The following is a 57,136-nucleotide window of genomic DNA, read 5'->3' as shown; positions in this document are numbered from 1 at the left end:
ATGCCCACCGACTGCGCATTGGCTGCGGTTGCAGCGTCCGCAGCCGCATCGGCCGCATGGCCCTGTGCCGGCAGCAGCGCGAGCGTGAGCAGCGAGGCGGTGGACAGGATGTGGCGGTTGGTCTTCGGCATGTGGCCCCCTGGATACGAATGCGCCGCTAGCGTGCGCCATCCGGCAGGCCGCAGGTGCAGCCCTCTATTCGGATGGCCTTTGCGAAAGCGGGTGGACGCCCCTCGACGCCCACTATGTGATATTGCGAATTATTCGCACCAGCTATCGCGAGCCATTTGCAGTTGCAACAATCCAGGATGAATAGAGCAAATCCATTTTTGCACGGGGCGTGCCCGGTCTGCGGCAAGAGGGCGCGCGAGGCATCGGGCCGCGCGCGCTAAAAGCGGCTCGTCCGGCAGGCGTGACAAGCCAGCCCAGGCAAGGGGCCAGGTTGGAATGGATCGCGGAGCCGGCAGCCTTGGCCGCGCCGGCCTATGCGGTCTTACCGATAGGTGCGATTGGCCTCGTAGGCTTCGACTTCAAGCGGCATCCTGGCGTGGCCGTAGGTCTGCAGCTCCTGCATGTAGCGCTGCACGTAGGCATCGAAACTCGCACTGCGTTCAATCTGGGCGACGTGGACCAGTTCGTGCGCCAGACTGGGCCGATCCAGCGTGAACCCGTCGCGCACCCAGATGGTATATCCGAAGGCCTGCGCGTTGTTGGTAATGCCGGGCCCGATGAAGCCGAGGCTTTCGCCCATCTTGCGCATGGCCTCATCGTGCGTCGGGAACGGAACGGTCTCGACATGGACCAGACGGACCTTCTCGGGGTGCGCAATGCCGACCTGCCGTGCAAGTTCGAACTGCTCGGCCGTCAGCGGTGTTCCGCGCGCCTGCCCTTCGGCTTCGATGCCTTTCGCCCAGGCGGCGTAGCTGGCGAGAAATTCGGCGTGGGCATCAGCCTGCTTGCCCGACACCTGCGCCTCGTGGTTCGTGGTTGCTGCAAAGCCGGGCGTAGGGGCCGCGCACAGGAGGCTGGCCGCGATCAAGCCCCAGGCGGACGCCATCCTGCGACGCGTGGTCGTACGCATCTGCCGAGTGGACAGGATCTTTGGGCTCTCACCAAACGTCGTCACGGGCCAATTCCTCCTGGTGTCCTTGCGCCGAGCCCCCATCGGCGGTGCCGAACGTGGTAGCGGACAGGCGCAATTCCTCAAGCGCCCTGTCCGCATTTTCCAGAGAGGTCGCACAAGCCCGAGGGCGATGGCCCTGGACGTATCCTTCTGACCTTGTGCGTGAGTGCGCGATCAGGCTTCGCTCAGGACGCCCTGATAGACCGTGTCCTCCAGCGCGCGGCCAGCGCCTTCGGCTACGCAGAAGAGCGCGTTTTCGGCCACCACAACGGGAAGCCCCGTCGCCTGCGAAAGGGTGTCGGCAAGGTCGGTCAGGAGCGCGCCGCCGCCCGTCATCACGATGCCCTGCTCGATGATGTCGGCGGCCAGTTCAGGCGCGGTGTTCTCCAGCGCGTTGAGCACGGCCTCGACGATCTGGTTGACCGGCTCGGAGATCGCCTCGGCGACTTCGGCCTGGCTGATCTCGATCTCGGCGGGGACGCCGCGCACCAGGTCGCGGCCCTTGCACTGCATGGTGCGTCCCCGTCCTTCGGCTGGCGCGCGGGCGGTGCCGATCTGGATCTTGATGCGCTCGGCGGTCACTTCGCCGACCATCAGGTTGTGCTTGCGGCGGATGGCCAGCGCGATCGAATCGTCGAGCGTGTCACCGCCCACGCGCACCGAGGTGCTGTAGGCAAGACCGCTGAGCGAGAGGATGGCGACTTCGGTCGTCCCCCCGCCGATGTCGACGACCATGCCGCCGATGGGCTCGGTCACGGGCATCCCCGCGCCGATGGCGGCGGCCATCGATTCCTCGATGATCCAGACCCGCGAGGCGCCCGCCGACTGGGCCGCATGGCGGATCGCGCGGCGCTCGACCGGGGTGGAGCCGGCGGGCACGCAGATCGCGACGGCCGGTCGGCGCAGCAGGCGCCCCGGTCGGCCGTGGGCCTTGCTCATGAAGTGCTTGATCATCTGCTCGGCCACTTCGATGTCGGCGATCACGCCGTCGCGCAAGGGGCGGATCGTCTCGACGTTTTCCGGCGTCTTGCCCATCATCAGCTTGGCCTCGTCGCCGATCGCGCGCACGCGGCGAATGCCGCCGCGCGTCTCCAGCGCCACCACCGAGGGTTCGTTGAGGACGATGCCCTTGCCGCGGACATAGACAAGCGTGTTCACGGTTCCCAGGTCGATGGCCATGTCGTGCGAGGGAAAGGCAAACAGATCTGATAGGCGCATTCGGGTGATCAATCTTCCACAAGGGGCGCGGCTGTGGTGCCGCGGCGGCTGCAGGCAGGTTCCGGTCGGCGGTCCGGAGCGAGGCGCCGCTGTTGGGTAGCGGCAGGGGCTGCGTCAACGTCCCTTGCGCCCGACCGTCCGCTGGACGCGACCACTGGCCTTGGCATCTGTCCAGCATGTCCGGGCGCGGGGCACGTCCGGCCTGTTCCGCTTTGGTGCAAGATAGCCTTTCCTCGCAGCATGGGGGGCGCTATCGCCCCGGCGATGTCCAGTTCTGCGCTCCTGTCGTCCCAGACCGAATTCGAGCGGGCCGCCCGCTTTCTCGAGACGAGCCCCGACTACCGCGTTCTGCGCAAGTTGCAGAGCGTGCGGGGCTTTCACGCGCCCCGGCCCGGGGTGGAGACGCGCGTGGGGGTGGCGGTCGATGTCGAGACGACCGGTCTTGATCATGAGAGCGAGGTCATCATCGAACTGGCCGTGCAGCGCTTCCGCTTCGATGCCGAGGGGCGCATCGTCCAGGTCGGCCAGCCGCGTGTCTGGCGCGAGGATCCGGGCCGCGAGCTCGACCCGCGCATCACCCAGCTTACCGGGCTGACCAACGCGGTTCTCAAGGACGAGGCGATCGACGATGAGACAGCCGTCGAGATCCTGGGCTCGGCGGACCTCATCGTCGCGCACAACGCCGCCTTCGACCGCCCCTTCGTCGACAAGCGCCTGCCCGCGCTTGCGGGCAAGGCCTGGGCCTGTTCGATGGCCGAGCCCGACTGGCTGGAACTGGGCTTTGATGGCCGGGCATTGGCGCATCTCGTGTTCCAGTGCGGCTGGTTCTACGAAGGCCACCGCGCGGAAAACGACATCCTCGCGCTGATCTACCTCCTGGCCCACGACTTGCCTGAGGGGCGCACCGTCCTTGCCGATCTCGTTGCGCGCTCCGAGGCGCCCAGCTACCGCGTCAACGCGGTGGACGCGCCGTTTGAGTCCAAGGACAGGCTGAAGGCGCGCGGCTACCGCTGGAACGCGGTGCTGCGCTTCTGGTCGCGGGAGATTCCCGAGGCCGAACGTGCCGAGGAAGAGGCCTGGCTGCGCGCGGAAGTCTACACCACCGGGCGCGGGAGCCCGGCCTTCTTCACGGTCACCGCGAACGAGCGTTATACGCCCTCCACCTGAGCCCGGCCTGGCGGATCAGCCTGTCGGTTTCGTGCCAATACCGGCTTTGCGCTTCGCCTTGCGCATAGTTCGCCCCGGGCCTTGCGGCCTAGCTTCCCTCCCTTGCGGCACGTGGCCGCGACAGGGCAGCGAGCGGGAGTGCGCGTGGGGCAGGACAGGGTGCGAAGCAGGGCGAAGGGATGGGCCAGCGGTCTGATGGCAGGAGCGGCAGCATCGCTCCTAGTCGCGTTGGCCGGATGCAGCTTGCAGGGGCGCACGCCCGACTACGTGAACTGGGCCAGCCATGGGCTCGACGGCGGGGAGACCCGTTTCAGTCCGCTCGATGCCATCACCCCGGACAACATTGCAGACCTGGGCGTTGCCTGGTTCGCTGATTTCGACACGCGCACCTTGCGCGGGGTCGAGGGCACGCCGCTTGTGGTCGATGGCGTGATGTACGCGACAGGTGCCTGGAGCAAGGTGCTCGCGCTCGATGCGGTGACCGGGCGCAAGCTCTGGGAGTACGATCCCGAGGTGCCCGGCAGCGCCGCGCGCGATGGGTGCTGCGGTGTCGTCAACCGGGGCGTCGCCTACCATGAGGGGCGCATATATCTTGGCGCCTTCGACGGACGGCTCATCGCGCTCGACGCTGCGACCGGCACCGTTGTCTGGCAGGTCGATACCACCGAGGGGGACAGGCCCTACACCATCACTGGCGCTCCGCGCGTGGTGAAGGGGCGCATCGTGATCGGCAACGGCGGCGCGGAATACGGCGTGCGCGGCTATGTCAGTGCTTACGATGCCGCGACAGGGGAGCGGGCCTGGCGCATCTACACCGTGCCCGGAGACCCTGCGAAGGGCTTTGAAAGTCCCGCCATGGAGATGGCCGCAAAGACCTGGAGCGGGGAATGGTGGAAATATGGCGGGGGCGGCACGGCCTGGGATTCGATGGTCTACGACCCCGAACTCGACCTTCTCTATATCGGTGTCGGTAACGGCGGGCCGTGGAGCCGCGAGGTGCGCTCGCAAGGGGAGGGGGACAACCTCTTCGTCTCCTCGATCCTCGCGGTGCGGCCCGAGACCGGCGAATATGTCTGGCACTTCCAGGAAGTGCCGGGTGATGAATGGGATTACACCGCCACCCAGCACATGATCCTCGCGGACATGGAATGGGAGGGACGCCCCCGCAAGGTCTTGATGCAGGCGCCCAAGAACGGCTTCTTTTACGTGCTCGACCGCGAGACCGGGGAGTTTCTCTCGGGCGCGCCTTACGTTCCCGTCACCTGGACCCGGGGGCTCGATCCCGAGACGGGCCGCCCGGACATCGTGCCCGCCGCGCGCTACAGCGAAGAGGGTGCGCCGTTCCTGGGCATGCCCTCGCCCGCAGGTGGGCATAGCTGGCAGCCGATGAGCTACGATGCCGCGACCGGCCTCGTCTACTTCCCGACCGCCGAGATCCCTTATGGTTATGTGGCCGGGGACGCGGGAGCTTTCACGCTCGATCCGCGCGGGTGGAACACCGGGCAGGACGAGGCGAAAAGCTCCATGCCCGAGGACCCCGAGGTACGAAAGCAGATCGCAGCCATGATGAAGGGCGCACTTGTCGCGTGGGATCCGGTCAAGGGCGAGCGAGCCTGGTCGGTGCCGATGGATACGCCCTGGAACGGGGGCGTCCTCTCGACCGCAGGCGGCCTTGTGCTCCAGGGCAATGCGAGCGGCGAATTCGTCGCCTACGCTGCGAAAGACGGTCGCAAGCTGTGGGCGCGCCAGATGGGCTCGGGCATCGTCGCGCCGCCGGTGACTTACGCGGTGGACGGCGTGCAATACGTGTCGGTCGCGGTGGGCTGGGGTGGTATCCTGCCGCTCAATCTGGGCGTGGCGCTGAAGGACGCGATGCGCCCGCGCGTCAACCGTGTGGTGACTTTCCGGCTTGGCGCGGACGGCGAACTGCCGGTCCCGGCGGCGGCGCCCGAAGCGCCCGTCGCGCGCATTGCCTCGGACGCCAGCGCGGCGACGGTCGCGCAGGGACGGCACCTTTACCACGTGCGCTGCTGGATGTGCCACGGCGACACCGTGGTCAATCGCGGGGGTATCCCGGACCTGCGCGCCTCGCCCGCAATCACGGACGCAGGCGTCTTTGCCGCCTTCGTGCGCGAGGGCGTGGCCGAGCCGCGCGGCATGCCCGACTTCGGGAAGGAACTGGATGCGCAGGAGACCGAGGCGATCCGCGCCTACGTCATCAAGCGCGCGAACGACCGTGCGGGCGCGCGCTGAGGCTGAACCATAACGCGCCCTGACAGGGGGCGAAGCACACGAGGGGACAGGGGCATGGCAAGCATCGGCGAAGACGGCGCGCATTCGGCGGCGAGGGGACAACCGTCTCAGAACGGCTGGTACGTCGTCGGGATCTGCATGGTGGCCTATGTCCTCTCGTTCGTGGACCGCCAGATCCTGGCGCTGATGATCGGGCCGATCCAGGCGGACCTGGGCATTTCCGACACCCAGTTCGGCCTCCTCCATGGCCTGGCCTTCGCGATCTTCTACGCGACCATGGGCATTCCTCTGGCCAGCCTTGCCGACCGCGTATCGCGCCCTCTCGTCATTTCGGTCGGGATTGCGGTGTGGAGCGCGGCAACGCTCATGTGCGGGCTGGCGCGCGGGTTCACCCAGCTGTTCATTGCGCGCATCTTCGTGGGCGCGGGCGAGGCGGGCCTTTCGCCTGCAACCTACTCGCTGATCAGCGACCTGTTTCCCAGGGAGCGGCTGGGGCGGGCCTATGCAGTCTACTCGATGGGCTCGTTCCTCGGCGCAGGGTTGGCCTTTCTGGCGGGCGGTGCGGTCATCGCGGCGGTCGGCGGGATCGGCGAGGTTTCTCTGCTGGGCCATCCCCTGCGCGCCTGGCAATTGGTCTTCCTGATTGTCGGCGCGCCCGGGTTCCTCCTCGCCGCGATCATGGCGCTGAGCGTGCGCGATCCGGGCCGTTCGGGCGGGGCGGCACAGGTGCCCGGCCTTCCCCGCGTCCTGGCCCACATGGGTGTGCACCGGGCGATCTATATCCCCCACGTCGTGGGCTACACCTTTGCGGCGATGGCCCTGTTCGCGCTGCTGGGTTGGGCCCCCGCTCTGCTCATGCGCACGCAGCACCTGGGCGCGGGCGAGGCGGGCGGCTGGCTTGGCATGATCGCGCTTGTCTTCGGGGTGGGCGGTGTGCTCGCCAGCGGCTGGATCATGGATGCGCTGACCCGCAAGGGGCATCTCGCCTCGCCCTTCACGACGGGGATTGTGGGCGCGGTGGGCACGCTTCTCTTCGCCGCACTCCTGCCGTTTGCCGATGGCTTTGCGGCTTTGATCGCGGCGCTGTGCGGGCTCATGTTCTTTGCCTCCTTTCCCATGCCGCCCTCCACCGCGGTCATGCAGATGGCCGCGCCCCCTGCGATGCGCTCGCGCGTCTCGGCGATCTTCCTGTGCAGCAATTCGCTGATCGGATCGACGCTGGGGGCGCTCTTCGTCGGCCTGCTCAACGACCGGGTGTTCGCAGGGCAGGGCGGGGGCGCGGCCGGCGCTGGCGTGGCGGCCTCCCTCGCCTGCGTGACCGGCGGGGCGGCGCTGGTCTGCGCGCTTGTGCTGAGCCGTGGCTGCGCGCCTTTCGCCCGTCTTGTGCGCAGCTGAGAGAGCCCTTGCGCGACGCCCTTTGCTGCGGATTTCGCACCCCGCCTGCCGATAGCGAATAGAGCCCGCAAGGACCTTCGCCCAAGATCGCTCCTGTAAGCGATCAGGAAGGAAATACGAATGCGCGTTGCCGTTCTGGGCGGGGGGCACGGGTGCTATGCCGCCGCCGTCGAAATGAGCGAAATGGGCCATGAGGTCTGGTTCTGGAGGCGCGATGCCGAGGCCTTCGGGCCGGTGCTGGAAACCGGTGCGATCAAGGTGAAGGACCACAAGGGCACGCGCGAGGTCGTCATCGCCCATCCCACGACTTCGCTCGAGGAGGCAATCAGCCAGGCCGAAGTGGTGATCATTCCGCTGCCCGCGACGACCCACGAGAACCTGGCCGAGGCTTGCGCGCCCTACTGGAAGGATGGCCAGGTCGTGTTCCTGCCGCCCGGCACGCTGGGCTCCCTCGTCTTTGCCCAGGCCGCCCGCGCGGCGGGCAATCGGGCCGATGTCAGCTTTGCCGAAACCGGTACGTTGCCCTATCTCGTGCGCAAGCACGGTCCCGCCGAAATCGTCATCAGCGTCTACGCGACGCGTCTGCCGACGGGCGTGTTCCCCGCCCGCAACGCCGCGCGCGCGATTGCCTTGTTGCAACAGGTCTACCCCGCGGTCGAACCCATCGAGGATGCGCTGTCGGGCGGGCTGATGAACGCGGGGCCGATCATCCACCCCCCGCTGATCCTGATGAACGCCGGGCCGCTGGAGCATTTCCCGGCCTGGGACATCCACAACGAGGGAACCCAGCCTTCGATCCGCGCGGTGACGAGCGCGCTCGATGCCGAGCGCATGGCCCTGCGCGAGGCGCTGGGCTACGGCGCGCCGCACTTCCCGCTCGCCGACCATTACCATGCCGGGCCGCAGGACGGCGAGGAGTGGATGTACGGCTATGCCGCGCACGAAAAACTCACCGACAGCGGCGACTGGCGCGAGAAGATCGACCTGCAGAGCCACCGCTACATGGTCGAGGACACGCGCCTTGGCCTCAGCATGATTACTTCGATCGCGCGCTGGGCCGGGCACGAGGCACCGCTTGCCTCGGGCCTGCTGGCGATGGCGAGCGCGATCACGGGTCGCGATCTCTACGCCGAAGGGCGCACCCTGGAGCGCCTGGGCCTCGCCGAGCTCGACCGGGCGGCGATGACCACCTACCTGCGCGAGGGGATCTGATATGGCAGGTAAGCACAGCGCACCGCTTTCACCGGCCAGCATCGGGCCCGTGGCTGCGGTGGGGGCCGGGCGCATGGGGCGGGGCATTGCTATCGCCTTTGCCGCCATCGGCGTGCCGGTGACGCTGGTCGATGCCAAGCCCCGCGACGCAGAAGCGCTGGACACCCTGCGTACAGCGGCGATGGCCGAGATCGAGGCGGACCTTGCTTTCCTGGTCGCGCTAGGGCTCATCGACCGGGCAGGCGCGGAAGGCGCGCTCGAGCGCGTCGCCTTTGCGGGGCGCGACGCGGCCGGTGAGGCCCTGTCGGGCGCGTCCATCGTCTTCGAGGGCGTGCCCGAGACCTTGGAGGCCAAGCGCGAGGGCTTCGCCTTCATCTGCGCGCACGTGGCACCCGACTGCATCATCGCCTCGACCACTTCGACCATCGATCCCGAGGATCTTGTCGGCATGGTCGAGGGGCCGGAGCGATTTCTCAACGCGCACTGGCTCAACCCGGCCTATCTCATGCCGCTGGTCGAGCTTGCGCCCTCCTCGCTCACCGATCCCGATGTCGTTGCGCGCCTGAAGGCCGTGCTCAGCGCGGCGGGCAAGGTGCCCATCGTGTGCCGCAATGCGCCGGGCTACATCGTCCCGCGCATCCAGGCATTGGCGATGAACGAGGCGGCGCGCATCGTCGAGGAAGGCATTGCCAGTGCCGAGGACGTGGACCTGGCCGTGCGCACGGGCTTTGGCCTGCGCTTTGCGGTGCTGGGCCTCCTTGAATTCATCGACTGGGGCGGGGGCGACATCCTGTTTCACGCCAGCAACTACCTTTCCGACAAGGTCGATGCGCAGCGCTTTGCGGCCCCCGAAATCGTTTCGCGCAACATGGCCGAGGAACGCCGGGGCCTACGCGATGGGGCAGGCTTCTACGACTACGCGGGCGTCAACGCGGAAGCCTACCGCGCCGGGCGGCTGGGCGATTTTGCCGCGCTCCTGCGCCTGCGCGGGCTGGTGCCGCCCTTCGTGCACGGAACCTTGCCCGCATGATCCTGGCAGCCCTCCGCGCGGCGCTGGGCGAGGCGCAGGTGCTGGGGCCCGAGGCCATCGCACCGCGCTATTTCGATGACGAGACAGGGGGCACTCCTGGCGCGCCAGTAGGACTGGTCCGTCCCGGCTCCACCCGCGAGGTGTCCGAGGTCCTGCGCCTGTGCCATGCGGCGGGGCAGGCCGTGGTGGTGCAGGGCGGACGCACTGGGCTCACCCGTGCGGCGCTGCCGCGAACGGGCGAAGTGGTGCTCTCGCTCGAACGGTTGAACCGGATTGAGGACGTGGACGCGACGAGCGGCACGATGACGCTGGGAGCAGGTACCGTGCTGCAGGTGGCGCAGGATGCCGCGGCAGAGGCCGGCTGGCGCCTTGCTGTCGATATCGGCGCGCGCGGCAGCTGCACCATCGGCGGGATGATCGCGACGAATGCGGGCGGGCACCAGGTCTTTCGCCACGGCATGATGCGCGCCCACGTGCTCGGGCTGGAGGCGGTCCTGGCCGACGGCAGCGTGGTCAGCGCCATGCAGCCCATGCTCAAGAACAACACCGGCTACGACTGGAAGCATCTCCTGATCGGGGCGGAGGGTACGCTGGGCGTGGTGACGCGCGCGCTCCTGCGTCTGCAACCGGGCGTCGCGGGCCATGAAACAGCCCTTTGCGCACTTCCCGATTACCCCGCGCTCGTGCGCCTGCTGGCGCTGCTGCAAGCGCGTCTAGGCCCGCGTCTCGCCTCGTTCGAGGCGATGTGGGATGACTTTCTGGCGCAGGCCATTTCCGTTTCGGACCTGCGCGCGCCATTCGAGCAGGCTTGGCCCTGTTGTGTCCTCGTCGAGACCGAGGGCCCCGAGGACGGCGCGCTGGGCGCCGCGCTCGAAGAGGCCATGGCGCTAGGCCTCCTGGGCGATGCGCTGCTGGCGCAGTCCGGTACTGAGCGCGCCCGGTTCTGGGCCTATCGCGACGCAATCGGCGAGATCACCCGCACCATGGCTCTGTTCGAGCCGTTCGATGTCGGCGCGCCAACCGCGCAGATCGGCGCGCTGGTGGCAACGATCCGGGCGCGGTTGGCGCAGGAACTGGGCCTCACGCGGATGGTCTGCTTTGGCCATGTCGCCGATGGCAATCTGCACATTGCGCTCGAACTGGCGCGCGAGGAGCAGCGCCACGCCGCCGAGGCCGTGATCTACGCCGCGGTGCGCGAGGCGGGAGGAACCGTCTCGGCCGAGCACGGCATTGGCCTGCTCAAGCGTGGTTGGCTCGGCCACACGCGCAGTGCCGACGAGATCGCGCTGATGCGGCGCCTGCGCGGCGCGCTCGACCCGCACACCATTCTCAATCCCGGACGTATTTTCGACATGGAGCCCCCGCGATGATGAAGCCCCCCCTTTCGTCTCTGCCCCGCATTGCGCCTGCTCTCGGGCTTGCGCTTGCGGCGCTGTGTTTGTCCGCCGGTCCGGCCCAGGCGGGCGAGGAAACCCTGGCGGAGGGCAAGGCGCTGTTCGGCGCGCGCGCCTGTTCGGCCTGCCACTCGCTTGAAGCGGGGCGCAATCTCAATGGGCCTTCGCTTGCCGGTGTTGTCGGGCGCGCGGTCGGCTCGGTGGAGGGCTACCGCTATTCACCGGGCCTGGCCGAGGCCAAGGGGGCCTGGGACAAGGCGCGCCTGGATGCCTGGCTTGCCGACCCGCGCGCGATGGTGCCGGGCACCCGCATGGCGATGAAGGTTCCCTCGCCCCAGGAACGCGCGAAGATCATCGCCTACCTCGCCGCGGTCCCAGAGCGCTGAGCGCAAGGTGCAAGGGCGGTCCGACATGAACGCGGACCGCCGCATTTCGGGATTCTCAGACGCGGTGGTTGCGCAGCGTTTCGGATGGGCTGCATCCGTACTGCTGGCGGTAGTACTGCGCATAGCGCCCGAAATTGACGATGCCGCAGTCGAGCATCATCTCGGTCACGCTGCCTTTGGGATTGCCGCTGGCGAGCGTTGCGTGCAGCTTTTCGAGCCGATGGCGGCGCACGTATTCGACCGGGGTCTGGCCCAGGAACTGGCGAAATCCGGTCTGGAGACTGCGCACGCTGACCCCGACCTGGATGGCAAGGTCGGCGACCGAAATCGTCTCCTCGATCGAATCGTGGATGATCTCGCGTGCGCGGCGCACGTGCCAGGGCGCGACGTCGTTGCCGTGCAGCGCAATCTGGTCGGAATAGGTGTTGCAGTAGTGATTGAGCAGCATCTCGACCATCAGCATCGCGTACTGGCGCTGGGTGTGCTGCACCGACATCAGCCCGGGGGCGAGCTCCATCTGCAGGATCAGATGCTGCAGCAGGTTGCGCCAGACCTGGGGAAGTTCGCGCCCCTTCTGGTTGCCGGGATGGAACAGCACCGGGCGGTTGACCGGAATGTGGAGGCACTTGGTGAGGTAGTCCTCGAAGGCGCTGGCCGCGATGCGCACGGTCAGGTTGCGCGATTCCTCGGTCATGTGGATGCGCGTCGTGTGCCCGGGGCAGGTGATGTAGAGGTTGTCGGGCTGGATGATCCCATGGACGCCCTCGGACCAGACCGAGGTATTGCCCTGGATCGCAGCGTGAATCAGGAAATGGGAATCGAGATCGATCGGATCGATCACGACTTCGGACCCGTACTGGATATCGACCAGTTGTGTCTCGGCGACGTTCATGCAGCGAAGCCGCACGTTCATGGCGCCCGGATTGCTGATGTCCAGATCGTGCGGCGCCAGTCTTTTTCCTACGAAGTCAATAATCTCGTCTTTGTCTTTGGATCTGAAGTCGCGCATCGCGGCGCGCTTCGAAATGCCAGTCGAACTTAGCATGACTCCTCCCTGCCGCCCTTCCGGGCAGTCAAATCATTGAGACAGTACTATTTCTGATTCCCCACTTATGGCCTCAGGATGTTGGAATAAATTGAAAAGTCAAGTGTTCTGTCTTGGGTCCTTTCGCGCGACTTCGCTGCCAATTCCGGTTCCTGCCTGCGCGATCTGAATAGCGGTCGGGGGACTTCGCGGCCTAGCTCGGGACATCACGTTTCTTCGAGTTTGTTGCGGAGTCCATATGAGCAAGATGATCGACCAGAAGACCCTTCTGTCCGAGGCCACCCGTGCCTTCGTCTCGGCCCCCAAGGGCATGCTGATCGACGGCGAATGGTGCGCGGCGCAGTCGGGCCGCACCATCTCAGTGAGCGATCCGGCCACGGGGCTGGAGATTACCAGCGTGCCCGCTGGCGGCTCGGCGGATGTCGACAAGGCGGTGGCCGCCGCGCGGCGCGCCTTCGAAGGGGACTGGGCCAAGGTGCGCCCGGTGCAGCGCGAGCGCCTGCTGCTCAAGCTTGCCGACATGCTGGAAGCGCGGGCCGACGAGTTTGCCGAACTGGAGACGCTCGACAACGGCAAGATCCTGATGATGTCGCGCCATGCGGACCTCAACCTCGCCATCGATTCGCTGCGCTACATGGCGGGCTGGGCCACCAAGATCGAGGGTACCACGATCTCGCCCTCCTTCGCTTACGTGCCCGACGTCCAGTTCACCTCCTACACCCTGCGCGAGCCGGTGGGCGTGGTCGGCCAGATCATTCCCTGGAACTTCCCGCTGGTCATGGCGATCTGGAAGATTGCCCCGGCTCTGGCGGCGGGCTGCACGGTCGTGCTCAAGCCCGCCGAGGACACACCGCTCAGCGCGCTGCGCCTGGGTGAGCTGATCTGCGAGGCGGGCTTCCCCGAGGGCGTCGTCAACATCGTCACCGGCGATGCCGAACCCGGCCAGGCGCTCGTCGACCATCCCGATGTCGACAAGATCGCCTTCACCGGTTCGACCGAAGTGGGCAAGATCATCCAGCAGCGCGCGGCGGGCACGATGAAACGCCTGTCGCTCGAACTGGGCGGCAAGTCTCCGGTCGTGATCCTCAAGGACGCGGACGTCGAGATGGCTGTGCAGGGCGCGGCGCAGGCGGTCTTCTTCAACCACGGACAGGTCTGCACCGCCGGCTCGCGACTCTTTGTCGAGCGCCCGCTCTACGACGCGGTGATCGAGGGGCTGGCCCAGGCCGCCGACAGCTTCACCGTCGGCTCGGGCTTTGATCCCAATTCGCAGATGGGCCCGCTCATTTCGGCCACGCAGCGCGCCCGCGTGCAGTCCTATCTCGACAAGGGCAGCGCCGAGGGCGGACGGCTCGTTACCGGTGGTGAGACAATCGATGGGCCCGGCCACTTCCTGCGCCCGGCGGTCTTTGCAGATGTGCGCCCCGACATGACGATCTACCGCGAGGAGATCTTCGGTCCGGTGCTGGCCGCCACGCCCTTCGATGACCTCGACGAGGTGACGCGTATGGCCAACGACAGCGCCTATGGCCTGGGGGCAAGCGTGTGGACCGGCAACCTGCAGCTTGCCAACCGCTTCGTGCGCACGCTCAAGGCCGGCAACGTCTGGGTCAACGCGCACAACCTGCTCGATCCGGCGGTGCCCTTCGGGGGCTACAAGATGTCGGGCTATGGCCGTGAACTGGGCCATGCGGTGCAGAACCTCTACACCGAATCGAAGTCGGTCACGATGCCGCTGTGAACGAACGGGGCATCGCTGGCCCAGGAGGGCGCGCTTCCGTAAGGGAGCGCGCCCTCGCGTGTTTTGCGAAGCCGCGCGCGCGGCAGGCGGGCTCGCCGATCGCCGTGACGCGAACCGGTCTGTCGGGTGGTTGAGGGGGATTGGCGGCTTTTGTTCCCAACGCGCACATTGGCTGCGCAATCCGAATAGCCGCCCCTCCCGCTTGGTGACAGCTTCCCCTGCAAGGACCGGCGCGAAGACCGGCGATGTTCGCAGGACTCTTTTCCAAGGCATTCAAGGGGGAAATATTCATGGCTCGATCACGTCGCCGCGCGCGCCACCTGTCCGCATTTCGGGCAGGCACCAGTGCTTTCCTATCTATTGCGGCTGCCTCGCTGGCGCTTCCGGCCTGCGCGCAGGAAGCGCCGCAGGCCCAGGCCCAAGCTACTGCCGGGCTGGAGGTGATTACCGTCACCGCGCGCAAGCAGACCGAAGACCTCCAGTCCACGCCGATTTCGATCACGGCTTTCAGTGCCGAACGGCTTGAGGCGCAGGGGATCACCCAGATCAACCGCATCCAGGATTTCACGCCCAACCTCACCTTTGCCAACGTCCCCTCGAACAGCGGTATTGCCTCGAACGCGGCGGTCTACATCCGCGGCATCGGCCAGAGCGACTTCGCGCCGACCACCGAGCCGGGCGTGGGCATCTACATCGACGGGGTCTACCTTGGACGCACGGCGGGCGGCGTGTTCGATCTCATTGACGTCGCCTCTGTCGAGGTTCTGCGCGGGCCGCAGGGCACGCTGTTCGGGCGCAACACGGTGGGCGGCGCGATCAACCTGACGACGATCCAGCCCGACGAGACGCTGCGGGTGAAGGCCGATGCCAAGTACGGCACCGACAACCTCGTCAACCTGCGCGCGATGATTTCGGGCCCGCTGACCGAAGGGCTCTACGCCAAGATTTCGGGCGGGCTGTTCAGCCAGGACGGCTATGTCGATGCGCCCGAACTGGGCACCACGTTCGGCAACAAGGACAGCAAGATGGTGCGCGGCGCGCTGCGCTTCGCACCTGTCGGCAGCCGCCTCGACGTGACGCTGGCCGCCGACTACACCCGCGACAAGAGCAATGGCGCTCCGGTTGTCGTGACCGGCATGGACCCGAACGCGATGGACGGCTTTGCCGTGCTCAACAATCTCATCGCCAGCGGCATGACCGATCCGGGCTACTGCCTGACCCCGGCGCAGGCGAACAACACCGCCTGCTACAACTCGCGCCTGTTCAGCCGCGACACCAACTACTCGACTGGAGAGACCTTCTCCGACCTGGAACTGTGGTCGGCCTCGCTGACCGTGTCCTACGACCTCACCGACGAGATCGAGGTCAAGTCGATCAGCGCCTGGCGCCGGATCAACGGCACCTTCGCGCAGGACCGCGACGGCTCGAACCTCGACATCAACTACGTCTACGACGACTTCAAGCAGAAGCAGTTCAGCCAGGAACTGCAGCTGGTGGGGAGCGCCCTGGACGGACGGCTCAACTGGGTCACGGGCCTCTACTACTTCACCGAGTCCGGGCGCGACATCAACCCGATCGACTTCCTCGTCGTCCACGCCCAGTCGGGCGGCTATTATGACTACGAGAACTGGGCCGGCTTTGCGCAACTTGGCTACGAGGTGGTCGATGGGCTGACCCTGACCGGCGGACTTCGCTACACCGACGACAAGAAGTCGTTCCTGCCCGATCAGTACGTGATCGAGGGTCTGGCCCCGTTCGTGACGCTCCCTCCCGGCACGCGCCTTGCGCCGTACGAGTGGGCCGACAACAACGTCCAGAAGTGGACGCCGATGGTCAACGCGTCCTGGGAAGCGACGCCCGACCTCATGCTCTATGCTACCTACTCGCAGGGCTTCAAGGGCGGTGGCTACACCCAGCGCGTCTTCCCGCCCGAGGAATCGCTGCCCAGCTTCCGCCCCGAAACGGTCGATTCCTACGAAGCCGGCTTCAAGCTCATGGCGCTCAACAACATGCTGCGCCTCAACGGCTCGGCCTATTATGCCGACTACAACGACATGCAGCTTCTGGTCGCCGACGCGACCCGTGTCGGCCCCTTCTTCACCAACGCGGGCAAGGCGCGCATCCAGGGCTTTGAACTGGAGACCAACTTCGCGCCGGGCAATGGCATTCGCCTCAACGCGGCACTGGGCCTGACCGATGCAGACTACAAGGAACTGAACGAGGGCGTGCAGGGGCTCACTCTCGACAGCAAGTTCGTGTTCGTCTCCAAGTGGACGGCTAGCGCGTCGGGCGAGAAGGACTTCGACCTTGGCACTTCGGGCACGCTCACGCCGCATGTCGACTGGTCCTACCGCTCGGGCTTCTTCACCAATGCGAACGGCATCAACACGCCCGAACTCTACCAGCCGGGCTATAGCCTGTTCAACGCGAACCTGCGCTGGCGCGATGCGGACGAGCACCTCTCGCTGACGCTGGGCATCGACAATATCGGCGACAAGAAGTTCCGCATCTTCGGCGACTACCAGCCCTCCTTCGGCTTCTTCATGCAGGGCTTCGACCGCGGCCGGCAGTACTACGCCAAGATCGGGTACGCGTTCTGATGGCGGGGGCGGACACGCAAGCCGGCCTTGCACGGCGCCAGGTTCTGGGGCGGATCGCGCTTGGCGCGGTTCTTCCCGCCCTGGGAGGGCTGGCCACGCCGCTGCAGGCGGCCGAGCTGGACACGGAGGGCCCGGGCGAGCGGGAAACCAGCGCGGCGCTGCTGCGCCAGATGTTCCCGCATGGCGCCCTCACGCCCGCCTTCTACGACGAGATGGCGGGGCGCTATCTGGAGGAACTGGCCGCGCGTCCCGACGCGCTTGCCGAGCATCGCCGGGGCCTTGCCCTGCTCGATGCCTCCTACATCGCGCCTTTCGCGCAGCTTCCCGCCGTCATCCAGCGCGCGCTGGTGGCCCGCGTCGATCAGGAACCGTTCTTTACCGCCTACCTCATGCGCGGGGCTGAACTCGTCTACCGCGACGCGCGGGTCTGGGACGAACTCGGCTACGAGGGCTCCTCGGTCGAATACGGCGGCTATCTCGACCGGGGCTTCGATGACATCGACTGGCTGCCGGGTGCAGGAGAGATGCAGTGACGACCTATTCGCTGGAGGACAGTTCGGTATTCGTGGTGATCGGGTCGGGCGCGGGCGGCGGCGTGCTCTCGCGCGAGCTGGCGAGCCGGGGACACAAGGTGGTGTGCCTGGAAGCCGGGCCCCGCCTGACGCTTGGCGATATCGTCAACGACGAGACCGAGATGTTCAACAAGCTCACCTGGCTCGACCCGCGCATGGCGACCGGCAAGCCCGATCCCAGGTTCCCGGTCTGGGGCTGCAAGACGGTGGGCGGCACGACCATGCACTGGACCGGTGCCTGCCCGCGCTTCGAACCGCACGAGATGCGCGCGCGCAGCACTTATGGTGATATGCCCGACACCACGCTGGTCGACTGGCCGGTCAGTCCCGAGGACATGGCGCCCTGGTACGACAAGGCCGAGATACGCATGGGGGTAACCGGCACGCACGGCAATCCGCATCTGCCGCCGGGCAACAACTACAAGGTCCTGGAAGCGGGCGCGCGCAAGTGCGGCTATACCGACATGGACACCCACAACATGGCGATCAACTCGGTCGCGCGTGATGGCCGTCCCCATTGCCGCCAGCTGGGGTTCTGCACTTCGGGCTGCGCGCTGGGCGCCAAGTGGTCGACGCTCTACACCGAGATCCCGGCCGCCGAGGAAACCGGCAACTTCGAGCTGCGCCCTGGGTGCATGGTGACAGGGCTCGAGGTCGGCGAGGACGGACGTATTGCTTCCGTCACGTACCTGCATGAGGGGCAGAGCGTCACGCAGAAAGCGCGCGCGGTCTCGATCGCGGGCAACGTGGTGGAGACCACCCGGCTCCTTCTCAACAACCGCTCCGAGCGCCATCCGGATGGGCTTGCCAATTCGAGCGGCCTCGTCGGGCGCAACTACATGCGCCACTTCACGATCCAGGTCATGGGGGTGATGCCGGGCAAGGTCCATTTCTACCGCCAGACCCACCTGGCGGGCGTCGTGCGCGACGAGCGTGCGCACCGGCCCGAGCGCGGCTTTGCCGGGGGCTTCCTCATCTCCACGGTGCCCTTCACGCCCGAGGTCCTGGCCAAGAACATGCTGGTCGGCGGCTGGGGCCGCGACCTCACCCGCGTGCTCGACAAGTACGAGTACCTCGCAGGGATGCTGCTCACGGGCGAGGACCCGCCCCAGCGTTCCAACGCGATCACGCTGCACCCCGAGGCGCGCGATGCCAACGGCCTGCCGGTCCCAGTGATCCACTACGAGGACCATCCCAATACCATCGCGATGAAGGAATACGCCTGGAAGGCGGGCCGCCGCATCTACGAGGCGATGGGCGCCGAAGAGATCGTGGAGATGGGCGATTACATCCCCGCCACCCACAACATGGGTACCGCGCGCATGGGCGAAGACCCCAAGGCCAGCGTGTGTACCCCCTATGGACGCACCCACGATGTCGCCAATCTCTTCGTCTCGGACGGCAGCCTGTTCCCCACTTCGGGCGGCTGCAACCCGACGCTCACCATCGTGGCGCTGGCCATGCGCCAGGCCGAGCACATCGATGGCGAACTTCGCGCCGGCCGTCTCTGATCCGCAAGCTCGAGCCTGCCCGCCGCGCACCTTTACGCGGCGGGCTCTTTCGGCGCGGTTTCGGGGCGGCTTCCCGTGTGACCTAGAGCACGATGTTGCGCGTTATTGTGCGCAGCAAACGGTTGAGACTGGCGACGTCCCTGGCCGAAACCCCCTCGAACGTGCGCGCGTAGATCCGGTTCGCGGCGGCCCAGGCTTCGCGGCTGGCCGCTTCGCCCTCGGGCGTCAGGCTCACCTCGGTCACGCGCTGGTCGCTGGGACGCGGCGTGCAGGCCACCAGGCCGTCGCTTTCCATGCGCTTGATGATCTTGGTCATGGTCGGAAGCTTGGCGATCGCGTGGTCGGCGATTTCGCTGACGCTCAGGCGTTCGCGGTCGCGCAGCGCCATGAGCACGCGCCACTGCGCCACGTCGAGGCCGATGGGCTTGAGGGCAAGTTCCATCTGCTGGAGGTAGCGTCCGGAGAAGCGGGTGAGCCAGTAGAACGGCCACTCTTCCATGTTGAAGTCCGTCTCGCCGCCTGCATCCATCGCTTTGTACTCTCCCTGGCGCGGCCAGCGGGCTGCGCGTGCCTGGCGGATCGGGGCGGCCGGATGGCAGTGCGCCGAGGCCGTTCCCTCTTCGCCCAGGCTTTGCCCTATCCCGGAGCGAGCCGTGAGACAACGCGAATAATAGTTGACTATTCAAGTAATGTTCTCGTAGCATTCCAGCAAGGCCGGGATGACGTCGGTCCTTCTGAAACTACGCGGGTCACGATACCTCCACCGCCGCGCGCGCACCCCTTCCGGGTTGCGGGGCGGCGCGAACTCCAGCTTGGGGAGCGCTAGATGAACCAGATGAAATGCCTTGATCCCGCCACGGCCGAGGCCGACCTGATTGCCCTGCCGGACGATTTCCTTGCAGACGTGCGCTCGCGCCGCGCCGAGTTTGCAAAGCTTGGCCAGTTGCCCCGCGACGTGGTTGAACGCCTGCGCGAGTTGGGGGTCTACCGGGCGCTCGTTGCGCGCCGCTACGGCGGCATGGAAGCCTCGCCCGGCGCTTTCCTCAAGGTGATCGAGAAACTGTCGCAGGCCGATGGATCGGTCGGCTGGGTGGCCAGCTTCGGCGTCTCCAGCATGTACCTGGCCGCCTTGCCCGCTGCGACGCTCGACACGATCTATGCCGAGGGTCCGGATGTGATCTTTGCAGGGGCGCTGTTCCCCCCGCAGGCGGCCAAGCAGACCCCGGACGGCCTGCGGATATCGGGGCGCTGGCCGTTCGGCAGCGGCTCGACCGGGGCCGACCTCATCGGCGTGGGCATCAAGGTCGCGGACGAGGCCGGGGCGGGCTTGCCGCGCATGGCGGTGATGCCCGCCGACAAGGCTCGGATCGAGCCGAACTGGGATGTCATTGGCCTTCGCGGAACGGGGAGCCATGACATCGTGGTCGACGAGGCCCTCGTGGCCGAAGACTGGACGTTCGTGCGCGGCAGCGCGCCCAATCTCGATACGCCGCTCTACCGCTATCCCGCGATGGCGCTGGCCGCGCAGGTGCTGGCCGTGGTCGGAATCGGGGTTGCACGCGCCGCGCTCGACGAGATCGCGGGCATGGCGGCGGGGCGCGGCTCGATCACCGGGGCACCCAAGCTGGCCGAACGCGCGTACGTTCAGTCCGAAATCGCCAAGGCCGAGGCGAGCCTGCGTTCGGCGCGGGCGTTCTTCTACGAGGCGACCGAGGATGCCTGGGCGACCCTGTGCACGGGCGAGGATGCCAGCCGCGAGCAGGCGATGCGCCTGCGCCTCGCGTCCAGCCACGTCGCGCGCACGGGCTGCGATGTCGCGCAGATGGCGCTGCGCCTGTCGGGCACGGCGGGCATCTACAGCGACCATCCGCTCGCCGCTTACCTGCACGATGCGACCGTTGTCGCGCAGCATGCCTTCCTGTCCGAGGGCACCTGGCAGAGCGCGGGCCGCGTTGCGCTCGGCCTCGATGCCCCGGCCGGTTACCCCTGATTTTTCGCGCGTCTGGCGCGCCTGCTCCCACCCATGAAGGATACCCGATACGATGACCGATACGCCCCCCGCAAAGCCCATCCGCACGCTGTTTTGCGCGGCCGTCCTGCAGAACTTCTTCGATCTTCCCGCCAGCGAGATCGGCAAGGTCTGGGCTGGGGTTGCCGAGATGCTGAAAGGCATTCGCGATCTGCCTGGCGTCAACGTGCTGGGCACGCTCGACGATGACGAGACGATGGTGGGCACCTCGCCTACCGGCTGGCCCTGGACGTTCTATATCCTGGCCGACGTGCCCGACCGCGAGACCGCGATTGCCGCCTGCAACCTCTTCCGCACGGTCGAGGTCGGCGAATACCGGCTGTGGAAGTACATGCGCGTCGAGGCGCGCCTCGGCCGTGAACTGGTGATCCCGGAATGAGCGGCGCCGACGGCGAACGCACCGTTCTCGTGACGGGCGGGGCGAAGGGGCTGGGCGAGTACCTCGTGCGCGCCTTCTTCGCAGCGGGGTACCGGGTCTGCGTGAGCGACGTCGATGGTAAGGGCGCAGCCGACCTTGCTGCCCAGCTCGACTCGCAAGGGGAGCGTGCCTTTGGGCTCGCCCTCGATGTGCGCGACCCTGAAGCCTTCGTGGTAGCGCAGGCGCGCATGCTGGAGGCGTGGGGGCGCATCGATGTCCTCGTCAACAACGCGGTCGTCACCCGCGCGCAGCCGGTGCTGGAGATCGATCCTGACGATTTCGACGCGGTGGTCGGCGTCAACCTGCGCGGCACGTTCGTGGGCTGTCAGGTCCTGGGCCGTCATTTCCGCGAGGTCGGCGCCGGACGCATCGTCAACATCGCCTCGCTGGCCGGACAGAACGGCGGCACGGCGACCGGGGCGCACTATGCCGCTTCCAAGGGCGGGATCATCACGCTGACCAAGGTCTTCGCGCGGGACCTCGGGCCATTTGGCGTGACGGTCAACGCCATTGCGCCCGGACCGCTCGACCTGCCCTCGGTTCATGCACTGGTACCGCCTGACAAGCTGGAGGGCATTGTCGCGGGCATTCCGGTGCGCGCACTGGGCGCGCCGGGCTATGTCGCGCGCACCGCCGTTCACTTGGCTGACCCGGAGGCAAGCTTTGCGAATGGGGCCACCTGGGACATCAACGGCGGGCTCAACATGCGATGAGCGCTCCCGTCGAACCGCAGCTGTTCCGCGCCGCCATGGCGCAGCTCGCCGCGGAGGACGAGGGGGCGGTGGAAGGCCTCGTCTACTTCGACAGGGCCTTCCACCAGGTGCCGCTCAGAGCGGGGTGACGACGCATTCGAGGGTGGTGTCGGGCGCGAACTGCACGCGGCATTCCTGACCCTCTTCCACCACATGGACGCCGGTGACCGCGCCGGTCGAAATCAGGCAGCCCTCGGGCACGGTTTCGCCCATGCGGGCCAGCCGGTTGAGCGCAAAGGCGATCGCGGTGAGGGGGCCGCCGGGCAGCATTCCGGCCGCGCGCGGCCCGAAAGTCGTTCCGGCGATGGTGGTGGTGGCCTCTACCGTATCGGGATCGCTGAGCGCGATCTCGGGCCCCAGGATGAGGCCCATGTTGTTGCCAAAGCCGGCAATGCTGGCGAGCGGGCCCAGGTCGTTGATGGTCGCCAGCGGGCTTCCGGCCACCTCGATCCCGGCATGCCAGGCCTGGACGAGCGAGGCGCAGTCCCTGGCCGTCCAGTCATCGCGGTCCCCGGGCGCGGAGATGCGGGCCACCAGTTCGGCCTCGAGCGCGGCAAAGCCGCCGCGGATCATCGGGAAGGGGGTGGGACGCCCGCGTTCGAGCGGCCACACGTCCTCCTCGAAGATCGGACCGAGGAAACGGTTCTCCCCGAAACGGCTTTCCATTTCGCCCGTGATCCGGCCGACCTTCCAGCCCACGACCGGGCTGTTCCACTCCGCGATGGCCGCGTCCTGGATCGCGTAGGCCTCGTCCGGATTGGAGGGCATGATGCCGGGGAATTCGTCGAAGCCGACCTTGTTGTAGCGGTTGAGGACGAAGACGCGGGCGGCTTCGGTGGGGGCGACGGTCATGACGTGTCCTTGATCTGGAAGGGCCTGGACCGGCCCTCTGGGGAACATACCGGAAATGTGCTGCCAGCCGGTTAGCGCAGGTTCTGGGCCATGTCCCCAAGCAGTGTGCGCAGGAGCGTGAGTTTTTCCTCGTCGAACCCGGCGAAGGCGCGGTTGAAGACATGGCGGGCGGCGTCCACGGCCGGTGCGACGAGCGCTTCGCCCGCCGGGCTCAGCGCCACTTCGGTGGCACGGCGGTCGCGCTGGCCGCTGCGCAGCTCGACCAGCCCCTGACCTTCCATGCGCTGGATCGCGCGGGTCATGGCCGAGAGCTTGGAATTGGCCTGCGCGGCGATGTCGCTCACGGTCATCCAGCGCTCTTCCTTGAGCACCATGACGATGCGCCAGCTCGTCGGATCGAGCCCTGTGTCCTCGAGCGCGGAGCTGAGCGCGGTCTGGTAGCGCGTGTGCGCCCGGGTCAGCCAGTAGAACGGCCAGGCATCGTAGGTCAGGCGATGATCGTGATCCATTGCGATCAGCTCGTGGATCTGCGGCATTTGTACAAGCCCTAAAATAGTTGACTAATCACGTGATTCGTGTTGCTTTTGCCTTATGACATATCCCCCCGACACTGCAATCCTCGTTCAGCAGCTCGACCTGGCGCGTGATCCGGGCCCCGCGGCCCCGCGCGTCGCGGTGAAGGACTGCCTTGCCATCGCGGCCACCCGCACCGGCTGTGGCAGCGCTGCGTTCGACGACGCCGCCCCCGAAGCGCACCATTCCGCTGTCGTCGAGGCGCTGCTGGCGGCGGGCTGCCGGATCGTGGGCAAGGCCAACATGCACGAGCTTGCCTACGGGGTGACCGGGGCCAACGCGCACACCGGCACGCCGCGCAACCCGCGCTTTCCCGAGCGCATCGTCGGCGGCTCTTCCAGCGGCAGCGCGGCAGCGGTCGCCGCGTGCCTGGTGGATTTCGCGATCGGCACCGACACGGGGGGCTCGATCCGCATGCCCGCGGCCTGCTGCGCGGTTTTCGGTCTGAAGCCAACCTTCGGCGCGGTGCCGCGCACGGGGGCTGTCCCGGCGTCGAGTTCGCTGGACTGCATCGGTCCTTTCGCACGTGACATGCGTAGGCTCATCACGGCAATGGAGGCGATCTGTCCGGGTTTCGAGAGGCCCGAAGCTGCACGCGATTTCACGCTCGGGCGGGTGCCGACCACGGCCGATGGCGATGTGGAGGCCGCGCTCGATACCGTGCTGGCGCGCAGCGGCGCGCAGGTTCATGCCGCTGCCCTGCCCTCGCTCGCCGAAGCCCACCGCGCCGGGATCACCATCATGGCGGCTGAAATGGCCGGGCTCTTTGGGCATCTCGTGGGCTCGGGCAAGCTGGGGCCGGACATCGACGCGCGCCTCGCCGCGGGCCTCAAGGTCGATGCCGCGGCGCTGACCGAGGCCGAAGCGGTACGCGAGCGCATCACCTGTGAAATCGACACCGCGCTGGAAAGCTGCGACGCGCTGGTCCTGCCGACTTTGCCGAGCGTGCCGCTTCTCCTCCGCGAGGCGGGCGATGCGCAAGGGGCGCTGCGCCTGACTGAACTGGTGCGTCCCTTCAACCTCTCGGGTCACCCCGCGCTGACCCTGCCGACCCTTACGCGTGACGGCCTTCCGGCCGGCGTGCAACTCGTTGCAGCCAAGGGCGCAGAGGCGCGTCTGTGCGCCCTCGGTCTTGCCCTGGAAGGAGCCCTGTGATGGCGCAGGACGACTACGCCGGGGTGTTTGCCCGGCTGGAAAAGTTGGAGGCGCAAAGCGCGATCCGGGGTGTCATGGCCCGCTACATGGAGATCTGCGACACGCTTTCACCGACCTCGCCAATGGAGGAGTTGGGCGCGCTCTTCACCCGCGAGGCGGTCTGGACCGGGGTCGGTGCGCGCTATGCGGGCGCCTTTGGCGGCCATCGCGGCCGCGCGGCGATCGTCGCCATGCTGGCGCAGTACCAGGGCGAGGAGGGCGGTACGCCGCCGCACTTCGCGATGAACGCGCACTTCCTCTCCTCCGAGACGATCCGCGTCGCGGACGGGGCAGGGCAGGCGCAGGGGCAATGGATGATGCTCCAGACCTCGACTTATGCCGATGGGCGCAGCGACCTGCGTTCCGCGCGTCTCAATGTGGGCTTTGCCCTGGAGGACGGGGCCTGGCGCATCGCCCGTTTTGAAACCGAGAACCTTTTCAGCCGGCCGGTGAGCCGGTGGGACGATCCGGCACCGGTCCCGGTGCCGGGACACAGGACAGGAGAATGAACGCCATGGACATGCCGACGGACATGCCGCGAGCGCACGAGGACTACGCCAGCCTCGTGCAGGACGACCGCGTCCACACCTCGCTCTACAAGGATCCGGCGATCTTTGACGAGGAGATGGAGCGCATCTTCAAGAACACCTGGGTCTGGGTCGCGCACGCGAGCGAGGTGCCGGGCAAGAACACCTTCAAGAAGTCGTTCGTCGGTAAGCAGCCGGTGATCGTGACGCGCGACAAGGAGGAGAAGATCCACGTCCTTCTCAACCGCTGCCGCCACCGCGCGGCGACGGTGTGCGAGAAGAAGGCGGGCAAGACCTCGGTCTTCGTGTGCCCCTATCACGGCTGGAGCTACAATCTCGATGGCAAGCTGCGCTCGGTGCCGCACGCCTCGGTCTATGGCGAGGGTTTCGACAAGGACGAGTTCCCGCTCGTTTCGCTGCGCACCGAACAGTACAACGGCATGATCTTCGCGACTTTCCGCGACGACATCGAGCCGCTGGAGGATTTCCTCGGCAGCGCGAAGAAGTGGATCGACCTGTTCATGAAGCAGGGCGCGGGGTACCCGGTGAAGACGCTGGGCGAGCACCAGTTCCGCTTCCCGGGCAACTGGAAGATCCAGCTCGAGAACACCACCGACGCTTACCACTTCCCGATCGTTCACAAGACTTTCCTCGACAGCCTTGATGCCGAGACCGGCAATGTCTTCGACGTCCTGGGGCGCGGCGGCTGGGTCGAGGACCTGGGCCATGGCCACTCGGTCATGGTGATGATGCCCGAGCTGGTCGACCTGGAGGAAAACCTCGAGGCACCCATCCCCGAGCGCTTCGCCGATCTGGCCGAGGAACTGCGCGGCGAGGGCTATTCCGACCACGAGGTGCGCCGCATCGTGCGCGCGGTGGGCGGCGGGGGCTTCAACCTCAACCTCTTTCCCAATGTCGCCTGCTCGATGGCGTTCTTCCGCGTGCTGCGCCCGGTCAGCGTCGATGAGACCGAGATCCGACACATCGCCATCGGCATGGATGGCGGGCCCGAGGCGGGCAACCGCATGCGCATGCGCCTGCACGAGCATTTCCAGGGGCCGATGGGCTTTGGCTCTCCCGACGATGCCGAGGGCTGGGAGCGCGTCCAGCGTGGCTCGGCGGCGGGCGATGACCTGTGGATCCTCGTCAACCGGGGGCAGGCCCCGATCATCGGCCACGCGGCGGGCGATCACGTGACCGATGTCAGTGCCGAGACCGGCATGCGCGCGGCCTATCAGGAATGGAAGAGGATGATGTCGGCATGAGCACGACCGAAATGACCCGCAGCGATCTGGCCGCCATCACGCTGGAAGAGGCGAGCGCCTTCATCTGGCACGAGGCCGAACTGCTCGACCGCCAGGACTACAAGGCCTGGCTCCCCCTGTTCACGCCGGACGGGCTTTACGTGATCCCGATAGAGCGCGAGGCCGAGGACCGCGCGGGCGAGCTCAACATCGCCTATGACGATGCCGAGATGCGCGCGATGCGTGTGAAGCGCCTCAAGAGCGGGTTCTCGATCTCGTCGGCACCCTCGGCGCGCACGGTGCGCACGACCTCGCGCTTCGTGCTCGAGGAGGCGCCCGACGGCGGCGTCCTGGTACGCTGCGCGCAGATGCTGGTGGAGTACAAGTTCGAGCGCACCCGCGTCATCGGCGCGGATGTCACCTACCACCTGGTACGCACGGGCGAGGGCCTGCGCATGGCGCGCAAGGAGATCCTTCTCCTCAATTCCGACGATCCGCTCTGGGGGATCGGCTACCTGTTCTGACAGGGAACGCCGCCGTGCTCAGTCCTGTTTGAGGAAGACGAGCGCGGCGGCGCCCAGCAGCGATCCGCAGGCCATGAGCAGAGCGACCTCGGCCAGGCCGAAGCCTGCGGTGAACAGGAACCCGGCCACGATCGGACCCAGCGCCGCACCGCCGCGCCCGATGCCGATCACGAAGCCGGTTCCGCCTGCGCGCACTTCGGTCGGGAAGGCCTTGGCAAAGATCGCGTAGAGGCCGACCACGCCTGCGTTGGTGAAGAAGCCGGCTGCGCCTGCGACCGTGGCAAGGCCGCCAAGGCTCGTCTGTCCCTGGCCGAAGACCGTGACCATGACTGTCGAGACGAGCATCGCGCCGATGACCAGCCAGCGCACCTGGACGCGGTAGGTGAGGAAGCTGAGCAGGCTTGCGCCCAGGAGCCCCCCGACATTGGCCCAGACCAGGACGCCGCCCGCCTGCGCGGCGGGATAGCCCATGTCGACCACGATCTTGGGGATCCACTTCAGGATGAAGTAGAAGGTCATGATGTGGCAGAAATAGGCAAGCGTGAGCAGGACCGTGCTGCGCGCGAGCCGGGGTGCGAAGAGCGCGGCAAGCGAGGGTTTGGGAGCGTTGTCGTGCGTAGCGGGCAGCCCCTCGGCAGCCTGGTGGCCGAGGCGTCCAAGCACCGCGTTGATGCGGGCAAGGGCGTCGGGGTGGCGGCGGTGCACGTGAAATCCGACGGATTCCGGCAGCAGGAACCAGGCCAGCGGCAGAAAGGCCGCACTGACGAGCGCGCCGAAGATGAAGACGTCGCGCCAGTTGCCGTCTGCCAGCAGCGAACTGGCAATCGAGCCGCCCAGAATTGCGCCCATCGGATAGCCCGAGGCCATGATCGCGACGGCCAGGTTGCGGTGGCGTGCGTTCGAAAATTCCGCGACGATGGCGTTGGTACAGGCCAGCATGCCCCCGATGCCCAGTCCCGTCAGGAAGCGGATGACACCCAGCATCGTGACCGAGCTGGCCAGTGTCGCCAGAGCCATGCCCCCTGCCATCACCACCAGGCAGCCGAGCACCGTCGGGCGGCGCCCGATCCGGTCGGCAAGGTTGCCCAGCAGGATCGAGCCGATGGCCATGCCGATCAGCTCCATCGAGAGGACGATACCCAGCGCCGCGCGGTCGATGCCCCACTCGCTGGCGATGCCGGGCGAGGCGAAGCTGATCGCGAGCACGTCGAAGCCGTCCAGCGCGTTGAGCGCGATGGAGAGCGCCACGACGAGGATCTGGAGCGGCTTCATCGGGCTGTGCGACAAGAGCGCCTGGGGATCGTGCGCGATTGCGGTTTCAGAGGGCGTGGGAGAGGTCATGGCAACCGGTCTCTTTCAGGATTTTGTCTGGGGGGAGGCGGTCCGTCACAGTCGATCCGCCCGTAGCGGCGGTCGAGCCAGAGCGGGGCCAGCACGAGAATCAGGACGGGAAGCGCCAGCGCGAGGCCAAGCCAGGTCGAGCCATGACCTAGGCCGAGGAGAAGAGGGCCGCCGACCGCGCCAATCCGGCCGATGCCAAGCGCATAGCCAAGGCCGGTCGTCCGGATGGCAGGTGGATAGAACAGGCTTGCGGCGCTGGTCATGCCTTTCTGGCTGCCACCAATGCCGATCCCGGCAAGGAGCGCAGCGGCCAGCAGCAAGGGGTGCGTGAGGTTGAGGCCGACGACGAGCAAGGCGAGGCCGGCAAGGCTGAACAGCCCCATCGCCGCGAGTGCGCGAAAGGGCCCCATGCGGTCGGCCCACCAGATCATCGGCACCGCGCCCAGCATGTTTCCCAGTGTGAAGATCCCGGTCAGTGCCACCGCGCCGGAAAAGGCGATGCCACCTTCTGTCGCAAGGAGCGGAAGCCACGACTGGAGCGCGTAGAACAGGCAGAGCCCGGCGGGAAACAGGATCCAGAAAAGGAGGGTGCCGAGGCGGCGGTTGCGATCGAGCAGAGCGCGCGGGCCGTGGATGTGGGGATGCCGCGGGGCGGTCCGCGCGGCCCGACGCGGAAGGGCAAGCGCCCCCAGCGCGGCTGCAAGCGCGAAGGGCACACCCGGCACCCAGGCGGCGCGCCAGCCGGCTTCAGGGATCAGCCAGCCAGAGAGCCCGGCGGCGGCAAGGAAGCCCAGTGAGTAGGCCGTGTAGGTGGCGACCACGCGGGCACCCTGCCAGCGAGGCGCCCCCTGCTGGCTGACGATGGCGACGGCGGCGGGAATGGCGGCGCCGCTCGCCGCTCCGATCACACCGCGGCAGGCCGCGAGGGTGAGGATGCCGGGCGCGGCCAGGCTGGCCAGCGTCGCGAGGGAAAGGCTGACCATGGCGCCTGCGACGATGACGCGCGCGCCGATCCGCTCGGCCAGGGGGGACAGGGCGAGATAGCCAAGCATGAGCCCGAGCATGGCGCTGGCGAGCAGGGGCCCCACCGCCTGCGCGTCGAGCTTCCAGTCGCGCACGAGGCCAGGCATGGAGAATGCGAAGGCCTGAAGCGCGTACCCGGCGGTGAAGAGGACGCTGGCGCAGCTCAGCGTGATGAGGTGTTCGCGGTGATGCGGACGCATGGCAGCCTGTTTTTCCCTCCCCGACACGGCGCGGACAAGGGGCGCAGGTGCCTGCGCCAGGAGACCGCGCACCGCCATCAGAAGCGCAGCGTCAGACGTGTCTGGAGAAAGAGGTTATCGCCATAGCCCGCCCGTGTCAGGACCTTGCCGGCATCGACGTAGTTGGCGATGCCCGAGAGCACGACATGCGGGTCGGGGGTCCAGTCGATCCGGGCGCGGGCGATGTTGGCAAGGTGGCGTCCGTCCACGTTCTGCGTGCCCGCATAGACGACCGCGTTGCCGCGATAGGCGGCGTCGTTTTCATTGGGGCGCCAGTAGAAGCCGGCTTCCGTTGCGACCTTGAGTTTGCGCGAGAGGGGAACACTGAGTGTGGGGGCCACGCCCATCACGTTGCTCGCGCCGATGTAGTTGTCGTCGCTGAAGATGATCGTGGCGTTGTAGAGGATGTTGAAGGCACCGACCTTGCCGTCGGCGGTGTAGCTGCCGCCGCCCGAGGCGTAGTCGGCGTGGAAGCCGAGGCGCGGGGCCTGCTTGCCCGTGCCCAGTGCCACGGATTGCCGGGTGGAAAGCGCCCAGGCGTCGACGGGCCGTCCGGCGAAGCGCCCGTCCTGCTTCATGGCGCTCCAGTCAAAGGCAACGCGCCCCCAGTGGCCCCACAATCGCGCGCCCCAGGTCTCGCGCCGATCCGATCCGGAAAGGAGGCCGCTGGTGCGCTGCTCACGGGTGTAGTGGTAGTAGAAGGGATCGAGGTAGATCGCGTCGTTGGTGCCCTGCGCGCTGTTCCGGGCGAGGAGCAGGCTCGCAATACCGCCCGAAAAGGTCTCGCCGTTGCCGATGCCGTCATCAAAGATACCGTTGCCCTGCGCGGTGGGGGTGAAGTCGAAGACGGTGAAACGCACGCGCGACCAGTCCATCGAGAGCCGTGCGCCGTTCATCGAGACGCGGATGTTGGGGTTTTCGCGCGGGCTGATCAGGAAGCGCGGCCCGTCGAAGAACTCCTGGCGGCCGATCGTGATGCGCGCCACGCCCGAGGCCACTGGCGCGCGGAGCTCGGTGAAGAGCTGCTGGACGATGAGGTCGTTTTCCCAGACCGGTACGTGGCGGGTCTCGTTCCTGCCGAAGATGTGGCCCGAGACGAGCTGGCCGTAAACGCGCACGGCAGGCCCGATGCGCAGGTCTGCGGCCAGGTTCGTGCGCGAGAGCCATTCAGTACGGCTGCGCGTGTCGTTGAGGAGCGGCTGCGTCGAATGGCTGACGCTGGTGCGTTGCCCTGCGCTCAGCGACAGGGTGACATCGCCGTCCCCATCGAGCGGGATCGCCTTGAGCGGCGCGAAGCGGTCATCGGGGGCTCCCTCCTTGCCCATGAAGCGCCAGTCCTCGGCGCCGCGCAGCAGACGGTAGTGGGGGCCAAGGCGCGGGCCAAGGCCGTCCGCCTCGACAGGGAACGGCGAGGCAAGCGGGTCCTTGCCTGCCGGAGCGGCGGGGGGAGCGGGTAGGGCTTTCGGCTCGGTCTCGTTGCGGTTGGCAGGCAGGTCTGCCGTTGGCCCGGCGCTGTCGGCCGCGAAGGCCACAGTGGGGACAAGGCCGGGCGCGACAAGTCCCAGCGTCAGGCATCCGGCCCACCCGCCAACGCGCCATCCCTTGCGGTGGCTGCGCATCAGGTTTCTCCCGTTCGATCTATGGATTTGGGTGTCCGGGTTATCCCAGCGCAATGTTCTGGAGGTCGTGGCCGACGAGGATTTCGCCCGCGTAGTTGGTGGCGGCGGCTTTCTGCCACATCTCGTCGGTGATCCACTCCATGTCGCCGGGCACGAAGTGGGTCAGCACCAGCTTCTTGGCGCGGGCCTGCGTGGCGATCTTGCCGACATCCTCCGCCGAGGTATGCGAATTGAGGATGTGGTTGCGGAACGCCTCGCCTTGCTGGGCGCGCTTCACGAGGGCATCGACGCCGGGGATAAAGAGCGTCTCGTGGACGAGAACGTCGCAGTCGCGCGCGAATTCGGCGAGCGCGGGGTTGTAGGCGGTGTCGCCCGAGATGACGATGCTGCCGTAGGGTGTCTCGAAGCGGTAGGCGAGGTCCTTGATCGGCGGGTGCGGGGTGGTGAGCGCAGTCACTCGAACCACACCGTCGTCCATGACTAGCCCCTCCCTGGCGTCGAATTCATGGACTTCCAGGAGTGTAGCGGGATCGGTGCGGCCCTCGTCCGCGATGCGGGTGTGGATGTCGGAACTGTGCGTGGCCCAGTAGTTGCGCGCCATGTCGGCAAGGCCCCTGGGGCCATAGGCGTCGATCTTCTGGCGCAGGTCCCCCGCGACCCAGGTGTTGTAGACGAGGTTGCCGAATTCCAGTTCGTGATCGGAATGCATGTGCGAGATGAAGATCGCGCGCATCTTGGCCATGTCCAGGCCCGCCTTGAAGGCCTGTGCCGTGACGCCCATGCCGCAGTCGATGATGTAGACGTTGCCATCGACGACGATGGCGTTGGCCGGGTTCGAGCGCGTGCCGCCGACGCGCGGACCGCCCTTGGTGCCCAGCAGCACGAGCCGTGCGCCCTTCTCGCTGGCGGCCTCGGACGCGCCTGCCGAACCTGTCTGGGCCAGCAGTCGCGCACCGGGAAGGGCGAGCATGGCGCCGGTGGCACCCATCAGCGAGGCGCGCAGCAGAGCGCGACGGCCAAGGACGGGGGGACGGAATTGGGGCTTCATCAGGACCTCTCCACGCGTTTTTATCTGACCCTTTGCGGGCTGCTTGAGGGCCGATTTACAGGTCACGGCGGCGTGCGTCAATAAGAATAAGAATCTGGTTCTGTTTTGTGCGCCGTGGACACAGCCGCCGAGATCGGCGATGGCTCGCACGATGAACACGCCGTCAGACGATCTCGACGAGGACTTCGAACGCGCCGGTGTCCCGCGCGCGCTGCAGTCGCGCAGCCGCCTCCTGCGCGACACCCTGATCCGGATTTCGCTGGATATCGCGCGGCGTCGCTCGTTCGATGATGTCGGCATCGTCGAGATCTGCGGGCAGGCCGGATGTTCCACGGGGGCCTTCTACGCCCGCTTTCCCGACAAGCTGACACTGTTCAAGGCGGTAATGGTCATGGCGGCGGCCGAATCGCGCCCCTTGCTCGAGACAATCGTGCGCGAGACGCCCTTTGCGGACATCCTTGATCGGTTACTGGCCGAACAGGTGCGTCGCTTCGACGGACAGAACGCTTTCTTCCGTTCCGCGTTCCGGGTCAGCCTGGTCGACCCGGAAGCCTGGGAGCCGTTTCGTCGCAACGCCCGCAACCTGGCCTCTGTCTATCTCGAACGGGTCCGCGCAGAACCCGGTATTGTCGAGGAAAGCATCGATGAAGGCCGCATCCGCTTTGCCTTCCAGGTCATGTATGGCGTTCTCAACAATACCGTCAGCAACCAGCCGGGGCCCTACACGTTCGCGGATCCAGCCTTCCCGAGATTGCTTGGGATCGCGATGCGCGAGACGATGGGCCTGCAGCTGCGCGCCTGAGACGGCGCGATGTGAGGCGTGGTTTCAGGCGCTCCGGGCCTACGGCATCGCCTCGACCGGGGCCGCAAAGGCGATGGAGACGCGAAGGCCGGGGGTCATGGACTCGACATGGACCGTGGCGCCCACGCGCTGCGCGGCCGAGCGCACGATGGCAAAGCCCAGCCCGCTGCCGCCGGGACCTGAGCCGGGCTGAAAGCGCACGAAGCGCTGGCCAAGCTGCGCCATGTCCGCCTCGGCAAGGCCGGGCCCGCGGTCGGTGACAGAGAGAGTGCCCTCCTGCGTGATCGCAATCTCCACCTCGCCCCCTCTGCCGCCGTAGCGGATCGCGTTGTCGACAAGATTGGAGAGCATCTCGAAGACCAGCGTGCGGTGCGCCCAGACCCGGACCGGTTCGTCGGGGGCATCGAGCTGAAGTTCGACACGGCCTGCGATGGCCTGTCCGATGCGCCGGTTGATGACGGCGACGGCCACTTCGTGCAGGTCCACCTGTTCGCGCTCCGGCTCCACACCGGCTTCCTCGGCGCGGGCGAGGGCAAGAAGCTGGGTCATCAGGTGTTCCAGGCGATCGGCGGCATCGGCGATCTCGCGCAGGGCATCGGGATCGCCGCGCCGGGCCAGTGCCAGTTGCACCTTGAGCGTGGAGAGGGGCGTTCGCATCTGGTGCGAGGCGTCGGCGGTGAAGCGGCGCATGCCCGCCGTCGCCGTATCGAGACGTTCGAGCAGGCTGTCGAAGGCGCGCGAGAGGGGCACCAGTTCGCGCGGCAAGGGCCCCGCATCGAGCGGGGAAAGGTCGGGGGCGGCCCGGCGCGAACGCCGCGCGACGGCCTCACGCAACCGCGCGAGCGGGCGCAGGCTCCAGCCCAGCGCCGGGCGCAGGAGCAGGACGGCAAGGCCGATCAGGAGCGCCTCGCCCAGCACCAGCGCCAGGATCAGGCGGCGGCCGAGCGCGCGGCGGTGCTCCAGCGTTTCCGCGATCTGGACAGAGACCGGCGCGGCGATGCCCGGCAGGCGCCGGTGCAGTTCGGCGATGCGGATGGCGCGCCCGCGAAAGGTGGCGAAGCGGTAGCTGGGCGCGCTTGTGGCATCGCCGGTTTCCAGGGCTGGCGGGCGCGCGGGGGGTAGCCCCGGGTCGCCCGTCAGCGTCTTCGTGCCCACCGCAACCCGATAGAACACGGCATCGCGCTGCGGGTTTTCAAGCATGCCGAACGCGGCGGCGGGAAGGTCGAGCGTGACCTCGCCCCGTTCGGCCTCGACCGTTTCGGCGATGGCTCCAAGCGCACCGCCCAGCACACGGTCGTTGGCGCGGCGCACCGCGTCGGTGACGATGAGCGCGCCGATCACGCCCAGGACGATGGCAACGCCCACCATCGGGCCGAGCATCGCGACGAGGAGGCGCGTGCGCAGGGCCGGGGTGGGGGCCGGGCTGGGCGAGGCGGCTTCAGCCGACATCGAGCATATAGCCGACCCCGCGTACGGTGCGGATGGCGGGCCCGTCCGGGGCCAGCTTGGCGCGAAGGCGCGTGATGTGGACTTCCAGGGCGTTCTGGCCGACCGGTTCGTCGAGCCCGAACACCTCGCCCTGAAGGACCTGGCGGGTCACCAGCTGGCCCGCGCGGGTGGCCAGCGCGTCAAGCACGGCGGCCTCGCGGCGGCGCAGGTCAAGCGTGCGCCCGGCCACGCTGGCCGCCCCCGTCGAGCGGTTGATCTGCAAGGTGCCGATGGTGAGTTCGGGGGTGGGATCGCCGCCCCGGCGGCGGCCGAGCGCGCGCACCCGGGCTTCCAGTTCTTCCGGCGCGAAGGGCTTGCGCAGGTAGTCATCGGCGCCCAGGTCCAGCCCGCGCACCCGGTCATCGAGCGCATCGCGCGCGGTCAGCATGAGCACGGCCATGCGTTCTCCCCGCCGCCGCAGCGTGCTCAGCACCTCGAAGCCGTCGATGTCGGGCAGGCCCACGTCGAGGATGAGCGCGGCGTAGGGTTCCTGCTGGGTGAAAAGCAGGGCGTCCTGTCCCGTGGCGACGTGATCGACAGCGTGGCCGGAGCTGCGCAGCAGGTTCACGAGGCTGCGGGCGAGTTGATCGTCGTCTTCGACAAGGAGGATGCGCAAGGCGGGAAAGACCCCTGAAAGGTTGCTGACAGCAAGTTGGATTAGATCGACGCCACTGGCGGCTTACCCGACGCAAGGTGCGGGGAGCGAGAGGAGCTTGAGTGTCGTGCGTTCATACCTGATTTTCGGTGTCTTCCTAGGGGGGCTGGCGGCGTTAGCTCTGCTGGTCTGGTCGTATCTCGGCGAGGATGGCGAGGCGGCGCGGGTGGCCCGGGCCCAGCGCGAAGGGGGCGTGGTCGAGGTCTACGCCAACGTCGATGCGGGCGCCATCACGCCGCTCATCGCCGCGTTCGAGGGCCGTTTCGCGGGCGTGACCGTGCGCTACCACGACCTCAGCGCCGACGCGCTCGATGCCCGTTTCCGCCGGGAGGCCGATGCAGGCAAGGTGGGCGCGGACATTGTCTGGTCCTCGGCCATGGCCATGCAGGCCAAGCTCGTCAACGACGGCTATGCGCAGACTTACGCGAGCCCGGAAAAGGGGGCGCTCCCCACAGAGGCGGTGTGGAATGACCAGTCCTACCGCATCACCGCCGAGCCGGTCGCCATTGCCTACAACCGCGAGCAGGTGGCCGAGCAAGAGCTTGCGCGCACCCATGCCGCCTTCACGCGGATGTTGCGCGCGCGCTGGGAGGATCTGGCCGGCAAGGTCGCGACCTACGATCCCGCACGCTCGGGAATCGGCTACCTCTTCCTCACCCAGGACCTTGCCGCGACGCGCGACACGCAGGCCCTGCTCGAGGCGATGGGGGCGACCCGGCCGGTCCTGATGGAGACCACCGGCGCCATGCTCGATGCCGTGGCGCGCGGCGATGTGACGTTTGCCTACAATGTCGTCGGTCCTTACGCCGAGGAGCGTGCCAATGCCGATCCGCGCATCGGTGTGCTCTACCCTGAAGATTATTCCATCGTCGCCTCGCGCGTGGCCTTCATCGCGCGCGGTGCGCCGCATCCGGCTGCCGCACGGCTGTTCCTCGATTTCCTGCTTTCGCGTGAGGGGCAGAAGATCCTCGCGCGGGCCGGGCTGCCGCCAGTGCGCAGCGGTGTGGCCCCGCCGCGCCTCGCGCCCGGACAGGCCCGCGCCATCCCCGGCGGCCCCCGTCTTTTCGTCAATCTCGATCCGATCAAGCGCCAGCGTGTACTCGACACGTGGAACGCCGCGCTTGCCCAAGGAAAGTCCCCCTGAATGCGTGTTCTTCCCACCAGCTGCGCGCTCGTTGCCCTTGTCGCGGCGAGCCCGGCCCTTGCCCAGACCCCGAGCCGTGAAGACCTGGCCGATCTTGTCCGCCGGCAGGCCGCCGAGATCGCCGAATTGCGCAGCCGCGTCGATGAGATCGCGACCCTGCGCGCGCGTGTCGAGCAGCTTGAAGGCCAGGGCCAGACCGATGCCGTGCAGCTGGCGGCCAGCTCCGCGCCCCAGGTTGAGGGCGAGGCCGAGACCAAGACCAAGGATGCCGCAGCGAAGACCGTGCACGTGGTCGTGACCCCGCCCTACGCCCCGCAGCTGGTGCCGCCGGGCCCGGCCGAGCGCGATATTGCGCGGGCCCGCTCGGCGAACCAGGCCGACGTGACCACCGAATGGGGCGCTGGCCTTCCTGTCTTCCATTCCGCTGACGGCCAGTACACCTTCAAGCCGCGCGGGCGCATTCTGGCCGATGTCGGATCGACCTTCGGATCGGACCACGATGGGCGCAACCTGACCACCACGGGCATGCGCGCGCTGCGTCTGGGTTTCGAGGGCGGTGTGGGCACCCATTTCTTCTACCAGATCGAGGCTGATTTCTCGGAGAACCGGGCCGAGATCATGACCGCCTACATGGGCTGGCGCGACAGTTTGAGCGAGGACGTCAGCTTCGATCTGCGCATGGGCCACCTGTTCAACGACCGCTCCTTCGACGGGGCGACGGGCTCGGATTCGACGGCCTTCCTTGAACGCAGCGTGGTCCCCAACACCATCGTGCCCGAGCGCGGCTACTATGGTGTGGGCGCGATGGGCCGGGTGTTCTTCCCGGGCGGGCACGTCTCGCTCGCGCTCACCGGCGACCGGGTCGACGGCGACCAGACCGACAGCGACAGCCGCACGGTCATGGCGCGCGTGCACGTGAACCCGCTGCGCTCCAAACGCGGCGCGCTGCACCTGGGCGCCTGGGGCTTCGATGAGGCGCTGGCCTCTTCGGCGACCGACCTGACACGCAACACCTTCATGGGCAGCCGTTTCAACGGGGCGCTGCGGGTCTCCACCGGGCCGCTGCCTGATGGCACCGGCACGACCGGCTACGGTCTTGAATTCGGTGGCTACCAGGGGCCGGTCTGGTTCATGGCCGAGGCGGGCGAGCGCCGCGCGCGGCGCGCCGGGGGACAGGCCGATTTCCGCACCCGCGCCTACAGCGCCTCGGCAGGCTGGTTCGTGACGGGTGAACTGCCGCCCTACAACCCGCGCACCGGCAACTTCGGTCAGCCGCATGTGCGCACCCCCGTCTTTGGCGGAGGCTCGGGCGCGCTGGAGCTGACCAGCCGCTACGAGGAAGTCTCGTTCCGCAACATTCCCAATCCCGCCGACGGCTGGACCGCGACGCTGGGGGCCAACTGGTACCTCAACAGCTTCACGCGCATCCAGCTCAACGGGATCTACTGGAGCATCACCGACGCCGCCGGCCCTTATGCCGGACAGGACAGCGGCCAGACCCTCGCCGCGCGTCTCGGCGTCACGTTCTGACCGTAGTGCGGGCGCGCGGCCTCCCCCCGCGCGCCTCTTCGGTCCTTGTCGAAATACCGCATTAAAACAGGCCAAAAGGCCATCAGGAGAGTTTCATGTTAGCCTTCTTCGGACTTCTCACGGTCGTGTGCGTTGTCGGCCTGCTCCTGGCGCGGCTGGCCTCGCCGATCGTCGCGCTTGTGCTGGTTCCGCTCGTGGCCGGGCTGGTCTACGGCTTCAGCCCCGAGGCGATGTCCACCTTCTTCGGCGATGGCCTGGCGCGGGTCATGCAAGTGGCGACGATGTTCATCTTCGCCATCATCTTCTTTGGCGTGCTGCAGGACACCGGCTTCTTCCGTCCCTTCATCAACGGGCTCATCCGCGTGACAGGTGGCAACGTGGTCTACGTGGCGGTCGGCACGACGCTGGTGGGGGCCTGCGCGCATCTGGACGGGGCAGGGGCGACGACGTTCCTTCTCACCGTTCCCGCGCTGTTGCCGCTCTACTTGCGTCTGGGCATGAGCCGCTACCTCCTGCTCATGCTGCTCGCGACGGGGGCGGGCATTGCCAACATGCTGCCCTGGGCCGGGCCGCTCGGCCGCGCTGCGGCGGTGACCGGCATCGAAGTGACCGAACTGTGGCGTCCGCTCATCCCGGTCCAGCTCGCTGGCATTGCGCTGCTCGCGGTTCTCGCCGTGTTCCTGGGTCTGCGTGAGCGGCGCCGGATCGCGGCGGCAGGTTCGCCCGAGCAGGCCGTGCTGGAGGCCGATGGCACCCATATCACGCATGTCGATGGGGCCGGGAAAGCCACCCGCCCCCAGGCCGCACCGGAGCTGAGCGAGGAAGAGCAGGAACTGCTGCGCCCGCGTCTCATCTGGCTGAATGCGGCGATCTTCCTGGCCGTCCTGACCGTGCTCGTCGCCGGGATCCTGCCTGCGGCCTACACCTTCATGATCGGCCTCTCGGTGCTCCTTACCTGCAACTACCGCTCGATCGACGAGCAGATGAAGCGGGTGCGGTCCCACTCGGGTCCTGCGCTGCTGATGGGGGCGATCATCCTCTCGGCGGGCAGCTTCCTCGGCGTGCTCGATGGTAGCGGCATGCTCAAGGCCATGGCCGAGGCGCTGGTGGACTTCCTGCCCAGTTCGGCCGTCTCCATGCTGCACATCGTGATCGGCTTCTTCGGGCTTCCGCTCGAACTCGTCCTCAACACCGATGCGTACTACTTCGGACTGCTGCCGGTGGTGCTCCAGGTCGTCGAGCCGGTGGGTGTCACCCCGCAGGCCACCGTCTACGCCATGATTATCGGCAACATCATCGGCACCTTCATCAGCCCCTTCTCGCCCGCCATGTGGCTGGCGTTGGGTCTGGCCCAGGCCGACATCGGGCGCCACATCCGCTATTCGCTGCTGACGATGTGGGCCTTCTCCATCGCGGTCTTCGGCATCGGCTGGGCGCTTGGCCTGTTCTGATCGGAGCGGCCTTGAACCACCCATGAAAAAGGAGCCCCGGGACCTCGCGTTCCGGGGCTCCTTTTCGTGCAACGCTCAGCCGCGTTCCTCAGCGGGGACCGTGTCGGGAAACCAGCGCCGCCCGAAGCGGAAGGCGACGCCCACCAGGAGGATCAGCACCGGCACTTCCACCAGCGGGCCGATGACGGCGGCAAAGGCGACCGGCGAGGCCAGCCCGAAGGCGGCAATGGCGACCGCGATGGCCAGCTCGAAGTTGTTGCCCGCCGCGGTGAAGGCGACCGCGGTGGTGCGCGGATAGTCGCTTTCGATGAGGCGCCCCATGAAGAAGCTGATGGTGAACTGGATCACGAAGTAGATCGTGAGCGGGATCGCGATGCGCAGCGCATCGCCGGGCAGGGCCAGGATCTCGTTGCCCTTGAGGCTGAACATGGCAACGATGGTGAAGAGCAGCGCGACCAGCGTGACAGGGCCGATCCTGGGTAGGAAGGTCCCTTCGTACCAGGCGTTGCCCCGCGCGCGCACGAGGACCTTGCGGGTCAGGAACCCGGCGGCAAAGGGAATGCCCAGATAGATCAGAACGGCCTCGGCAATGGTCCAGAAGCTGACGTCGATGACGCTCCCCTCCAGCCCGAACAGCGGCGGCAGGACCGACAGGAAGAACCAGGCGTAGACGCTGAAGAACAGGATCTGGAAGATCGAGTTGAAGGCGACGAGTGCGGCAACATACTGGTTGTCGCCTTTCGCCAGCTGGTTCCACACGATGACCATGGCGATGCAGCGGGCAAGGCCGATGAGGATCAGGCCGGTCATGTATTCCGGCGTGTCGGACAGGAACAGGACGGCGAGCGCGAACATCAATACCGGCCCGATGATCCAGTTCTGGACGAGCGAGATCGCGAGGATGCGCTTGTCGTCGAGGATATGGGGGAGTTCCTCATAGCGCACCCGCGCCAGCGGCGGGTACATCATCAGGACGAGCCCGATCGCGATGGGGATATTGGTGGTCCCCCACGAGAGGCCATTGATCGCCGCGGGCAGGCCCGGGATGGCCGAGCCCAGGGTCACCCCTGTCGCCATCGCAAGGAAGATCCACAAGGTCAGGTAGCGGTCGAGAAAGGCGAGACGCGCGCGTGGGGCGGGTGCGGACATGGTCGAAGAAACCTTCTGGGATCAGCGGGAGGGAAGCGAGAGAGGTGGCGGGAGCGGACCTTCCAGGCCAGGCGCATCGCTGCCAGGCTCAGCCACAGGATGTGAGCTCGGCAACGAGTGGCTGGCAAAGCTCGGGGTGGCCCTGGCAACAGTCGTTCGCAAGAAACAGCATGAGGCCCTTGAGCGCTGTGATATCGGCGCGCTGGATGTTCTGGCGCCCCTGCTTGGCGCTGCGCACGAGCCCGGCCTTCGCCATGACCGCAAGGTGCGAGGAGAAGGTGCTTTGGCTCAGCCTCGAGGCCTCGACCAGCGCGCCGGTGGCCAGGCCCTCGGGCTCGTGGCGCAGCAGCAGGCGAAAGGCCTCAAGGCGCGTGGGGTGGCTGAGCGCCGAGAGTATGGCGAGGGCCGCATCGGAATTCATCCATCGACTTTATTCGATGGGAGGGGCCAGGGCAACCAGGGATGGGCAAGTCGCGAAGCGTGTGTGGGAGGCTTGTCCTGATGCGGGCCACGGGCGGTGGTGCGCGCGGAGCACCAGTCCACGCCGGATAGGCATCTCCCGGGGGCCCTTCTGCGGCGATAGGTCTCTTTGCGGAAGAGACAACCGGGAGCGCGAAGCCCTTGCAAATGAAGCTCAATGACCTGTCGAGCTACTGGATGCCGTTCACCGCGAACCGCCAGTTCAAGGCTGACCCGCGCATGATCGTGGGCGCGCAGGGCATGTATTTCCAGGCCGATGACGGGCGCGAGATACTCGACGGGACGGCCGGGCTGTGGTGCTCGAACGCCGGGCATGGGCAGCCCCGGATCGTCGAGGCGATCCAGCAGCAGGCCGCAAAGCTCGACTACGCCCCGCCCTTTCAGATGGGGAGCCCGGCTCAGTTCGAGCTGGCCAACCGTCTGATTGATCTGGCACCCGAGGGCTTTGGCCAGGTGTTCTATTGCAACTCCGGCTCCGAGGCGGTCGAAACCGCGCTCAAGACCGCGCTTGCCTGGCAGCGCGCACGCGGCGAAGGGACGCGCACCCGTCTCGTCGGGCGCGAGCGCGGCTATCACGGTATCAACTTCGGCGGGATTTCGGTGGGCGGCATCGTCGGCAACCGGGCGATGTTCGGCGCGCTGCTTGCGGGTGTCGACCACCTTCGCCACACCCACGACCCGCAGCGCAACCTTTTCACCCAAGGCGTGCCAGAGCACGGCGCGGACCTTGCCGACGACCTGGAGCGCCTTGTCCAGCTGCACGGGGCACAGACCATCGCGGCCTGTATCGTCGAGCCGATCGCCTGCTCGACCGGGGTGCTGGTGCCTCCCAAAGGCTATCTCGAGCGCCTGCGCGCGATCTGTGACCGCCACGGCATCCTTCTCATCTTCGACGAAGTGATTACCGGCTTCGGGCGGCTGGGCACGCCCTTTGCCGCGCAGCGCTTTGGTGTCGCGCCCGACATCATCACCATGGCCAAGGGGCTGACCAACGGCACGGTGCCGATGGGCGGGATCCTGGTGCGCGAGGGGATCTATGAGACGATCTGTGCGGCCGCGGCCGAGGGCGCGGTGGAGCTGCCCCACGGCTATACCTACTCCGGCCACCCGCTGGCCTGCGCGGCCGCGCTCGCCAGTCTCGATGTCTATCGCGAGGAGGGGCTCTTCGAGAGGGCCGCGGGTCTGGAACCTCTCTGGCAGGAGGCAGTCCATTCGCTGCGGGGGCTGGCGCCCATCGTCGATATCCGCAACCTTGGCCTCATTGCCGGGATCGAGCTTGAGGCCGGCCCGCACGGTCCGGGCACGCGGGCCTTCGAGATCTACCGGCGCTGCTGGGAGGAGGGCGTGCTGATCCGCGTGACAGGCGATATCATCGCGCTTTCGCCCCCGCTCATCATCGAGGAGGAGCAGGTCGCGCATATCGTGGACACCTTGCGGCGCATCATCGCGGAGGTCGACTGAGATGCCGGTGTTTGCCCGCATGCTGCGCCGGTTTGCTCTCATGTGCGGACTGGCCCTGTCCGGTCCTTTCGCGCCCTCGCACGCCGAGGAGCCTGCCGCCGCCGACATCTGCCGGGACGATCCGGCCTTTCGGGCGCAGGATTTCACGCTGGGGGACTGGGACGTCTACGCGGGCGAGACACGCATCGCGCGCGTCACGTTGGAGCCGATCCTGGAAAGCTGCGCCATTGAGGAAACCTGGACGGTCACCGGCGGGCGCACACGTGGAAACGGGCTCGGCATCTTCAACTATTCCGCGCTGCTCGGACACTGGATGTACCATTGGGTGACCGACGATGGCGCCAGCACCACCTTCACCGGCGAACCCATGGGGGCTGGCGCGATACGCTACGTGACGCACAAACCTCTGGAAGACGGGCCACTGGGCGAAAAGCGCGTGCGCCTGCGCCACTGGACGCTGACGCGCACCGGGGACGGGGGCATCCGCGAGCTTTCGGTGGGGAGCGAGGACGACGGTGCGACCTGGGAGGTCGAATACGACCTGCACTGGGTCCCTCACACATGACACGGCAGGGAGCGCGATGAACGGCAGGGCAGACGAGGGGACTCAGGCGATCCCGCACAACGACATCGTATCGCCGGCGGAAGTCTATCCGGGCGAGAGTCAGGATGAACTCGGCCGCTCGCTCAAGGCGCGCCATGTCTCAATGATCGCGATTGGCGGGATCATCGGGGCGGGCCTCTTCGTGGGAAGCAGCACGTCGATTGCGGCGGCAGGGCCCGCGGTGATCCTGAGCTACGCGCTGGCGGGCGCGATCGTTCTGGTCATCATGCGCATGCTGAGCGAGATGGCGGTCGCGATCCCCGGCATCCAGTCCTTTCCCGAGTTCGCCCGCATCGGCCTGGGCCACTGGGCGGGGTTTCTCAGCAGCTGGCTCTACTGGTACTTCTGGGTGGTCGTTGTGGCCATCGAGGCGATTGCAGGCGCGGTCATCATCGCGGGGTGGATCGCTCTTCCCGTCTGGCTCATCGGCATCGTGCTGATGGCCGTGCTGACCGCGGTGAACCTCATGTCGACGCGCTCCTACGGCGAGTTCGAGTTCTGGTTCTCCTCGATCAAGGTGGCAGGGATCATCGTCTTCATCCTCGTCACCGGCGCCTATGCGCTGGGGTTGGGCGCGCCGGACGGGACGACGTTCGGCAACCTCACCGCGCACGGCGGCTTCGCGCCGGCAGGGGGGATGCAGGTGCTCGCCGCGACGACGAGCGTGATCTTCGCGCTCGTGGGCGCCGAGATCGCCACTATCGCGGCAGCCGAATCCGCCGAGCCCACCCGCACCGTCGCGCGCATGACCAGCACTGTCGCGCTGCGCATCCTGGTCTTCTATATCCTTTCGGTCTTCCTGATCGTCTCGGTCGTGCCGTGGGACAGCGTGGTGCCCGGCCAGTCGCCCTTCACCGCCGCGCTGGCCGCCATCGGCATTCCGGGCGCGGCGCTGATCATGAAGGTGATCGTGCTGGTCGCGGTGCTCTCGTGCCTCAATTCCGGGCTCTACGTCACCTCGCGCGTGCTCTTCACGCTGGCCGCGCGCGGCGATGCGCCCCAGGCGCTGGTACGGGTCAACGCGCGCAAGGTGCCGGCCCGCGCGATCCTCATCGCCAGCCTTTTCAGCTACGCCGCGCTGGCCGCCTCGGTGCTCTCGCCCGAGGTCGTGTTCAGCTTTCTCGTCAATGCCTCGGGCGCGCTGATGCTGATCGTCTACCTGATGATTGCGCTCTCGCAGATGCGCCTTCGCCGCACTTTCGAGCGTGAATGCCCGCAGCAGCTGACCATCCGCACCTGGTTCTTCCCGTGGCTGAGTGGAGCCTCGGTGCTGGCCATCTGCGTGATCCTGGGCGCCATGGCACTCAACCCGGGATCGGCCGCCGAGTTCTGGTCGAGCGTGGCCATCACTGCCTTCTTCGCCGTGCTCTTCCTCGTCTTGCGCCGGGCCAAGGCGGCCCCGCTCGACCCGCTTGCCCATATCGATACGACTATCCAGGAGCCTGCCGAATGACCGAGAATGACCTGCGTCTCGGAATGAACTGCCGCATCGACCGGCGCGACTTCCTGAATGGCACCGCCATGGCCCTGGGCACCATCGGCGCGGCCAGCCTGGCGGCGCCGGGCTTCGCACAGACGGCGGCAGGCGCGGCGGCGGCAGGCGGGGTGGGGGCCACCAGCTATCCTCCGGCCAAGACCGGGATGCGTGGCAGCCACCCCGGTTCCTTTGAATTCGCGCACCTCATGCGCGATGGGCAACTGCCCATTGAGGACGTGGCCGACCAGGGCGAAACCTATGACCTGGTGATCGTGGGGGGCGGCATCTCGGGCCTGTCCGCGGCGCACTTCTATCAAAAGGCGGTGGGCAAGGACGCGCGCATCCTCATCCTCGACAACCATGATGACTTTGGCGGCCATGCCAAGCGCAACGAATTCATGGTCGATGGCAAGCTGGTGGTGATCAACGGGGGCACGCTCAACATCGAATCGCCCGCGCGCTACAACCGCTGGGCCGCGCAGTTGCTGGACGACATGGGGATCGACCTGAAACGCTACCGGGTCTCCAACGCCGAGGTCCGCGATCTCTATGCGGACAAGGGCCTGACGCGCGGCCACTTCTTTGATGCCGAGACCTGGGAGGCGGACCGGCTTGTCGTGCCGGAAAGCGGCGGCGGCCACGGCGGCGGTCCGGGCGCGATGGGCTCGGCCGAGTTCCTTGCCCGCACGCCGCTTTCGGCAAAGGCCCGCGCCGACATGGCCCGCCTCCTCGCGCCCGACCAGCCCGATTATCTGGCGGGCATGAGCGTGGCGGAAAAGAAGCACTTCCTCGCGACCACCTCGTTCCGGGACTATTACCTCAAGACCCTGAAGGTCGATCCCCAGGTCATGTGGTTCTTCCAGCAGATGGGCACCAGCAGCTTCTGCGTCGGAGCCGATGCCACCCCGGCGCTGTTCGGCTGGGTCGAGGGGTATCCCGGCTTTTCGGGGCTGGGCCTTGGCGAAATCCCCGAGGGCCTCTTCGCCGACCTTCCCGGCGGCCAGCACGGGCGCCAGAAGATCGACTGGAACGCGGTGCACTTTCCCGATGGCAACGCGACGCTGGCCCGGCTGCTGGTCGCGCACCTCGTGCCCGGTGCGACCACGGCGCGCACGCAGGAGGAAATGGGCACCGCGCGCATTGCCTATGGCGCGCTTGACCGGGCGGAGAATCCGGTGCGCATCCGTCTCTCCAGCATCGTTGTCAACGTGGCCCACGACGGCGATGCGAAGACCGCGCGCGAGGCCGTCATTACCTATGCCAACGGCGATGCGCTCAAATCGGTGCGCGCGCGGTCGGTCATCATGGCCTGCTGGAACATGGCGATCCCCTACATGATGCCCGAACTGCCCGCGCCCCAGAAGGAGGCGCTGGCCTACGGCGTGAAGGGGCCGCTCATCTACACCAACGTGGTGCTGCGCAACTGGCGCGCGTTCGAGAAGCTGGGCGTCTCCAGCATCTCGTGCCCGACGATGTTCCACGATGTCGTCGCGCTCACCGAGGCAGCGGACCTCGGCGCATTGCGCCACGCGCGCTCGAGCGAGGAGCCAATCGCGCTGCACCTCACCAAGTTCATGAACGCACCGGGCCAGCCCCGCCGTGACCAGCACCGCATCGGCCGCGCCGAATTGCTGGAAATGAGCTTCGAGACGTTCGAGCGCGAAACCCGCAGCCAGCTTGCGCGCATCTTGGGGCCGGGCGGCTTCGACCCTGCGCGCGACATCGCCGCGATCACCGTCAACCGCTGGCCGCACGGCTATGCCTATACCTACAACAGCCTCTATGATCCGGTCGAATGGGTCTACACGCAGTCGCCCGAGCGGCCCTGCGTGGTCGGGCGGCAGCCCTATGGACTTGTCTCCATCGCCAATTCCGATGCCGCGGCCAGCCCGCATACCGACGCGGCGATCCTGGAGGCGCACCGGGCCGTCAGCGAGGTCGTCGAGCGCGAGACCTACCCCTTCGCCCGGCGCACCTGAGCGCTCTATCCCACCCGATCACGTCGTACCCTACGGCAACCTCGAGACGGCCGCCATCCTTCGGGATTGGCGGCCTTTTTTTACATGATTCAGGAGTGGTGCCCTGCATGCACCGGCGGTGTCAGACTTGGCTCCTTCCGTTGCGTCAGGGGCCTGCGAAAGTCACGCAAGAGCCGCAAGGCGGCCCAGCGGAAACGCGGCGCCCGGTGCGGCGCACGACCACGAACAGGGGGAAGACGCATGCGCTTTGCATTCGCAACGAGCCACGCCGCCATGGCCGCGACGATGGTTCTGTCCACACCGGCCTTCGCGCAAGGGGCCCAGACCGAAACGGCCGGAAACGCGGGCGCGATCATCGTCACCGGCACGCGCCGTGCCGACCGTTCGGCGCTGGAATCGAGCGCGCCCATCGACGTCTTCACGGCCGAGGATTTCGACACCCAGGCCTCGGGCGACATGAACAATATCCTGCGTTCGCTGGTGCCTTCCTACAACGTGGGGCGCTTCGTGGGCATTCTTTCGGACGGGTCGGGCTTCGTGCGACCGCCGACCCTGCGCGGCCTTCCGCCGGACCAGATCCTGGTTCTCGTCAACGGCAAGCGTCGCCATCGCTCGGCCATGGTCCAGCTCAACGGCGGGGCGCTCGCCAGCGGGGCGCAAGGGCCCGACGTCGCCCAGATTCCCAGCATCGCGGTCAAGCAGCTGGAGGTGCTGCGCGACGGCGCCTCGGCGCAGTACGGTTCGGACGCCATCGCAGGCGTCATCAACTACACCTTGCGCGATGCCGCCGAGGGGCTGGAAGTGCGCTCGCGCTACGGCCAGTTCTACGAGGGCGACGGCGAGGACTACCAGCTCGCCGCGAATCTGGGTCTGCCGCTCGGGCCGACAGGCTTCATCAACGTCTCGGGCGAGTTCCTCGATTCCGCGCCGACCAGTCGCGGCGGGCAGCGCATCGGCGCGCTGGCTACCTCGCTTTCGCTGCCCGATGTCGAGGTGACCGACCCGATCCAGCGCATCGGCAACCCGGACCTGCGCTCCTATCGCCTCTTCGTGAACAGCGCGATCGCGCTTTCGGACGCGTCCGAGATCTACATGTTCGGCAATTACGGCTGGAGCAAGCAGGCCTTCGAGTTCAACTGGCGCCAGCCCTATGACGCGCAAGGGCCGGGCCAGGACGGCACCGGCACCGCGATCTACCCGCGTTCCAGCGTCTTCAACGACATCTACCTGGACCAGCTGCCCGACGGCACCTGGGATTCGAACGGGCGCACCTTCAACTTCGCCTCGCTCTATCCCGATGGCTTCAACCCGCAGTTCCAGGGCAAGGTGACCGACCTTTCGCTGGCGGGGGGCTATCGCGGCGAATTCGACAGCGGCCTCAGCTGGGATGTCAGTGCAAGCTACGGCCAGAGCCGGGTGGAATACACTGTCGATGAATCGCTCAACGCCTCGATGGGCCCGGACAGTCCGACCAGCTTCTATTCCGGTTCGCTCGAACAGCGCGAGACGAACTTCAACGCCGACCTCGCCTACCCCTGGGAGATCGGCCTGGCCTCGCCGGTGACCATTGCGGTCGGCGCCGAGCACCGCATCGAGGCCTACCAGATCGGCATTGGCGACCTGCCCTCCTACCAGGCCGGGCCCTATACCGTGCAGGAGCTCGACACCGGGGCCTTTGCCACGCAGGGGCCGGGCGTCAGCGGCTTCCCGGGCTACTCGCCCAACTTCGCGGTCGACCGCTCGCGCCGTTCCTACGCCGGGTACATCGACATCGAGGGCGATATCGTCGAGAACCTGACCCTGGGTTTTGCCGGGCGCTACGAGCATTTTTCCGACTTTGGCAGCACCACCAACGGCAAGGTCTCGGCCCGCTATGCCGTCTCGCCCGCATTGGCGGTGCGCGGTACGGCAAGCACCGGCTTTCGCGCGCCGACGCCGGGCCAGCTTTTCACCACGGCCGGGATCACGGCCTTTTTCGGGCCCAACCCGGTCGAGCTGCTGACGCTACCCGCCGACAACGCCGCCGCGCAGGCCTTTGGCGCAACGCCGCTGGTGCCCGAGAAATCGACCAACCTCTCGGCCGGTTTCGTGTTCACGCCGGGCGGGGGCTTCAACCTCACGGTCGACTATTACAACATCACCATCCGTGACCGCATGGGGATTGCCAGCTACATCCCGATCGAAAGCGATGCCCAGCGCGCGGTCCTGCGCGAGGCGGGCCTTGCCAACTGGGCGACCGTGGGCCTCGTGCGCTACTTCGCCAATGGCTTCAAGACCCGCACGCAGGGTGTCGACTTTACCGCAAGCCACCGCGCGGACACCGGCATTGGCCAGTTCGCAACGACGCTGGCGGTCAACTACAATGCAACCAAGGTGCTATCGAGCGATCCCACCGTGGTCGACGATATGCGCGCGGGCAACATCGAGGACAGCCTTCCCAAATGGCAGGCGACGATGACCGAGACCTGGACGCTGGGGCGCCTGTCGGTCACCGCGCGCGGCTATTTCTACGATGGCTTCACCAGCTGGGCCCTGCCCGAGAACGGCGGGCCACTCGACGTCGGGTCCGAAGTGACCGCGGACCTCGAAGTGCGCTACCGCATGACCGACAACTTCACGCTGGCGCTGGGGGCGGAGAACATCTTCGACAACTACCCCGACCGTGACATCCGCTCGCTCGGCCAGCCCAATTCCAACTGGTACCAGCCCACCCAGGCGACGGTCAGCGGCAACCGCTATATCGACAGCTCTCCGTTCGGGTACAACGGTGGCTTCTGGTATGTGCGCGTGAACGCGGCATTCTGATGGAAAGGACCCCGATGGCCCGCGCCCTGTCACCTCTGCGCCTGTTCGCCGCCGCGCTCCTTGCCTGCGCCAGCTCTCAGGCGCTGGCGCAGGAGGCGGCCGATCTCCTCCTGACCAACGGCGAGGTCGTGACAATGGACCCCGACCATCCTTTTGCGAGCGCGGTGGCGGTGCGCGATGGGCGCATCGTGGCAGTTGGAGGCGCGGAACTGTCGGAGGCCTATACCGCGCCCGAGACGATTGACCTTGCCGGACGGACGCTGATGCCCGGCTTCATCGACACCCACATCCACATCATCGGTCAGGCGCCGCGCGCGATTGCGGCGGGCAAGGCGCGCTCGATTGCGCAGCTTCAGGAGATGGTGCGGGCCAAGGCGCGCGAGCTGGGGCCCGGCGAATGGATCACCGGCTATGGCTGGGACGAGGCGCAGATGGCCGAGGGGCGCAATCCGCTGCGCGCCGATCTCGACGCGGCTGCGCCCGACAATCCGGTGGCCCTGACGCGCGCGGGGCATCATTCCATCGTGGGCAACAGCCTGGCCCTGGCCAAGGCTGGGATCGATGCGCAGACGCCGGATCCCGAGCACGGCCTGATCGAGCGCGGCGCCGATGGCGTGCCCAATGGGCTCGTGCGCGAGCGTACCGACCTTTTCCTTTCGCACGTCCCGCCCGCAACGTCCGAGGAGATGAAGCCGAGCTGGACCGCGGAATTGATGGCGCTCCTGCCGCTGGGCATCACCAGCCTCATGGAAGCGCTCTCGACCATCGACGACGAGCCGGTGGACAAGGGTGGGCTGGCGCCGGAGAAGCGCGGCGCAGTCCACACCTGGCGCCAGTTCCGGGAGATCTACGCTGCGCACGGGACCGAATTGCCGCGAACGACCATGTACATCGTCTATCCCGGCGCCGAGCGTCTCAAGCGCTTTCCCTGGCGCACCGGGCATGGCGATGACCGTCTCAAGATCGGCCCCATCGGCGAAGCGCCGGGGGTCGATGGCGGGTTCACCGGCCCGACCGCCTGGACTCTCGCGGACTACAAGGGGATGGAGGGCTTTCGCGGACGTCTCGCGATCGAGCCCGACGCCCTTGAGGAAATGGTGCGCACCTCGCGGGACCTGGGCTGGCAGATGGGCATTCACGCCATCGGCGATGCCGCCATCGAGCGGCTGATAGATGTCTATGCCGCGGCTCTCGATGAAAAGCCGCTGGAGGACCACCGCTGGTTTTCCTCGCACCTCACCATGCTGCCGCCCGAGGCGACCCTTGAGACGATGGCCGCCCACGGCATCTGGGGCGCGGCCCAGCCCAACTTCCTCTACAACCTTGAAGGGCGCTACCAGCAGACTCTGGAGGGCCGCGCGCTCACCCACATCAACCCGCTGGGCAGCCCCTTGCGCCACGGTGTGAAGATGGTGCTGGGCTCGGACAACCTGCCCATCGGGCCGCTCTACGGCGTCTACGTCGCGGTCACGCGCAAGGCCGAAAGCGGCACGGCCTATGCCCGCGAGGAAGAAGACGTCTCACGCATGGCCGCGCTGGCGATGTACACCCGCGAGGCGGCCTACCTCAGCTTCGACGAAGACAACCGCGGCACGATCACGCCGGGCAAGTTCGCCGATCTCGTCGTGCTCGATCGCAACCTGCTCACCGTGCCCGAGGAGGAGATTCTTGCCACCAAGGTCGATCTGACGCTGGTCGATGGCAAGGTGCTCTACCGCCGCTGAGGCCGCGCGAAAGGCTCAGGTCAGCCCGCGGCTCACCAGAACCTCGCCAATGGCGCGCTCGGCCTGGTCGATCGCGACATTGGTGTAGGCCGCCGCGCCTGCATCGGCGTTGGCGATCGCGATGCGCCCGAAGGGACGGCGCCCCACGACGTGCGGGCGTTCGGCCTCGGGCACGTCGGGATCGCTCAGGGTGTCGTAGGTATAGGCATAGCCGTGGGGCCAGCGGTTGACCGTGATCGCCAGGATATCCTGCGCGGCGTCGAACCCGGCGGGGCCCAGCATGCGCTGCAACTGGCGGCGCACTTCCAGCTCGCTGGTCTCAAACGGCGTGGCAAGCATGTCGTGACGCCCGGCGCGGTGCTGTTCCTTGCGCGGCAGGCCGGGCTGGTTGGGATTGCGGATCATCGTCACGATGGCAGGCTGGTCGGGCCGGGTGGCGCTGGCATAGCCGCCGATGGCCATCGGATAGTCGAGCCCGACCCGCGTGTGATAGCCGTTCGGCACCATCAGGCTGCGCACGCCCAGCTTGCGCCAGGGCTCCCAGTTGCGCACCAGCACGTTGGTGTACTGCATCGGCACCTTCGAGGCTTCGCCCAGCGCCGCCTTCTGCGCGTCCGGTAGCTCGGGCACGAGATGGGGGATGATGTTGTTGAAGCAGGCCAGCACCACGTTTGCGGCCGTGACCGAGGCGGCTTGGCCGTCCTTCATGTAGACCACGCGCACGGCCTTCTCGGTCGCGGCGGTGACCGTGCCGATGTGCGCGACATGGACCGCCGTGCTGCCGAGGCGTATGCGCGTGGGGGCTCCGGGGCGGTCGAGCTGGCTGTAATCCGCGCGCGCGGTGACGATGCTCTCCTGGTCGTGGACCCCGGGAAGGACGCCGGGCACGAGCCGGTTGACGAGCAGGCGCGCGATCGAGGCGTTGCCGTCGGGAAAGTGGAACTCGTCGCAGTGCATGCGGATCTGGCCGGCGATCTCCATGCCATCGAAGATCGGCAGGTGCGCGACCTCGTAGGCGGGGCAGGTGTCCACGCGCTTGTTGTTGCGAAAGCCCATCCCGGCAAAGAAGGGCAGCGCCTCGCGCTTCATGGCCGCGGGCCCGAGCAGGAAGTCCTGGAGGCTGATACGCTTGAGCGCCTCGGCCTTGGCGATGGGATCGAGGTGGGGGAGGTAATCCGTCTTCGCGGTGTAGAGCCGGGTCAGCTCGGCGCGGATGTCTTCGCGGATCGGCGCGCGCGCGAAGAAGTCTGCCCAGGCAAGCGCGCCGTATCCCGGCGCAACCGCGTCACGCCCGAAGCTCTCCTTGTCGAAGAAGACGCCGCCCGACAGGCCCTTGTAGGTGTCCTCGCGGCGATAGTGCTCCCAGGTCCTGGGCTCGATCCCTAGTTCGGCCAGCAGCGCCTTGGCGGTGTAGCTGTAGGGAAACGGGCTCTCTATGCTCATTGTCCCGCCAAAGGCGAGGATCGTGCGGCCCTCGTGGTGGAACTCGTTGCGCTTGGCATGACCACCGAAATCGTCGTGGTTGTCGAGGACGAGGATGCGCATGTCCCGGCCCAGCGCCTTGCGGTAGAACCAGGCCGAGGACAGGCCCGATATACCTGCGCCCACGACGACGAGATCGTAGTGCTCGCCGGTATCGCGCGCGGCGACGTCTGCGCCGAGGTCCCCGTCGCGCACGGCATGGGCGCTCTCGAAGGAGCCGGGATACTGGCCGCGAAGGCCGCTGCGCACGGGCGGATAGGTGGAAGCATCGGGGACAGGTGCAGGACGTGCAATTCCTGCGGCAAGGGGTTCGCTGGCCCGCGCCAGCGGCGACAGCGCGCCAAGCCCTGCACCGCTCGCGGCCACGCCTCCGATGAAGCTGCGCCGGGCAATCGGCCGGTTCATGCCCAGCCGTTCGTGTTCGCTTTCGTCCATCGCCATTCCCCGTTTCCCCCGCGCGTCCTGCACCGCGATTGCGCAATAGTGCACACGTTTCGAGAATAAATAAGTTCGAATGTATTGAGACGCATAGAATTCTTGTCAGCAAGTTGCCTTGAATGCATGATGCGGTGCGCAGGGGCCACCAGTTCAGCTTGCGAATTTCCGAAATGCGGCCCCTTGTCCGGGGAGAGGATGCCTTCTTGAAAGGCTTGATACCTGCCTGCGGTCTTCGGCCGACACGCGGGGCGCACAAGAATTTGAGAGAGGTAGTCGTGACCGATACGAGCCTGTACCCGCCGCTGGCCGCCTTGCGCGCCTTCGAAGCCGTCGGACGCCTGGGCGGTATTCGCCGGGCCGCCCGCGAGCTGATGATCGACCATGCCGTGGTGAGCCGCCATATCCGCTCGCTCGAGGGCTGGGTCGGCGCGCCGCTGGTGCTGCGCTACGGCAACGACCGGCGCCTGACCGACCAGGGCGAAGTCTACCACGGCGAGGTCGCCAAGGCGCTCTCGATCATCGCCCGCTCGACCGGATCGCTGCTGGGCGAAGGCACCGACAACACGTTGCGCGTCTGGTGCATCCCGGGCTTTGCCTCGCTCTGGCTGGCCGAACGCCTGGGTGACTTCCTGGAAGAGAACCCCGACCTCGACGTCGATTTCCGTCCCGCAGACGAGGGGCCGGATTTCCGCAGCAAGGACGTGGACTGCGACGTGCGCTACGTGCGGTCCTGGGAGGAGGAGAGGATCCCGCGCGAGGTGCGCCGCCTCGACATCGCCCGCCCCGAGGTCTTCCCCGTAGCCAGCCCCGCGTTTCTGGCCAGCGTCGCCCCGATCCGGGAGGCCGGGGATTTCCTGGACCTGCCGCTCCTTCACGAGGAGGACGGGGCGGAGTGGCATCACTGGCTGCTCGCCCAGGGGATCACGCCGCCTGAGCGTTTGAGCGGTCCGCGCCTGTGGCACGCGCACCTTACCATCGATGCGGCCTGTCGGGGCAAGGGCGTTGCGCTCGTCAACACCATGCTGCTGCACGATGAACTGGCGACCGGACGGCTGGTGCGGGTCACGCCGGCGCAGAGCCCCTTCCAGCCGGTCAGCTTCGGCAGTTACGCGCTGCTCTCGCGCGATGACCGCTGGACCTCGCCCAACATCCTGCGGTTCCGCCGCTGGATCCGCAAGGTCGTGGACGATCAGCCGGTCCCGGCCTGACAGGTGCCGACCATGTCGCCCCATCTCGCCGCGTTCCTGACCTCCATGCTGCCCCGCCGCGGCAAGGTGGGCGTGCAGGATATCGCAGGCCGGGACGCGGTCATCGGAGCGTTCTACCGCTACCTCGATGCGGTGGGGGTTGCGCATTGCAACTTCGGCGGCTTCCGGAGGAGCGGGGACGGCGGGGCCTATGCGGGGAGCTTCAGTGGGTCCCGCCTGCCTCTACCTTTCCAGGAGGAGTTCACCGAGGAACTCGCCGGTGAGGATTACGTCATGCGCAAGTCCGCGCAGCTTACCGCGCGCGCGCCGGTGGCCCGCTTTTCCATCGGCCTTCCCGTCCTCGACGAGGTCGCGGCCTTCAATCCCGCTTCGGTGCCGGTGCAGCAGGAGTGCGCGCGCCACGGCATCGTCGAGGGCATGGCGCTGATCGGCGATACCTCGGGAGCGGGTCCGCCCCATCGGGGGCGCTTCTTCGGCTTCGTCTTTGCCGGTGAACGGGGGTCAGGTGGCCACATCACGGCGCTCATGCCGGAGCTGGAACTGGCTGCCTTTGCCCTGCTCGACCGGGTCGCGCCGGTGCTGGAGGCGCAGATAGACGGCTTTTCCCGAAAGTTGACCCCACGCGAGCAGGACGTGCTGAGCTGGCTGGCCGAAGGTCTGCAGCGCCAGGAAATCGCCCATCGCCTCGGTATCTCCGTGCCGACCGTCGATCTGCATGCGGCCAATCTCAAGCGCAAGCTGGATGCACTGACCTTGGCCGAAGCGGTCGCAAAGGGCATTCGTTACGGCCTGATCTAGGACGGCTCATCGCGCGGTAATCGAGGCCAGTCCTTCGATGCCCGGCAGGAAGAAGTAGGCCCCGCCGCGCACGGTCACGAAGCGGTCCATACCCTGCGCGATGCGGGGCATGCCTTGGGCATCGTGATAGCGAAACAGGTCGGTGCGCCGGTCATCGGGAAACGGGCTGCGATCGCCGATCAGCGGGTCACCTTCCTGCGAGAGGCCACCAAAGGTCGGGCTGATGAGCCAGGCTCCTTGCACGAATTCGAATTGCCGCGCGAGGCTGGCGTTGAGGCACAGGAAGTGCAGCCCGGCCTCTGTCTTGGGCGCACCGGTGCGCATGGCCTGCTCGGGTGTCATTGCCCTGCCATAGGGACGGCCCCGGCGCAGCAGGCGGTGGAAGCGTGCGCTCGCGACCGCATCGCCCGCCGCGGTCCCCAGCAGCCCTGCGGTCGAAAGCAGGTTGCCCAGAATACCGCGCGGGCCCAGCGGATCGTCCCCCACGCGGGGATTGGCGCGGCGTATGTGGGCGCCCAGCGGACACTGGAACCCTTCCGGATCGCCCTGGAAGTCGAAGTCTTCCGGCCCGGTCCCATGCGCCAGTCCGGGGAGAGGCGCGCCATCGATAGAGCGCCCGACCATCCGTTCGGCCAGCTCCCGCGCCCCGTCGGGCCCTGCGGCCGCGCGCAGCCAGCCCCAGAAGCCGGTGACGTCCTGCGCGAGCTGGCGATAGACAAGGTAGCTGCCATTGCGCTGGACCAGCGGCCCTGTCGCATCGCCCGCGATCGCGCCATATTCGTTGCGATGCCCCAGCAGCACTTCGCCCGCCGCGATATGGGAGCGGTATGCGCGATCGGCGCGGGCGCTGGGCCGGAGCTTGGCGTCCCAGTCGATCTCCGGTTGCGAGAGGCCATCGGCAAAGCCAAAAGGCTCGCGCGCTGGGCCTGTATCCTCGGGCGCGGGATTGCTGGCCAAGGTGGTCACGAGGAAGAAACCGTTGGCCAGCGCGTCGCGCTCGACGTGGCTTGCCCAGTCGGCGATCCGGTTCGGCCCGGCCAGCAGGAGGAGAAGCACATGGGGCTCGCGCGCGCCTGTACCCCATTCCCAATGTGCGGGCGCACTTTCGCCGACATCGCCAAGCCGGTGTGAGCGGCGTGCATCGCTGGCCATCCCGTCGAGGAATTCCGGGGCCATGCTCTCCAGTTCGGCGGCGGTGAAGCCCAGCGCGCGCAGGCCTGCACGGGTGAAGGCGACCTGCAGGACGGTGTCGAGCGTGCGGCCCTCTCCGACCTCGCTGGCCCGTGTCGGCACGAGCCCGCGCAGCCAGGCCTTCGCGCGTGCGCTATCCACGATCCGCACGAGGATGTAGCGCGCGCTGCCGAGCGATCCGAACCCGGACCGCACCAGCGCCTGCACATCGTCCCTGTCCACCGCCATCGCGTCAGATCTCGGCCACGAAGCGGGCCAGGTCTGCGCCTGTCGGACGCCGCTCGTAGGTCGCGCGCAGCCGTGCGTTGCGCGCCATGTCGTAGGTCGTGAGGCCGCGAAAGGGATTGTACCAGACCTGCGTCGGGATCTGGTGGTGGAAGAGGTACCACTTGAAGTCGCGTTCGTGCCGGGCGCCGCCGCGTACGAGCCAGTCGGTGCGGGGGTAGCCCAGGCCATTGGAGAACGAGAGGTTGAGCCCGAAGGCGACCTTGTTGATGAAGTCGTCGTTGTAGGCCTCGCGGCTGCCGTCGTAATTGCTGGCGAAGAACACGCGGCGCTTGTCGTCGAGGAAGGTCCAGCTGGCAAAATGGATGGTGTTCACCCGCGCGAGGCGTCCGCTGCGATAGATATGGCGCGCCCCCCAGTCGATGATCCACAGGATGACAATGGCCAGACAGCGGCGAAAGCGCCCGGGCTTGAGGCTGCCGATGGCGCTGTAGGGGTTGGTGACATCGTGGTCTTCGAGCGAGGAAAGCATTGCATTGCGCGCGCGCGAGGGGCGCGGTGCGATCACCCGGTCACGCGTCTCGCGCCGCCGCAGCATCACGATCAGTACCGGAAGAGCAAGGAGCAGCACGGGCAGGCTCAGCAGGGCCAGGACGGGAAAGGAGAGGAGGTGGAGGAGGTTGCCCAGGCGTTCGGCCAGGGCAGGGCGCACCGGGGGGGAGAGGGGCAGATCCTGGGCCGCCGCGCGCAAAAGCGGCCAGAGCTCTTCGGGAGACGTGTCCGGATGGCTCAGGCGAACCGCCAGCCAGGCCTCGTGCAGCTGGGCCTCCTCGCGCACCTGCCGCGCGCTGCGCCCGGGCCAGTTGACGTAGTTCGCGGCCGACCTCACCCGGTGGCGATCCATCCATGTGGCAATGTTCGTGCCGGTGACCGTGGCATCGCAATGGATGAAGACCCGCACGAGGCCCTCGCTGGCCGTGGCCAGCAGACGTTGCAGCAGGTCCTGGGGCGACCC

General features: G+C 67.3%; 49 protein-coding genes (1 of these 49 cut by a window edge). 31 read left to right on the top strand and 18 right to left on the bottom strand.

Annotated elements, in window-relative coordinates; all coding sequences use genetic code 11:
- The 3 genes from MTR65_RS12430 to MTR65_RS12420 all read right to left on the bottom strand — a co-directional run.
- Positions 1-131, bottom strand: partial view of a TonB-dependent receptor domain-containing protein gene (locus MTR65_RS12430; RefSeq protein WP_243800637.1) — the 5' portion only. The gene continues 1,975 nt to the left of window position 1, outside the view; 131 of the gene's 2,106 nt are visible here — the first part of the coding sequence; its start codon is at positions 129-131; its stop codon lies off the left edge, out of view.
- Positions 132-493: 362 nt separating this feature from the next.
- Entirely contained in the window at positions 494-1,057 is a 564-nt protein-coding gene (locus MTR65_RS12425; protein ID WP_243800635.1) for a hypothetical protein, read from the bottom strand.
- A 240-nt stretch (positions 1,058-1,297) separates the two neighbouring features.
- Positions 1,298-2,341 (bottom strand): rod shape-determining protein, encoded by a 1,044-nt coding sequence (locus tag MTR65_RS12420; RefSeq protein ID WP_243800632.1) that lies wholly within the window; start codon positions 2,339-2,341, stop codon positions 1,298-1,300.
- Between the two features lie 264 nt (positions 2,342-2,605).
- On the opposite strand from MTR65_RS12420, the gene MTR65_RS12415 reads away from it, so the two are divergent.
- From MTR65_RS12415 to MTR65_RS12385, 7 genes are all read left to right on the top strand, one after another.
- Entirely contained in the window at positions 2,606-3,508 is a 903-nt protein-coding gene (locus MTR65_RS12415; protein WP_243800631.1) for a 3'-5' exonuclease, read from the top strand.
- Positions 3,509-3,703: 195 nt separating this feature from the next.
- Complete coding sequence (locus MTR65_RS12410; RefSeq protein ID WP_243800630.1) at positions 3,704-5,761, top strand: PQQ-dependent dehydrogenase, methanol/ethanol family; 2,058 nt, start codon at positions 3,704-3,706, stop codon at positions 5,759-5,761.
- A gap of 54 nt (positions 5,762-5,815) precedes the next feature.
- Positions 5,816-7,156, top strand: coding sequence for a spinster family MFS transporter (locus tag MTR65_RS12405; protein WP_243800627.1), 1,341 nt, complete (start codon positions 5,816-5,818; stop codon positions 7,154-7,156).
- Between the two features lie 120 nt (positions 7,157-7,276).
- The gene (locus MTR65_RS12400; protein WP_243800626.1) at positions 7,277-8,368 is read left to right on the top strand and encodes an NAD/NADP octopine/nopaline dehydrogenase family protein; all 1,092 of its coding nucleotides are present in this window, start codon (positions 7,277-7,279) and stop codon (positions 8,366-8,368) included.
- Position 8,369: 1 nt separating this feature from the next.
- Positions 8,370-9,398: a 3-hydroxybutyryl-CoA dehydrogenase gene (locus MTR65_RS12395; RefSeq protein ID WP_243800624.1), complete on the top strand. Its 1,029-nt coding sequence runs from the start codon at positions 8,370-8,372 to the stop codon at positions 9,396-9,398.
- A complete protein-coding gene (locus MTR65_RS12390) occupies positions 9,395-10,768 on the top strand; it encodes an FAD-binding oxidoreductase (protein WP_243800622.1) in 1,374 nt (457 codons plus the stop codon). Before MTR65_RS12395 ends, MTR65_RS12390 begins: the two co-directional genes overlap by 4 nt.
- Positions 10,765-11,178, top strand: coding sequence for a c-type cytochrome (locus MTR65_RS12385; RefSeq protein ID WP_243800620.1), 414 nt, complete (start codon positions 10,765-10,767; stop codon positions 11,176-11,178). The genes MTR65_RS12390 and MTR65_RS12385 overlap by 4 nt, the downstream gene beginning before the upstream one ends.
- A 55-nt stretch (positions 11,179-11,233) precedes the next feature.
- Here the strand turns inward: MTR65_RS12385 and MTR65_RS12380 are convergent, their stop codons facing one another.
- On the bottom strand, positions 11,234-12,187 hold the full coding sequence (locus MTR65_RS12380) for an AraC family transcriptional regulator (RefSeq protein WP_268739423.1): 954 nt from the start codon (positions 12,185-12,187) through the stop codon (positions 11,234-11,236).
- Between the two features lie 274 nt (positions 12,188-12,461).
- Between MTR65_RS12380 and MTR65_RS12375 the strand changes: the two genes are divergently transcribed.
- The 4 genes from MTR65_RS12375 (at position 12,462) to MTR65_RS12360 (ending at position 18,647) form a co-directional block, all read left to right on the top strand.
- A complete protein-coding gene (locus MTR65_RS12375; RefSeq protein WP_327194333.1) occupies positions 12,462-13,964 on the top strand; it encodes an aldehyde dehydrogenase family protein in 1,503 nt (500 codons plus the stop codon).
- A 290-nt stretch (positions 13,965-14,254) separates the two neighbouring features.
- Entirely contained in the window at positions 14,255-16,564 is a 2,310-nt protein-coding gene (locus tag MTR65_RS12370) for a TonB-dependent receptor (RefSeq protein ID WP_243800617.1), read from the top strand.
- Positions 16,564-17,097 (top strand): hypothetical protein, encoded by a 534-nt coding sequence (locus MTR65_RS12365; protein WP_243800616.1) that lies wholly within the window; start codon positions 16,564-16,566, stop codon positions 17,095-17,097. Before MTR65_RS12370 ends, MTR65_RS12365 begins: the two co-directional genes overlap by 1 nt.
- Positions 17,094-18,647, top strand: a complete 1,554-nt coding sequence (locus tag MTR65_RS12360) for a GMC family oxidoreductase (protein WP_243800609.1) — start codon at positions 17,094-17,096, stop codon at positions 18,645-18,647. The genes MTR65_RS12365 and MTR65_RS12360 overlap by 4 nt, the downstream gene beginning before the upstream one ends.
- 82 nt (positions 18,648-18,729) lie before the next feature.
- On the opposite strand, the gene MTR65_RS12355 is transcribed toward MTR65_RS12360, so the two are convergent.
- Positions 18,730-19,176, bottom strand: coding sequence for a MarR family winged helix-turn-helix transcriptional regulator (locus MTR65_RS12355; RefSeq protein WP_243800608.1), 447 nt, complete (start codon positions 19,174-19,176; stop codon positions 18,730-18,732).
- A gap of 297 nt (positions 19,177-19,473) precedes the next feature.
- Between MTR65_RS12355 and MTR65_RS12350 the strand changes: the two genes are divergently transcribed.
- Genes MTR65_RS12350 through MTR65_RS20185 form a run of 4 tightly spaced genes read left to right on the top strand, consistent with a single transcriptional unit; the run spans position 19,474 to position 21,935 of the window.
- Positions 19,474-20,637, top strand: a complete 1,164-nt coding sequence (locus MTR65_RS12350) for an acyl-CoA dehydrogenase family protein (RefSeq protein ID WP_243800604.1) — start codon at positions 19,474-19,476, stop codon at positions 20,635-20,637.
- A 52-nt stretch (positions 20,638-20,689) separates the two neighbouring features.
- Entirely contained in the window at positions 20,690-21,055 is a 366-nt protein-coding gene (locus MTR65_RS12345) for a hypothetical protein (protein ID WP_226631983.1), read from the top strand.
- Positions 21,052-21,807 carry an SDR family NAD(P)-dependent oxidoreductase gene (locus tag MTR65_RS12340; RefSeq protein ID WP_243800602.1) on the top strand — a complete coding sequence of 252 codons (756 nt, stop codon included), beginning with the start codon at positions 21,052-21,054 and terminating at the stop codon, positions 21,805-21,807. Before MTR65_RS12345 ends, MTR65_RS12340 begins: the two co-directional genes overlap by 4 nt.
- Entirely contained in the window at positions 21,804-21,935 is a 132-nt protein-coding gene (locus tag MTR65_RS20185) for a hypothetical protein (protein WP_268739421.1), read from the top strand. Before MTR65_RS12340 ends, MTR65_RS20185 begins: the two co-directional genes overlap by 4 nt.
- Here MTR65_RS20185 and MTR65_RS12335 read toward each other — a convergent pair.
- Both MTR65_RS12335 and MTR65_RS12330 read right to left on the bottom strand, forming a co-directional pair.
- Positions 21,922-22,698 (bottom strand): 2-keto-4-pentenoate hydratase, encoded by a 777-nt coding sequence (locus MTR65_RS12335; RefSeq protein WP_243800601.1) that lies wholly within the window; start codon positions 22,696-22,698, stop codon positions 21,922-21,924. The genes MTR65_RS20185 and MTR65_RS12335 overlap by 14 nt on opposite strands.
- A gap of 71 nt (positions 22,699-22,769) precedes the next feature.
- Positions 22,770-23,234, bottom strand: coding sequence for a MarR family winged helix-turn-helix transcriptional regulator (locus MTR65_RS12330; RefSeq protein WP_243800600.1), 465 nt, complete (start codon positions 23,232-23,234; stop codon positions 22,770-22,772).
- Positions 23,235-23,289: 55 nt separating this feature from the next.
- On the opposite strand from MTR65_RS12330, the gene MTR65_RS12325 reads away from it, so the two are divergent.
- The 4 genes from MTR65_RS12325 to MTR65_RS12310 are packed head-to-tail and all read left to right on the top strand — an operon-like array spanning position 23,290 to position 26,760.
- Positions 23,290-24,426 carry an amidase gene (locus MTR65_RS12325; protein WP_243800599.1) on the top strand — a complete coding sequence of 379 codons (1,137 nt, stop codon included), beginning with the start codon at positions 23,290-23,292 and terminating at the stop codon, positions 24,424-24,426.
- Positions 24,426-24,974, top strand: coding sequence for a nuclear transport factor 2 family protein (locus MTR65_RS12320; protein ID WP_243800597.1), 549 nt, complete (start codon positions 24,426-24,428; stop codon positions 24,972-24,974). The genes MTR65_RS12325 and MTR65_RS12320 overlap by 1 nt, the downstream gene beginning before the upstream one ends.
- Before the next feature lie 5 nt (positions 24,975-24,979).
- Positions 24,980-26,257: an aromatic ring-hydroxylating oxygenase subunit alpha gene (locus MTR65_RS12315; RefSeq protein WP_243800594.1), complete on the top strand. Its 1,278-nt coding sequence runs from the start codon at positions 24,980-24,982 to the stop codon at positions 26,255-26,257.
- Positions 26,254-26,760 carry an aromatic-ring-hydroxylating dioxygenase subunit beta gene (locus MTR65_RS12310; protein ID WP_243800593.1) on the top strand — a complete coding sequence of 169 codons (507 nt, stop codon included), beginning with the start codon at positions 26,254-26,256 and terminating at the stop codon, positions 26,758-26,760. Before MTR65_RS12315 ends, MTR65_RS12310 begins: the two co-directional genes overlap by 4 nt.
- An 18-nt stretch (positions 26,761-26,778) precedes the next feature.
- Here the strand turns inward: MTR65_RS12310 and MTR65_RS12305 are convergent, their stop codons facing one another.
- From MTR65_RS12305 to MTR65_RS12290, 4 genes are all read right to left on the bottom strand, one after another.
- Entirely contained in the window at positions 26,779-28,101 is a 1,323-nt protein-coding gene (locus tag MTR65_RS12305; protein WP_419145045.1) for an MFS transporter, read from the bottom strand.
- Entirely contained in the window at positions 28,098-29,324 is a 1,227-nt protein-coding gene (locus tag MTR65_RS12300; RefSeq protein WP_243800592.1) for an MFS transporter, read from the bottom strand. The genes MTR65_RS12305 and MTR65_RS12300 overlap by 4 nt, the downstream gene beginning before the upstream one ends.
- A 77-nt stretch (positions 29,325-29,401) precedes the next feature.
- Complete coding sequence (locus tag MTR65_RS12295) at positions 29,402-30,982, bottom strand: alginate export family protein (RefSeq protein WP_243800591.1); 1,581 nt, start codon at positions 30,980-30,982, stop codon at positions 29,402-29,404.
- A gap of 40 nt (positions 30,983-31,022) precedes the next feature.
- The gene (locus MTR65_RS12290) at positions 31,023-32,030 is read right to left on the bottom strand and encodes an MBL fold metallo-hydrolase (protein ID WP_243800589.1); all 1,008 of its coding nucleotides are present in this window, start codon (positions 32,028-32,030) and stop codon (positions 31,023-31,025) included.
- 151 nt (positions 32,031-32,181) lie between these two features.
- Here MTR65_RS12290 and MTR65_RS12285 point away from each other — a divergent pair, with 151 nt between their 5' ends.
- The gene (locus MTR65_RS12285) at positions 32,182-32,832 is read left to right on the top strand and encodes a TetR/AcrR family transcriptional regulator (protein ID WP_243800587.1); all 651 of its coding nucleotides are present in this window, start codon (positions 32,182-32,184) and stop codon (positions 32,830-32,832) included.
- Between the two features lie 39 nt (positions 32,833-32,871).
- Here MTR65_RS12285 and MTR65_RS12280 read toward each other — a convergent pair whose 3' ends face one another.
- Together MTR65_RS12280 and MTR65_RS12275 are read right to left on the bottom strand one after the other, a co-directional pair.
- A complete protein-coding gene (locus MTR65_RS12280; protein ID WP_243800584.1) occupies positions 32,872-34,281 on the bottom strand; it encodes a sensor histidine kinase in 1,410 nt (469 codons plus the stop codon).
- Entirely contained in the window at positions 34,271-34,936 is a 666-nt protein-coding gene (locus MTR65_RS12275) for a response regulator (protein WP_243800583.1), read from the bottom strand. The genes MTR65_RS12280 and MTR65_RS12275 overlap by 11 nt, the downstream gene beginning before the upstream one ends.
- A 106-nt stretch (positions 34,937-35,042) precedes the next feature.
- Here MTR65_RS12275 and MTR65_RS12270 point away from each other — a divergent pair, with 106 nt between their 5' ends.
- The 3 genes from MTR65_RS12270 (at position 35,043) to MTR65_RS12260 (ending at position 39,100) form a co-directional block, all read left to right on the top strand.
- The gene (locus MTR65_RS12270) at positions 35,043-36,119 is read left to right on the top strand and encodes an ABC transporter substrate-binding protein (protein ID WP_243800582.1); all 1,077 of its coding nucleotides are present in this window, start codon (positions 35,043-35,045) and stop codon (positions 36,117-36,119) included.
- Complete coding sequence (locus MTR65_RS12265) at positions 36,120-37,649, top strand: OprO/OprP family phosphate-selective porin (RefSeq protein ID WP_243800580.1); 1,530 nt, start codon at positions 36,120-36,122, stop codon at positions 37,647-37,649.
- A 95-nt stretch (positions 37,650-37,744) separates the two neighbouring features.
- Entirely contained in the window at positions 37,745-39,100 is a 1,356-nt protein-coding gene (locus MTR65_RS12260) for a CitMHS family transporter (RefSeq protein WP_243800577.1), read from the top strand.
- 75 nt (positions 39,101-39,175) lie between these two features.
- On the opposite strand, the gene arsB is transcribed toward MTR65_RS12260, so the two are convergent.
- On the bottom strand, positions 39,176-40,249 hold the full coding sequence (gene arsB / locus MTR65_RS12255) for an ACR3 family arsenite efflux transporter (protein ID WP_243800575.1): 1,074 nt from the start codon (positions 40,247-40,249) through the stop codon (positions 39,176-39,178).
- Positions 40,250-40,337: 88 nt separating this feature from the next.
- A complete protein-coding gene (locus MTR65_RS12250; RefSeq protein WP_243800573.1) occupies positions 40,338-40,670 on the bottom strand; it encodes an ArsR/SmtB family transcription factor in 333 nt (110 codons plus the stop codon).
- 206 nt (positions 40,671-40,876) lie between these two features.
- Here MTR65_RS12250 and aptA point away from each other — a divergent pair, with 206 nt between their 5' ends.
- From aptA to MTR65_RS12220, 6 genes are all read left to right on the top strand, one after another.
- Positions 40,877-42,190, top strand: coding sequence for an omega-aminotransferase AptA (gene aptA / locus MTR65_RS12245; protein ID WP_243800570.1), 1,314 nt, complete (start codon positions 40,877-40,879; stop codon positions 42,188-42,190).
- A gap of 1 nt (position 42,191) precedes the next feature.
- A complete protein-coding gene (locus MTR65_RS12240) occupies positions 42,192-42,755 on the top strand; it encodes a hypothetical protein (protein WP_243800568.1) in 564 nt (187 codons plus the stop codon).
- A gap of 16 nt (positions 42,756-42,771) precedes the next feature.
- Positions 42,772-44,247 carry an amino acid permease gene (locus MTR65_RS12235; protein ID WP_243800565.1) on the top strand — a complete coding sequence of 492 codons (1,476 nt, stop codon included), beginning with the start codon at positions 42,772-42,774 and terminating at the stop codon, positions 44,245-44,247.
- A complete protein-coding gene (locus MTR65_RS12230; protein ID WP_243800564.1) occupies positions 44,244-46,250 on the top strand; it encodes an NAD(P)/FAD-dependent oxidoreductase in 2,007 nt (668 codons plus the stop codon). Before MTR65_RS12235 ends, MTR65_RS12230 begins: the two co-directional genes overlap by 4 nt.
- Before the next feature lie 240 nt (positions 46,251-46,490).
- Positions 46,491-49,055 carry a TonB-dependent receptor plug domain-containing protein gene (locus MTR65_RS12225; RefSeq protein ID WP_243800563.1) on the top strand — a complete coding sequence of 855 codons (2,565 nt, stop codon included), beginning with the start codon at positions 46,491-46,493 and terminating at the stop codon, positions 49,053-49,055.
- Between the two features lie 14 nt (positions 49,056-49,069).
- Positions 49,070-50,779: an amidohydrolase gene (locus MTR65_RS12220; RefSeq protein WP_243800562.1), complete on the top strand. Its 1,710-nt coding sequence runs from the start codon at positions 49,070-49,072 to the stop codon at positions 50,777-50,779.
- A 15-nt stretch (positions 50,780-50,794) separates the two neighbouring features.
- Here the strand turns inward: MTR65_RS12220 and MTR65_RS12215 are convergent, their stop codons facing one another.
- On the bottom strand, positions 50,795-52,702 hold the full coding sequence (locus MTR65_RS12215; RefSeq protein WP_243800560.1) for an NAD(P)-binding protein: 1,908 nt from the start codon (positions 52,700-52,702) through the stop codon (positions 50,795-50,797).
- Positions 52,703-52,974: 272 nt separating this feature from the next.
- On the opposite strand from MTR65_RS12215, the gene MTR65_RS12210 reads away from it, so the two are divergent.
- Both MTR65_RS12210 and MTR65_RS12205 read left to right on the top strand, forming a co-directional pair.
- Positions 52,975-53,907 (top strand): LysR substrate-binding domain-containing protein, encoded by a 933-nt coding sequence (locus tag MTR65_RS12210; protein WP_243800558.1) that lies wholly within the window; start codon positions 52,975-52,977, stop codon positions 53,905-53,907.
- A gap of 12 nt (positions 53,908-53,919) precedes the next feature.
- A complete protein-coding gene (locus MTR65_RS12205) occupies positions 53,920-54,705 on the top strand; it encodes a response regulator transcription factor (protein ID WP_243800556.1) in 786 nt (261 codons plus the stop codon).
- A gap of 6 nt (positions 54,706-54,711) precedes the next feature.
- On the opposite strand, the gene MTR65_RS12200 is transcribed toward MTR65_RS12205, so the two are convergent.
- Both MTR65_RS12200 and MTR65_RS12195 read right to left on the bottom strand, forming a co-directional pair.
- On the bottom strand, positions 54,712-56,124 hold the full coding sequence (locus MTR65_RS12200) for a Dyp-type peroxidase (protein ID WP_243800554.1): 1,413 nt from the start codon (positions 56,122-56,124) through the stop codon (positions 54,712-54,714).
- Positions 56,125-56,128: 4 nt separating this feature from the next.
- Positions 56,129-57,136: hypothetical protein (locus MTR65_RS12195; protein WP_243800551.1), on the bottom strand; the 1,008-nt coding region annotated here is incomplete at its 5' end.

Origin of the sequence: Novosphingobium mangrovi (assembly GCF_022818885.1) — a bacterium.
Taxonomy (GTDB): Bacteria; Pseudomonadota; Alphaproteobacteria; order Sphingomonadales; family Sphingomonadaceae; genus Novosphingobium; species Novosphingobium mangrovi.
Note: the sequence above shows the minus strand (reverse complement) of the source record. Positions and strands in the feature narration are given on the sequence as shown.

Excerpts from the sequence above, each read along its gene's own strand:
- MTR65_RS12220 (WP_243800562.1), top strand. The coding sequence starts at position 49,070 with ATGGCCCGCGCCCTGTCACCTCTGCGCCTGTTCGCCGCCGCGCTCCTT.
- MTR65_RS12305 (WP_419145045.1), bottom strand. The coding sequence starts at position 28,101 with ATGACCTCTCCCACGCCCTCTGAAACCGCAATCGCGCACGATCCCCAG.
- MTR65_RS12295 (WP_243800591.1), bottom strand. The coding sequence starts at position 30,982 with ATGCGCAGCCACCGCAAGGGATGGCGCGTTGGCGGGTGGGCCGGATGC.
- MTR65_RS12320 (WP_243800597.1), top strand. The coding sequence starts at position 24,426 with ATGGCGCAGGACGACTACGCCGGGGTGTTTGCCCGGCTGGAAAAGTTG.
- MTR65_RS12395 (WP_243800624.1), top strand. The coding sequence starts at position 8,370 with ATGGCAGGTAAGCACAGCGCACCGCTTTCACCGGCCAGCATCGGGCCC.
- MTR65_RS12285 (WP_243800587.1), top strand. The coding sequence starts at position 32,182 with ATGAACACGCCGTCAGACGATCTCGACGAGGACTTCGAACGCGCCGGT.
- MTR65_RS12215 (WP_243800560.1), bottom strand. The coding sequence starts at position 52,702 with ATGGCGATGGACGAAAGCGAACACGAACGGCTGGGCATGAACCGGCCG.
- MTR65_RS12250 (WP_243800573.1), bottom strand. The coding sequence starts at position 40,670 with ATGAATTCCGATGCGGCCCTCGCCATACTCTCGGCGCTCAGCCACCCC.
- MTR65_RS12330 (WP_243800600.1), bottom strand. The coding sequence starts at position 23,234 with ATGCCGCAGATCCACGAGCTGATCGCAATGGATCACGATCATCGCCTG.
- MTR65_RS12335 (WP_243800601.1), bottom strand. The coding sequence starts at position 22,698 with ATGACCGTCGCCCCCACCGAAGCCGCCCGCGTCTTCGTCCTCAACCGC.
- MTR65_RS12265 (WP_243800580.1), top strand. The coding sequence starts at position 36,120 with ATGCGTGTTCTTCCCACCAGCTGCGCGCTCGTTGCCCTTGTCGCGGCG.
- MTR65_RS12370 (WP_243800617.1), top strand. The coding sequence starts at position 14,255 with ATGGCTCGATCACGTCGCCGCGCGCGCCACCTGTCCGCATTTCGGGCA.
- MTR65_RS12390 (WP_243800622.1), top strand. The coding sequence starts at position 9,395 with ATGATCCTGGCAGCCCTCCGCGCGGCGCTGGGCGAGGCGCAGGTGCTG.
- MTR65_RS12200 (WP_243800554.1), bottom strand. The coding sequence starts at position 56,124 with ATGGCGGTGGACAGGGACGATGTGCAGGCGCTGGTGCGGTCCGGGTTC.
- MTR65_RS12410 (WP_243800630.1), top strand. The coding sequence starts at position 3,704 with ATGGCAGGAGCGGCAGCATCGCTCCTAGTCGCGTTGGCCGGATGCAGC.
- MTR65_RS12415 (WP_243800631.1), top strand. The coding sequence starts at position 2,606 with ATGTCCAGTTCTGCGCTCCTGTCGTCCCAGACCGAATTCGAGCGGGCC.
- MTR65_RS12365 (WP_243800616.1), top strand. The coding sequence starts at position 16,564 with ATGGCGGGGGCGGACACGCAAGCCGGCCTTGCACGGCGCCAGGTTCTG.
- arsB (WP_243800575.1), bottom strand. The coding sequence starts at position 40,249 with ATGTCCGCACCCGCCCCACGCGCGCGTCTCGCCTTTCTCGACCGCTAC.
- MTR65_RS12385 (WP_243800620.1), top strand. The coding sequence starts at position 10,765 with ATGATGAAGCCCCCCCTTTCGTCTCTGCCCCGCATTGCGCCTGCTCTC.
- MTR65_RS12325 (WP_243800599.1), top strand. The coding sequence starts at position 23,290 with ATGACATATCCCCCCGACACTGCAATCCTCGTTCAGCAGCTCGACCTG.
- MTR65_RS12310 (WP_243800593.1), top strand. The coding sequence starts at position 26,254 with ATGAGCACGACCGAAATGACCCGCAGCGATCTGGCCGCCATCACGCTG.
- MTR65_RS12350 (WP_243800604.1), top strand. The coding sequence starts at position 19,474 with ATGAACCAGATGAAATGCCTTGATCCCGCCACGGCCGAGGCCGACCTG.
- MTR65_RS12225 (WP_243800563.1), top strand. The coding sequence starts at position 46,491 with ATGCGCTTTGCATTCGCAACGAGCCACGCCGCCATGGCCGCGACGATG.
- MTR65_RS12280 (WP_243800584.1), bottom strand. The coding sequence starts at position 34,281 with ATGTCGGCTGAAGCCGCCTCGCCCAGCCCGGCCCCCACCCCGGCCCTG.
- MTR65_RS12355 (WP_243800608.1), bottom strand. The coding sequence starts at position 19,176 with ATGGATGCAGGCGGCGAGACGGACTTCAACATGGAAGAGTGGCCGTTC.
- MTR65_RS12235 (WP_243800565.1), top strand. The coding sequence starts at position 42,772 with ATGAACGGCAGGGCAGACGAGGGGACTCAGGCGATCCCGCACAACGAC.
- MTR65_RS12420 (WP_243800632.1), bottom strand. The coding sequence starts at position 2,341 with ATGCGCCTATCAGATCTGTTTGCCTTTCCCTCGCACGACATGGCCATC.
- MTR65_RS12345 (WP_226631983.1), top strand. The coding sequence starts at position 20,690 with ATGACCGATACGCCCCCCGCAAAGCCCATCCGCACGCTGTTTTGCGCG.
- MTR65_RS12340 (WP_243800602.1), top strand. The coding sequence starts at position 21,052 with ATGAGCGGCGCCGACGGCGAACGCACCGTTCTCGTGACGGGCGGGGCG.
- MTR65_RS20185 (WP_268739421.1), top strand. The coding sequence starts at position 21,804 with ATGAGCGCTCCCGTCGAACCGCAGCTGTTCCGCGCCGCCATGGCGCAG.
- MTR65_RS12425 (WP_243800635.1), bottom strand. The coding sequence starts at position 1,057 with ATGGCGTCCGCCTGGGGCTTGATCGCGGCCAGCCTCCTGTGCGCGGCC.
- MTR65_RS12290 (WP_243800589.1), bottom strand. The coding sequence starts at position 32,030 with ATGAAGCCCCAATTCCGTCCCCCCGTCCTTGGCCGTCGCGCTCTGCTG.
- MTR65_RS12230 (WP_243800564.1), top strand. The coding sequence starts at position 44,244 with ATGACCGAGAATGACCTGCGTCTCGGAATGAACTGCCGCATCGACCGG.
- MTR65_RS12400 (WP_243800626.1), top strand. The coding sequence starts at position 7,277 with ATGCGCGTTGCCGTTCTGGGCGGGGGGCACGGGTGCTATGCCGCCGCC.
- MTR65_RS12405 (WP_243800627.1), top strand. The coding sequence starts at position 5,816 with ATGGCAAGCATCGGCGAAGACGGCGCGCATTCGGCGGCGAGGGGACAA.
- MTR65_RS12300 (WP_243800592.1), bottom strand. The coding sequence starts at position 29,324 with ATGCGTCCGCATCACCGCGAACACCTCATCACGCTGAGCTGCGCCAGC.
- MTR65_RS12380 (WP_268739423.1), bottom strand. The coding sequence starts at position 12,187 with ATGCGCGACTTCAGATCCAAAGACAAAGACGAGATTATTGACTTCGTA.
- aptA (WP_243800570.1), top strand. The coding sequence starts at position 40,877 with ATGAAGCTCAATGACCTGTCGAGCTACTGGATGCCGTTCACCGCGAAC.
- MTR65_RS12315 (WP_243800594.1), top strand. The coding sequence starts at position 24,980 with ATGGACATGCCGACGGACATGCCGCGAGCGCACGAGGACTACGCCAGC.
- MTR65_RS12260 (WP_243800577.1), top strand. The coding sequence starts at position 37,745 with ATGTTAGCCTTCTTCGGACTTCTCACGGTCGTGTGCGTTGTCGGCCTG.
- MTR65_RS12240 (WP_243800568.1), top strand. The coding sequence starts at position 42,192 with ATGCCGGTGTTTGCCCGCATGCTGCGCCGGTTTGCTCTCATGTGCGGA.
- MTR65_RS12375 (WP_327194333.1), top strand. The coding sequence starts at position 12,462 with ATGAGCAAGATGATCGACCAGAAGACCCTTCTGTCCGAGGCCACCCGT.
- MTR65_RS12205 (WP_243800556.1), top strand. The coding sequence starts at position 53,920 with ATGTCGCCCCATCTCGCCGCGTTCCTGACCTCCATGCTGCCCCGCCGC.